The sequence below is a fragment of the Streptomyces albipurpureus genome, from assembly GCF_023701525.1.
GTDB classification, from domain to species: Bacteria; Actinomycetota; Actinomycetes; order Streptomycetales; family Streptomycetaceae; genus Streptomyces; species Streptomyces albipurpureus.
Window position 1 is genome coordinate 114285 of sequence record NZ_JAMQAW010000042.1, and the last position, 41922, is coordinate 156206.

At 67.5% G+C, this 41922-nt stretch carries 39 protein-coding genes and 1 pseudogene (1 of these 40 cut by a window edge); 4 read left to right on the forward strand and 36 right to left on the reverse strand.

The genetic code is table 11. From position 1 onward, the window contains the following. The 15 genes from NBG84_RS31140 to NBG84_RS31210 all read right to left on the reverse strand — a co-directional run. Positions 1 to 975 carry the start of a coiled-coil domain-containing protein gene (locus NBG84_RS31140; RefSeq protein ID WP_250923019.1) on the reverse strand. Its footprint begins 1077 nt before the window's first position, so 975 of the gene's 2052 nt are visible here — the first part of the coding sequence; its start codon is at positions 973 to 975; the stop codon falls past the left edge of the window. Positions 976 to 1116: 141 nt separating this feature from the next. Continuing rightward, positions 1117 to 4026, reverse strand: coding sequence for an AAA family ATPase (locus tag NBG84_RS31145; RefSeq protein ID WP_345780620.1), 2910 nt, complete (start codon positions 4024 to 4026; stop codon positions 1117 to 1119). 295 nt (positions 4027 to 4321) lie between these two features. Further along, entirely contained in the window at positions 4322 to 4888 is a 567-nt protein-coding gene (locus NBG84_RS31150) for a hypothetical protein (protein ID WP_250923021.1), read from the reverse strand. Between the two features lie 252 nt (positions 4889 to 5140). Further along, positions 5141 to 5683: a hypothetical protein gene (locus tag NBG84_RS31155; RefSeq protein ID WP_250923022.1), complete on the reverse strand. Its 543-nt coding sequence runs from the start codon at positions 5681 to 5683 to the stop codon at positions 5141 to 5143. 135 nt (positions 5684 to 5818) lie between these two features. Further along, positions 5819 to 8107, reverse strand: coding sequence for a relaxase MobL (gene mobL, locus NBG84_RS31160; protein ID WP_250923023.1), 2289 nt, complete (start codon positions 8105 to 8107; stop codon positions 5819 to 5821). Positions 8108 to 8201: 94 nt separating this feature from the next. After that, on the reverse strand, positions 8202 to 9257 hold the full coding sequence (locus tag NBG84_RS31165) for a hypothetical protein (RefSeq protein ID WP_250923024.1): 1056 nt from the start codon (positions 9255 to 9257) through the stop codon (positions 8202 to 8204). A gap of 2 nt (positions 9258 to 9259) precedes the next feature. Beyond that, complete coding sequence (locus NBG84_RS31170; protein ID WP_250923025.1) at positions 9260 to 9781, reverse strand: hypothetical protein; 522 nt, start codon at positions 9779 to 9781, stop codon at positions 9260 to 9262. Positions 9782 to 9791: 10 nt separating this feature from the next. Further along, positions 9792 to 10553, reverse strand: a complete 762-nt coding sequence (locus NBG84_RS31175; RefSeq protein ID WP_250923026.1) for a hypothetical protein — start codon at positions 10551 to 10553, stop codon at positions 9792 to 9794. Continuing rightward, positions 10550 to 10786 carry a hypothetical protein gene (locus NBG84_RS31180; protein WP_250923027.1) on the reverse strand — a complete coding sequence of 79 codons (237 nt, stop codon included), beginning with the start codon at positions 10784 to 10786 and terminating at the stop codon, positions 10550 to 10552. Before NBG84_RS31180 ends, NBG84_RS31175 begins: the two co-directional genes overlap by 4 nt. 31 nt (positions 10787 to 10817) lie before the next feature. Beyond that, the gene (locus tag NBG84_RS31185; protein ID WP_250923028.1) at positions 10818 to 11336 is read right to left on the reverse strand and encodes a hypothetical protein; all 519 of its coding nucleotides are present in this window, start codon (positions 11334 to 11336) and stop codon (positions 10818 to 10820) included. A 74-nt stretch (positions 11337 to 11410) separates the two neighbouring features. Beyond that, positions 11411 to 12112, reverse strand: a complete 702-nt coding sequence (locus NBG84_RS31190; RefSeq protein ID WP_250923029.1) for a hypothetical protein — start codon at positions 12110 to 12112, stop codon at positions 11411 to 11413. Next, entirely contained in the window at positions 12109 to 13089 is a 981-nt protein-coding gene (locus NBG84_RS31195) for a hypothetical protein (protein WP_250923030.1), read from the reverse strand. Before NBG84_RS31195 ends, NBG84_RS31190 begins: the two co-directional genes overlap by 4 nt. 197 nt (positions 13090 to 13286) lie before the next feature. Then, a complete protein-coding gene (locus NBG84_RS31200; RefSeq protein ID WP_250923031.1) occupies positions 13287 to 15476 on the reverse strand; it encodes a phage tail tip lysozyme in 2190 nt (729 codons plus the stop codon). 57 nt (positions 15477 to 15533) lie between these two features. Next, on the reverse strand, positions 15534 to 16838 hold the full coding sequence (locus NBG84_RS31205) for a hypothetical protein (protein ID WP_250923032.1): 1305 nt from the start codon (positions 16836 to 16838) through the stop codon (positions 15534 to 15536). Positions 16839 to 16975: 137 nt separating this feature from the next. Further along, positions 16976 to 17368: a hypothetical protein gene (locus NBG84_RS31210; RefSeq protein WP_250923033.1), complete on the reverse strand. Its 393-nt coding sequence runs from the start codon at positions 17366 to 17368 to the stop codon at positions 16976 to 16978. 424 nt (positions 17369 to 17792) lie between these two features. On the opposite strand from NBG84_RS31210, the gene NBG84_RS31215 reads away from it, so the two are divergent. Then, entirely contained in the window at positions 17793 to 18302 is a 510-nt protein-coding gene (locus tag NBG84_RS31215; protein ID WP_250923034.1) for a helix-turn-helix domain-containing protein, read from the forward strand. A 735-nt stretch (positions 18303 to 19037) separates the two neighbouring features. Beyond that, a complete protein-coding gene (locus NBG84_RS31220) occupies positions 19038 to 19199 on the forward strand; it encodes a hypothetical protein (protein ID WP_250923035.1) in 162 nt (53 codons plus the stop codon). 169 nt (positions 19200 to 19368) lie between these two features. Here NBG84_RS31220 and NBG84_RS31225 read toward each other — a convergent pair whose 3' ends face one another. The 3 genes and pseudogenes from NBG84_RS31225 to NBG84_RS31235 form a co-directional block, all read right to left on the reverse strand. Beyond that, positions 19369 to 19602, reverse strand: coding sequence for a hypothetical protein (locus NBG84_RS31225; protein ID WP_250923036.1), 234 nt, complete (start codon positions 19600 to 19602; stop codon positions 19369 to 19371). Positions 19603 to 19696: 94 nt separating this feature from the next. Next, positions 19697 to 19873, reverse strand: a pseudogene (locus NBG84_RS31230) (hypothetical protein); the annotation flags it as partial. Positions 19874 to 20154: 281 nt separating this feature from the next. Continuing rightward, positions 20155 to 21297 (reverse strand): phosphotransferase enzyme family protein, encoded by a 1143-nt coding sequence (locus tag NBG84_RS31235; protein ID WP_250923037.1) that lies wholly within the window; start codon positions 21295 to 21297, stop codon positions 20155 to 20157. 524 nt (positions 21298 to 21821) lie between these two features. Here NBG84_RS31235 and NBG84_RS31240 point away from each other — a divergent pair. Further along, positions 21822 to 22211 carry a hypothetical protein gene (locus NBG84_RS31240; protein ID WP_250923038.1) on the forward strand — a complete coding sequence of 130 codons (390 nt, stop codon included), beginning with the start codon at positions 21822 to 21824 and terminating at the stop codon, positions 22209 to 22211. Positions 22212 to 22291: 80 nt separating this feature from the next. Here NBG84_RS31240 and NBG84_RS31245 read toward each other — a convergent pair whose 3' ends face one another. From NBG84_RS31245 to NBG84_RS31275, 7 genes are all read right to left on the reverse strand, one after another. Beyond that, positions 22292 to 23287 (reverse strand): thioesterase domain-containing protein, encoded by a 996-nt coding sequence (locus tag NBG84_RS31245; protein ID WP_250923039.1) that lies wholly within the window; start codon positions 23285 to 23287, stop codon positions 22292 to 22294. Further along, positions 23284 to 24312 carry a beta-ketoacyl synthase N-terminal-like domain-containing protein gene (locus NBG84_RS31250; RefSeq protein WP_250923040.1) on the reverse strand — a complete coding sequence of 343 codons (1029 nt, stop codon included), beginning with the start codon at positions 24310 to 24312 and terminating at the stop codon, positions 23284 to 23286. Before NBG84_RS31250 ends, NBG84_RS31245 begins: the two co-directional genes overlap by 4 nt. After that, the gene (locus tag NBG84_RS31255) at positions 24309 to 25445 is read right to left on the reverse strand and encodes a beta-ketoacyl synthase N-terminal-like domain-containing protein (protein ID WP_250923041.1); all 1137 of its coding nucleotides are present in this window, start codon (positions 25443 to 25445) and stop codon (positions 24309 to 24311) included. Before NBG84_RS31255 ends, NBG84_RS31250 begins: the two co-directional genes overlap by 4 nt. After that, the gene (locus NBG84_RS31260) at positions 25442 to 27214 is read right to left on the reverse strand and encodes an AMP-binding protein (protein ID WP_250923042.1); all 1773 of its coding nucleotides are present in this window, start codon (positions 27212 to 27214) and stop codon (positions 25442 to 25444) included. Before NBG84_RS31260 ends, NBG84_RS31255 begins: the two co-directional genes overlap by 4 nt. A gap of 174 nt (positions 27215 to 27388) precedes the next feature. Beyond that, complete coding sequence (locus NBG84_RS31265) at positions 27389 to 28183, reverse strand: nucleoside 2-deoxyribosyltransferase (protein WP_250923043.1); 795 nt, start codon at positions 28181 to 28183, stop codon at positions 27389 to 27391. A gap of 88 nt (positions 28184 to 28271) precedes the next feature. Then, positions 28272 to 28979, reverse strand: coding sequence for a uracil-DNA glycosylase family protein (locus NBG84_RS31270; RefSeq protein WP_250923044.1), 708 nt, complete (start codon positions 28977 to 28979; stop codon positions 28272 to 28274). 126 nt (positions 28980 to 29105) lie between these two features. After that, entirely contained in the window at positions 29106 to 30587 is a 1482-nt protein-coding gene (locus tag NBG84_RS31275) for a class I SAM-dependent methyltransferase (RefSeq protein ID WP_250923045.1), read from the reverse strand. Between the two features lie 287 nt (positions 30588 to 30874). On the opposite strand from NBG84_RS31275, the gene NBG84_RS31280 reads away from it, so the two are divergent. Beyond that, positions 30875 to 32179 carry an NsdA family TPR-like regulatory protein gene (locus NBG84_RS31280; RefSeq protein ID WP_250923046.1) on the forward strand — a complete coding sequence of 435 codons (1305 nt, stop codon included), beginning with the start codon at positions 30875 to 30877 and terminating at the stop codon, positions 32177 to 32179. A 122-nt stretch (positions 32180 to 32301) separates the two neighbouring features. Here the strand turns inward: NBG84_RS31280 and NBG84_RS31285 are convergent, their stop codons facing one another. The 11 genes from NBG84_RS31285 to NBG84_RS31335 all read right to left on the reverse strand — a co-directional run. After that, positions 32302 to 33522 carry a hypothetical protein gene (locus NBG84_RS31285; RefSeq protein WP_250923047.1) on the reverse strand — a complete coding sequence of 407 codons (1221 nt, stop codon included), beginning with the start codon at positions 33520 to 33522 and terminating at the stop codon, positions 32302 to 32304. A gap of 92 nt (positions 33523 to 33614) precedes the next feature. Then, positions 33615 to 35474: a glycoside hydrolase family 15 protein gene (locus NBG84_RS31290; RefSeq protein WP_425608734.1), complete on the reverse strand. Its 1860-nt coding sequence runs from the start codon at positions 35472 to 35474 to the stop codon at positions 33615 to 33617. Continuing rightward, positions 35465 to 35887: a hypothetical protein gene (locus NBG84_RS31295; protein ID WP_250923048.1), complete on the reverse strand. Its 423-nt coding sequence runs from the start codon at positions 35885 to 35887 to the stop codon at positions 35465 to 35467. Before NBG84_RS31295 ends, NBG84_RS31290 begins: the two co-directional genes overlap by 10 nt. A 132-nt stretch (positions 35888 to 36019) precedes the next feature. Beyond that, positions 36020 to 36664 carry an STAS domain-containing protein gene (locus NBG84_RS31300; RefSeq protein WP_250923049.1) on the reverse strand — a complete coding sequence of 215 codons (645 nt, stop codon included), beginning with the start codon at positions 36662 to 36664 and terminating at the stop codon, positions 36020 to 36022. 106 nt (positions 36665 to 36770) lie between these two features. Continuing rightward, a complete protein-coding gene (locus NBG84_RS31305) occupies positions 36771 to 37226 on the reverse strand; it encodes a LuxR C-terminal-related transcriptional regulator (protein WP_250923050.1) in 456 nt (151 codons plus the stop codon). Between the two features lie 77 nt (positions 37227 to 37303). Further along, positions 37304 to 38059 carry a hypothetical protein gene (locus NBG84_RS31310; RefSeq protein ID WP_250923051.1) on the reverse strand — a complete coding sequence of 252 codons (756 nt, stop codon included), beginning with the start codon at positions 38057 to 38059 and terminating at the stop codon, positions 37304 to 37306. After that, positions 38056 to 38898, reverse strand: a complete 843-nt coding sequence (locus NBG84_RS31315; RefSeq protein WP_250923052.1) for an SAM-dependent methyltransferase — start codon at positions 38896 to 38898, stop codon at positions 38056 to 38058. Before NBG84_RS31315 ends, NBG84_RS31310 begins: the two co-directional genes overlap by 4 nt. Further along, the gene (locus NBG84_RS31320; RefSeq protein ID WP_250923053.1) at positions 38895 to 40040 is read right to left on the reverse strand and encodes a GntR family transcriptional regulator; all 1146 of its coding nucleotides are present in this window, start codon (positions 40038 to 40040) and stop codon (positions 38895 to 38897) included. The genes NBG84_RS31315 and NBG84_RS31320 overlap by 4 nt, the downstream gene beginning before the upstream one ends. Before the next feature lie 28 nt (positions 40041 to 40068). Further along, positions 40069 to 40545 carry a hypothetical protein gene (locus NBG84_RS31325; protein WP_250923054.1) on the reverse strand — a complete coding sequence of 159 codons (477 nt, stop codon included), beginning with the start codon at positions 40543 to 40545 and terminating at the stop codon, positions 40069 to 40071. Next, positions 40542 to 40931 carry a hypothetical protein gene (locus tag NBG84_RS31330; RefSeq protein ID WP_250923055.1) on the reverse strand — a complete coding sequence of 130 codons (390 nt, stop codon included), beginning with the start codon at positions 40929 to 40931 and terminating at the stop codon, positions 40542 to 40544. Before NBG84_RS31330 ends, NBG84_RS31325 begins: the two co-directional genes overlap by 4 nt. 227 nt (positions 40932 to 41158) lie before the next feature. After that, on the reverse strand, positions 41159 to 41922 hold a 764-nt coding region (locus NBG84_RS31335; protein ID WP_250923056.1), incomplete at its 5' end, for an acyl-CoA dehydrogenase family protein.

The window sequence follows — 41922 nt, forward strand, 5'->3', positions numbered from 1 at the left end:
CTCGGGCACAGCGATCTGCACGACCGGTGCGCCGATGGCGAAGGTCGCGTTGAACTCATCGAGCCGGACATCCAGGTTCAGCTCCTCGGAGAGGAACCGGCGGGCGATGACGTCGCGCACCTGGGCCTGGTCGGTTGGCAGCACAGTGCCGTCGGCCTCCTGGTAGTCACCCTCGATGCCGTAGCCGGCGTCGGTCTCGTCGAAACCCTCGTAGCCGACCACCTCGTCGCCGTCGTAGTCCGGCCCCGACTCGACCGGCGCGAAGCCCGCGTCGTCCTGGTCGAACACGGGCGTGTCCGCCCCCTCATCGACGACGTCGCTGAAGAGCGGCTCGTCGTCAAGGCTCTCGCCAGCCCCCTCGTCACTGGGGATCTCGTCGGAGATCGCATCCCCCGCGTCCTCCCCGAGGACCGCGGGGGCAGGGCCGGTGGCGCCGGCCTCGACGACCAGGCCGCTGTGCTCCGCCCACGCCTTCTCACCCAGGGCCTCTTCGAGACTCGTGGTGCCCGCGATGACAGAGCGGGCCTGCGCGAAGGTCGCATCGTTCACCAGATCGACGAGGAGATCGCCGCTGGGCTTCTGCCACACGACGGCCCAGGTGTAGGCGGCGCCGGTGAGCAGCCCGTACTCCTCCACGCGCTCGAGGGTCCCGCCGGTGGGGATGATGCCGAAGACCTCCTCTTCGATCATCTCCGCCGTGGCCACCGTGCGGATCTGGTCGGAGCTGATGAGCTCGATGATCGAGCCCTTCGCCTCGTCCCGGCCGTGCCGCTTGCTCAAGCCGCCGATGTCGTCGGCTGCGAGGACGAGCATCACCCAGGCTGTACCGCTGGGAAGGACGAACGGAGTGTTCGACCGCAGCAGCTCGACTGCAGCCGGGATCGCCGTCTCTCTCACCACGGAGGCCAGAAGCTCGTCGGGCTTCTTCTTGCGCACCTTTCCCTGGCGGACCGATGCCGTTCCCAGAATGCCCATTGATGCCGACCCCTTCGCTTAAAGAACACAGCCCGCCTGATTTATGAGTACCCTATCGCCGCCCTATCGATGTAGGCAACTAAAGGGCATGAATGGGCTATCGACTCATCGGTCAAGTGGTTGCCGGTGTCCTCGGCTGACTCATCGCACGGCGCTGACCTCGACGTAGGCGTCGGAACTCAGCAGGTTCTTGTCGTCGCTGACCAGGTCGCCGACGACGTCGATGCGGATCCGTCGCTGCGTTGGGTGCTCGTTGAGGACCGTCGCCACCGTGGTGGTGACCTCGTCGGTCAGCTTCGACACGGCCGCACGTGCGCCACCGGCATCGGAGTCGGTGTCGCCCTTGTCCTCGATGAGGTACTGCAGGACCCTCGGATCGACGTCGACCCGCACGTTGTGCTTGACGAACACCTCCTGCACCATCTGGCGCAGCTTCTTCCGCACGATCCTCTGCTGCGTCGGCAGTGACAGCGGCTGAAAGGGCACGATCGCGTCGATACGGCCCAGCAGCTCGGGCGGGAACCGGTTGTCGCCCGTAGTCGAGGAGATTGAGCGGCGGATGAGTTTCTCGTACTCCATCAGCTGCTTGCCCGAGCCGGTGTCGTCGGCGGCGTACTGCGAGATGCTTTTGTAGATCTCCGAGCCGGCGTTCGTCGTCAGAACGATGTACGTGTTGAGGAAGCTCACTTCGCGGTTGTTGTCGTCGTTGAGCCGGCCGTCGTCGAGCACCTGCAGCAGCACGCGTGTGACCATCGCCGAGGCCTTCTCGACCTCGTCGAAAAGCAGCACGGCGTGGGAGAGGTCCCACACACGCTTGGTGAGCTCGGAGCGGAAGGCCGCGAACGACGAGTCCTCGGCGTACTCCGTCATGTCGAACCGGATCAGGTGCCGCTGGTCGTCGCCGAACAGCAGCTTCGCCAGCTGCTTCGTGAGCTCCGTGTTGTGCGTGACCACGAACTGGCCAGCCTGGTAGAGGTGTTCCTCGTCGTTGATGTAGATGCACGACGAGCTCTGCTGCTTCGGCAGCTTCTCGATTGACGCGATGCCGACCATGTCGAACCTCTTCACGCGCCTACGACCCGCGGTCTCGATGACCGCGCGCCGTGCGATTTCGTGCTTCCGGGGGAGGGAGAAGAACCGGGCCTTGACCTCGTTGCCCACCTTCACGTGCACGTCGTACTCGGTTAGTTCGCGCCCGCCCTCCCTCGTGCGTGTCCACGATTTGACCGTGTTCGAGACGCCGAGCGAGAACAACACCTCCCTGAGGTCCTCCGCGAGCCCCTTGGAAAACGTTGAGTACGAGACGTTGAAGCGGTCGTTCGAGCCGCCGATTGATCCGTCGGTGTCGAAAAGGCCCCGCACCAGTGCCCACCGCTGCTGTACCGATCCGTGTTTGTACCTCTCCGGGATGCGGCGCTCCGCCGAGCGCGCACCAATCAGATCGGGAACCGAGGCAAGCACGTACTTCGTCTGGTACAGCGAATCGCGGCGGTCCTCCACCGAGCCGACGCCGAGAGGGAAGACCCAGCTGTAGCTGTGCCCGTACGACTTCGGAGCCGATCCCAGCCATTCGCCCACCATCCACACGGTGTGGTCGGCGTCGTCCCCGTCAGACGAGAGCGTCAGCTGCGTCTCAGTGAGGCACCCGTTGCCGATGAGGACGCCCAAGACGTACGGGTCGACGTCGAAGTCCTGCTCCGGCCAGTGCACTGGTCCATTCGCCGGGATGAAGAACTTCAGATGCTCCCGAGAGTCGCCGGGGTAGGTCCACGCGACGCCACGCTCGACCATTTCCTGCGTGCTCAGCACCATCGGCGCGACGTCCTTGCCCGCATGCTTCTTCGACCGCTGCGTGGCTGTGTAGACCGTCCACAAGTGCGGTCCTCCAACGTCGAGAGTCCGGCCGTCCCAGAGCGTGACCCGGTAGACGTTCTGCATGCCCTGCGGGAAGTGTCCAAGCACCTCGACCGGGCGACCTTGGCGACCGAATACTCTGTCGCCCGGGGCCAGGTCGCCGTGCAGCTTCCAAGTGGTCTCGCCGTCGCTCGAGTAGACAGGAACCTTGGTCGAGTCGATGCAGAATTTCCCCGTTCCTGTGGAGCCCGTGAACAGCAGGCTCGCCATTGGCTTGCCCTTGTCGTTGAGGTCCGCCACCGACAGCTGCAGGCGACGTGCCACCGCGCTGGTTGCCCAGTCCTGGCTGAACACCTCCTCGTCCAGCTGCTTCTTGATCTTCGCGCCGTCGACCTTGAAGGCCACGTTGACGTTCAGGGTCTCCATGAGCACGTCCGAGAGCAGGTGCCGGTCCATCGGCCGATGCGTCAGGCGATGCCAGCCGACCATGGAGTCGAGTACGAGAATGGACTTGCGCGGCTGGGCGCTGGACGGCATGTAGCGCTGGGTGTACTCGTAGATCTGGCGGAAGATGTGGTCGTCGTAGAACTCGGCGGCCACCCCGTACCGTTCGGCCATGCCCTGAAGGATCTTGATGGTCGTTGCCTGGTCCGGCGGGTTGATGTTGATGCGCTGCAGGCGCTCGACGAGCGGCTGGTTCGGCGAGATGTGCTTGTGGAACTCCTCATAGGTCGTGGCTGCGATGATCCTGATGCCGCGGGTTCCCGAGGCGGCCAGAACGGGCTTGATCGCTTCGACGGCGGCGTCGGAGAGCTGGACGATCTGGTGGAACTCGTCGATGAAGAGGACCAGTTCGAGATTCTGATCCTTGACGAAGTCCTCGGCCTCGTCGAAGAAGCCCTTGAGTATCGCGGCCATGTTCTCGGCACTGCCCGCCGCGGAGACCATGCGCGCCGGATCCACTTCGAGGTAGAGGCGGTCCTTGTCGACCAGCATCGTGGCCTGGACCAGAGCCGTTTTGCCCGTGCCGGCTTCGGCCAGCAGAAGCGCGTTGCACAGCTCGGGACGGCTCATCGAGGCCAGTAGCTGTGTTGTCTCGTGCTCGCGACCGACGATGTCGCGCTCGGCCCTCTTCAGCGGCTCCGAGAGCGTGGACAGGAGCCGGTAGCGCTCGTTGAGCTGTGCCTTGTGAAACATGCCGTGCAGAACCTCTCCACTGGACCGCAGATATGACAAGGAAAAGCGAGAGGCCGCAGCATGGGCTCCGGCGCCTCTCGTGACGTGCTCTGGTTGCTGTCGCTCACCCTCCGTACTCGGGCTCGCGGGACCGAGGCCTTTGTCGGCCCCGCACTGCGCGGTCTTCAGGTCACAAGATCCGGTGCTTCACTGAGGGGAAGAGGGCGCCGTCCGGGGATTGACGGCGCCCTCTGAATCGGTGGCCTTCTGCGCAACCGCACCATGCAGTGTGCTCAGGCGGGCGGAACCGACCGAATTAGACGACCGGCGAGGTCGTGAAGTTGTGGCTGTGGTACCCACCGCAGCACTTACGCCAGTCGAGCTGCAGAACACCGTCCGCGAGCCCCTTGGCCCTGCCGGCCTTCCACTTGATGCTGCCGGTGGTGTACGAACCGTCGTAGTTGCCCCAACCGTTCGAGTTCTCCAGCTGTCCCTCGATGCCGTAGAAGTCCTTCGACGTCTTGACCGGATCCGTTCCGGACTGGGACTTCTTGACCTGGAGCCGGAAGCGCGCCGAGTCGAAGATGTGGCTGTCGTCGAGCGTCCCGAAGAGGGGACCGTCCCACGAGACCTTGGCGTAGGCGTAAACGTACGAACCCGAACGCTTGGCGCACAGAGTCGTCTTGACGTCCCACTGGTCAGCCCAGGGACCGCTGTAGCTCGCGGTGTCGATCGACTTGGCGGAGGTCTTGCACTTGTAGGAGGCCGCATTGGCTGGCGATGCCAGGACCATCGTGCCGGCTACCGCGACGACGGTCAGCAAGCCGGCGCTCAGCCGACGGGCCCGTCGGCGGGGCAGGAATGATTGGAACACAGGATTCATGGAGGGATCCCCCTGGATGAAGCGGAGGCCCCGGCGTTGTCGGACAGTCAGCCGAACCCTGGAGCTGGACTCCAGTTGATCCCGGACATGACTATTCTGAGCACGGCGCGGTAGCACGCGCCTGCAGGAGCACCCCAGTGATTGGTTTGGGTTCCAGTGCTGGTGGTGTAGTGACTCGGGTGAGTCAGTGGTGGCCGTTCCTACCCGAATAGGGACGGCCATCGGCATTTTCAGACGAGGCTTGACTCAGCCTCAGCCGACCGCCGGCTCGTCGACCTCGACTGCTTGCTCCTGCTCGGCATCGACAGCCGCGGCCTGAGCCTGCGACTCCTTGGCCGCGGCCTGTACCTCGTGGGCGGCGCGCATGGACGCGAACTGGTTGTCCAGTGTCTTGTTGTCGACCTTGAACTCAGAGGCCTCGACGGACTTGGTGTTGACCACCAGGCCGGTGCCACGTGTCGCGGGCATCACGTTGCTCTTGAAGCCGTAGACGGTGCCGACCTCGTTGCCGCTCTTGTCCAGGATCGGCTCGGTGTTCGGTCCCGCGGCCTTGGCGATCTCCTCCATCTGGCGGGTGGAGTACGGAGCGCCGTTGTTGTAGTGGACCTTGCCGTTCTCGCCCTGAATCCGATCGGACTTCAGGTGCAGGTTCGTCTGCGCCGGGCCGCGCGGATCTCGAGCGTCGAGCTGGACGTCGGCGTACTGGGACTTGCTGTCCTTGGTGACGCCGTTCTTGTAGACCTTCGCGATGAGGTTGACTCCGGTCATCGCGCCCTTGCCCTTGAGATGTGCCATGATCTCTCCCTCATTTGCTCCGACTGCCCTCTGACAAGTCGGCAGTGACCAGTCACATCGTCCGGACAGGGAGTCGATTCCCCGTCGAACGCTCCTTACGCTAATGCTGCGATAGGACATTCGACAAGTCTTTAACTAGTCTTTCTGGTCATGTTCGGAGTCGGTCGAGATAGGGAGAGGGTACGAGTCGAATCCCATTTCGGCGTCCATTGTGGTCACCGCCTGATCGACCTGGGCCTGCACCCGCACGACGAGACCAGCGTCCAACGACGGAGCCTCGGACCGACGCAGCCGCTCGGCCCGCCCGCGCTCGACGCGCAGCTCCGCGATCCGGGAGCGCAACACGAGCCGGCCAAATCCCCTGTCCGTTAGCTGAGTTGTCAGCTCCCGGGAGACCCGTGTCATCGCCGCGACATCGTCCACCGGCAGGTCGGCAATCGCCTCGGCCTGGCCGGACTCGTCCAAGTAGTCCATCGCCGCCAGCAACAGCCGTCGGCGGTCCCGGGTCGTCTCGACGAAGTTCTGGCGTGCGCGTGATCCGATCTCGACGTCGGTGGCGAAGTCGTAGCCCAGGTGGTGCAGGTCCAGGGCCTTGACCTCGCCGAAGTCATCCGCGGCACCGGCAACAATCTCGAAGTCCGTGCAGACCACGTCGGTATCCGTGCCCGCCGGATTCCCGGCGGGCGACTCCACGCGCAGCACCAGGCCGGAGGAAGCGAGCTCGGCCCGCAGGTCGTCCAGCTTCCGGTCGTAGGACTGCTTCATCGTCCGGATGCGTGCGTCCAGCACCGCCCGGCCGTGCGCGCCCCCGGTCAGGAGCTGGCCGCCGGGTTGATCGTAGATTGTCCGGCCCAGGCTCTCGGCTTCCTCCTGGTCCCTCATCCCCTGCAGGGAGGTGCCCTCGCGCAGCGCCATGAGCGAAAGCAGCCGCTGGCCGTAGGCCGCCACATCCTGCTGCTGCTCGTACCACTGGCCTGCGTCGCCGAGGATGGGCAGGAATCGCCTGTACTTGCTCGTCAACCGCCGGTGGTAGTCCTCCTCGAAGCGGTAGAAGTCGTAGAGCGGGCGCGAGTCCTCAGCGGCCACGCCGGCCTTCTCGGCCCGTTCCCACTGCTGCGCGAGGTCGCGGTAGACCCAGACCTTCTCCCGGTGGTGCCGCAGGCGTGAGGTGTAGCTGCGCAGCCGGAAGCCGAAGGAGACCAGACCTGCTTCCGCGTCCTCGTCGTCCACCTGCCGATCCGCCGCCAGGGCCGCCATCTGCTGATAGTCCATCCCCATGACGTCGAGCATCGGCGTGCGTACGCGCAGTTCCGACTCCGGTATGGCCCTCAGCATCTGGTAGACACCGTTGACGGCGCGCTCCATGATCTGTACGCGTCCCCGCTCGACCAGCTTCTGCCATTCCCCCGTGCCCAGTGACTCCTTCGCCCGGCGCTCGTTGGCGTAGTCCACGACTCGCTCCATGGCCTCCGGCATCGGGGACCCGGCACGTTCGAGCTGCTCCTTCACGAGCTCGGTCACCAACTCGTTCGCCTTGCGCATACGAGCGTCGTTCGAGCCGGCGCGCCACAGCGTCCGGTCCGCCGGCAGGCAGGCGAGCACGAACTGCGGCAGAGACTCGGCACGGATCCGCTCGTGTGCCCACCGCTTGACGAAAGTGGTGACGTTGCGCCGCTCGTAACCGACGGCACTGGAGAGGTGAGCCACCGCCTGCTTCTCGTCGAGCCAGGCATCGACGCCGCGGCGAAGCCGGGACTTGTGCCGGTCCAGCAGCTTTCCGCGCTGTGTGCCGTTCTTCGTCACCCGACCCCGGCCGCAGTCGACCATCGCCAGGTGGCAGTGCACGTGCTCGGTATCGACCTGGATGACCCCGACGTAGCGCAGGTCGTCGAAACCGCCGGTGCCCGAGCTCATGCGGTCCAGGCCGTGCATGATCGCCATGCGCAGCTTCATCTGATCGATATGCCCGCGGTAGTCACCGCGGGCTTCGCAGTGGAAGTCCTGGTCGACGATCTTGCGCTTCCGCAGGTACTCCTCGTCGAAGGACAACACGGTCTTCAGTACGGTGTGCCCGGCGTCGAAGTAGTGCTGGATGTCCTTGCTGGCCGCCGTGAGCTGCTCGTCGGAGAGTGAGACCGAGCCGTAGCCGAAAGCCACGCCCCCTTTGCCCTGGGCCTGGCGCATCTCACGCTTCGCCGCGCCCCGCGAGACACCGGCGCGCTCGACGGCTGACCCCCGCGCCATGTAGCGCAGATTGAAGTCGTCGGTGCGCAGGCGCCGGATCGGAGCCAGTGACTCCGTCGCCTGATCGCGGGCCATGTACCGGGTGACGTAGTCGCCCGGCGTCGCGCCGCGCGAGCCCTTGCTGCCGGGCAGCGGCACGCTGAACTCATTCACGATTACGATGCCCTGCTTCAGGCTCATTGTCGCTCTCCTTCCTGTCTCGGTACCCGTGCACTACGGCCCCGGCTGCCGTCCGCCAGCAACCGGGGCCGTGTGCGTGATGCCTGATTGGACCTCAGGAACTCAGGCTCTGCTCGCCGTCGTCCTCACCGAGGTCCAGATCGGCCGCATGCTGGGCCACCTGACGCTTGCGCTTGTCCATGCTCGGGACGGGCCCGGCCTCACGTCGACGGGTCTCTTGCTCCCGCTCCTCCAGCTCCAGGTCGAGATCCATGTTCCGGACCCGCTGCGCCTCACGGACTTGCACTGGGGGAGCGAGCTGCATCTCCTGCTGAGCTTCGGCGCTGCGCAGTGGTGCAGCCACGCGCTTCCGGTAGAGGTTCTCCGTGGTGCCCTCAGTGCTCGCCCGCTCGGTCTGGTACTGCTCCCGTTCGGCGGCGATCTCCGCCTCGATCTGCTGCAGGCGAGCACTCATGCCGGCGTCGACCGGGGCTACCTCGGGCACAGGTGTCCCGACGATCTGCTCGACGTCGGTGTCCAGGCCCAGCTCGTCTTCGGTGAACAGCGTGTTGATCGCGTCCGAGCGCTCCTTCAGTCCGCGTGCATCGACCACAGTCTCGGTCCGCGGGACGCCGTTCCTGGGGTGGTCGGCGAAGTAGCCGGCGAGGTCGTAGCCGCTGGACTCGAGATCGATCTCCAAGCCCCCGATACGGTGGACCTGGGTGAAGACCACGGGCGCATCGCCTTCGGTCTGCGCCCCCGACGGAGCGAGCACGAGCATGTCCGCCGTGGCCGGCAACTCCCACTCGATCCCAGTGACCTGCTCGGGTACTGCGAAGCCGCTCGTGAAGTAGCCCTTACTGACGAGCACGGCCAACTGCTGGTCATCGAACTCGTAGAAGGCGTCCACCTTCTCGCCCTGACCCAGGGAGTAGGTCACCTGGGAGATGCCGAGCGGTAGCGCCTTGGCCGGGGTGACTGAGCGGAGTTCGCCCGTCATGTGAAGATACGGGCGGTAGTTCTCCTCCTTGCTGCGGTGCCTGAGTTCGATCGATTCGACCATGACGCCGAGCTCGGCGGTCACCCCCTCCAGCCGGTACGTCTCCACCCCCCGTTCACGCAGGACACGGTGGGCCCATGCGTCGTTCATCGTCAGTCCTGCGGTGCGCATCATTAGCTCCTTTTGCGGTTGGCCTTGCTCTGGTTGGTGGGCCTCGCCCCGAACTTCGGTGTGACGACGGCCCCGGTCACCTCTCCCCGGGCGTCCCGGATCTTCGCGATCATCCGCGTTGCCCAGCGCCACATGGCCCGCATGACGACGATCTCGCCCGCGGCTAGCAGTGCGACCAGGAAGAGGAGCGGCATCAGCCACATGGCGACGGTTCCGTCAGCGCTGAGCGCACCCCGGGAGGCCCCCGACTGCTGGTGCAGCCACGCTCCCAGCAGCGGGATGATGACCACGGCCGTGACGAACGCCAGCAGGTAGTCGGCGAGAAGGACGATGGCCCGGAAGAAGCCCGCCCACACCACGACGGGGAACCCGCCGGCTTCCTTCTTCGGGGCCAGACGCCGCCATCCGTTGCGCAGCTTCGAGTCCTTCTGCTTCTTCACGGCCTTCGCCGTGGTCTTCTTCGCCGTCGTGGCCGGGCTGCTCGGGGCGGTCGTCTCGGTCTTCTCCAAGGCATGGGTCGACATGTTCGTGTCCTTACGTCTCGTCGGGGTCTTCTGGGTTGCGTGCTGAAGCGGCGGGCGCTCCGCTCACCCGGTCGGCTTGGGGGTGGCCGTTCCTCGCTGCGGCAGCGAGGGCATCGCGGGTTCTGCTGGAGGCCAGATAGACGTCCAGCGACGTCACCGTGCCGTCCTGAGAGGTGGAGTAGGTGAAGACCGCGAACTCGCCCCTGGCGGCGCTGTTCTGAGCCGGGCCAACGCGGACCGGATCGAGCCGGGCCACTCCCGTGTACGAGTAGTTCAGGCCCTGCACCCGACTCACATTGATGTCCAGATCTCCAAGCGTGTACGTCGTCCCGGCGCCCTTCGTGGCTCCCGTCACCGTCATCCACCCCGGCACAAACTCGGTGAGCACCCGGGACTCGTGGTCGAGGAAGCCGTAGCGCGCGTCGAGCAGAACCTGCTGCTCCTTGACGGCCCGGGTCGACGCCGAGCTGCCGGTGAGACTGAGCAGAAGAGACCGCCCCGTCGCCCTGTCACGGTTCACCCTCTCGATGTCCATTCCCGGCAGCTGGGCCAGCAGCGCCGCGTGTTGCGTCGCCAGCTTGGTCTTGGCGTTGCCGAGGTTGCCTTCGAGCTTCTGGACCAGTGCGTAGGCCTGGGTGCCCGTCGCGGCCGGTCCGTTGCTGAGCAGACCGGAGGCGAGCGTGAACACCGAGAGCGCGAGTAGCGCCCCGGTGCCGCCGAGCAGGATCTTCCCGGCGTGCTGGCGCAGCTTGTCCTTGATCTCCTCGTTCACGGTGTCTTCACCTCCTGCTTCAGGGCCTCGCCGGTGGCCGTCGTGCCGGTCTGGATGCTCACGAACGCCTTCCGGACCAGGCCGAAATCGGCGCGGGCCCAGGCCAGCACCGCCGGTTTCTCGCCCGCACCCGTTCTGGTCTCCATCGCCAGCCAGGTCACCGTGACGGTGCTGTCGTCGTTGACCAGGTAGGGCACCTGGGTGATCCACTCAAAGCCGGAGTTGAAGCTCATCGGGATCCCGACACCAGACGCCACGCCCTTGTCACTGGCGAGCAGGTACCACGGCCCCAGGTCCGCCTGGTGCACCGAGGGCGAAGTAGTGGATGAGGTTGCGCAGCGTCGAATCAGACGTCGCCGTGTCGAGCTTCCCGCCATCCGCCGCGACTCTGGGAGTCAGGTAGCGGTAGTCGTTCTGCAGCTCCGCGACCTGACCAGCCGCAGTCAGGGCCGAGGTCAGACCACGCTCGGCATCGTCGGCCTTCGGCAGCGCCGCCGCCTTCGCCTCGGTGATCCTGATCTGCTCCTGCAGAGAAGAGATCTCCGGCGCAGATGTATCGCTTACCACGCCCTGACCGCCGGAGAGTCCCGCGGAGAGTGCGAAGCACAGCAGCGCGCCCACACCCATGCTCACGCCGGCTACGAGGGTGCGCTTGCGCAGGCCGTCTGCGGGCTCCGTCTGCTCAGCAGTGTCCGCGCCCTCCGGCGAGGACGCGGACGGCGCAACGAAGCGCGTCTTGCGCACCGCGCCCCCACTCGACTCACTGGCCTGTCTCGATGCCATTGATCCTCAACTCGCCGCTCCACTCAAGTATCAATGCAACTCTATCAACAAGGTGATTCGAAAGGGGGTGTGGATCAATTGGAATAGCGTGTCTCGCCACTTGCCGGGGTGCCGGAGAGGTTGGAGACCTTGCCCTGGGCGTCGACCGTGACGAAGAGCAGCGCGCGCCGGTGCGCCGTGACACTGGCTTTGCTCGCCTTGTTCTGGGACGCCGCGTCGGAGGTGACCTCGACGTCGGCCAGCACGGCGTAGGTGTAGACGCCCGCTTTGACGTCGACGACCTCGATGCCCGGATCCGCGCCGAGGGCAGAGTTCAGGCCGACCGTGTTGATGTAGTAGTAACGCCGTCCCTGAGCGTCCTCGTTAAACCTCGACGGAGGCATGAATGACTTCAGGAACCTCTCGTTCTCGGTGAGGCCGAACCGGTTCTTCAGGCTTTCGCGCGCCGCTTCGTAGCTCTGTCCCGAGTCCCAGGTGAATGCCATCGAGAGCAGTGACGTGATGCGCTCACCGTCGGTGCTCAGCCGGTTCCGGCTGACACCCAGGGCTTCCATGACGTCCGCGTCTACCTGCTCGGCGTTCTTCTTCTGGATGCCTGCCAGGTGACCCTCGGCATCGTTGATCTGGGCTTCCTGCTCGGCCAGGGCCGCGCGCTGGCTGCTCCAGGTCACGCCGGCAACCGTCGCGACGACCGCGAGGGCCACTGCCGTGGCCAGGGTTGCGAGGTTGCGCCGGAGGGGTCCCTGCCGCGCGGGCTCTGCCGACTGCTCCGTCATCGCTTCCCACCCTCTTCCTGTGGGCCCGTGTCGCCGAGTTCGGGGACTCCGGACCCGGCCGCCTTGATCGCGGGGTTCCCGTACCGAGCCCCAGTGGCGGTCACGACGAGCGCCAAGCGGTCGAAGGCCCCCGTCGTCCCGTTGCGCAGGTAGCGCGCACTTGCCCAGGCGAGCACCTCACCGCTCTTCGTGTCCCGGCACAGCCAGACGACCTTTGCCTGGTTCGTCGCCACCGAGCCGTCCTTCGCGCTCAGATCGGGCGTCACCGTCTCGACCTTCCACGTGTACGTGCTCGGGGCAGCTGCGTTCTGGCCGTCGTAGCGGATGTACCAGGCGTGGCGCGGATCGATCTCCGTGGTCGCATCGAACGGCGTCAGGGACGAGGTGCTGTACGCCTCCTTGTCACTGACGAGAAAGGAGCTCTTGCTGAACAGCGGGGCCATGTTCCTGCGGTGCTTGATGATCTCCAACGCGGCCCGGCTCGGCGCCCCGTTGTTCGGCCCGGGCTGGAGACTTGCCTGGTGGTACAACGCGGCGAAGGTCTGCTCGCCGGATGCGACCTTCTTCGCGTCGGCGGCCGCCGCCTCGGTGAGCTTGGACAGCCGAGCGCCCGCGTCCGCCTTCACGGGCGGGGACTGGGCATCGTCCAGACGCCCCTTGAGCTGGATGATCTGGGCCTCGTTGTCCGCCGTGCTCGCCTCGAAGCTCTCGCTGTCCACACCCGTGGCGACGACCAGGGCGAGGATCCCGACCCCCGTCACTGCGGTCACACAGCGTCGCATCAGACGCGCGTTGTCTTCCGGGCCGCGCGCCTGGACTCGATCGCGTCGGCGGATCGCCCAGTCCGCGAAGCGCTCTTCGAGTTCAGCTCCGGTGACCTTCTTGCGCGTCTTCGGCGCCGGGGCCTTCTCCTCGGGCATCGATCCGGTCTCCTGGTCGGTTCCGGGGCTATCGGACTCGTCATGGACTGTTGTCACCGAACACACTCCTTACTCCACGTCGCCCTCATAAGCGACTCAAGACTATACGGACAGGTATTCATGGCCGAGTCCTGAATCTATTCAATGGGAGCCTGAAAAGCGGAGTCGGCATTGAAGGTCTGCGTCGAACATGGAGAAGCCGGTACCGAGGTCACTCGGTACCGGCTTCTCACTCCCCGGTCAGATGCAACGCATCAGACCCTTTTGATCTTGTCGGAGGGGAGCATTGAATCCGACATGTCCACGAACTTCCAGCCCTCGGCCGCCATTCGCGCCGCACTGTCGACGCGAACCCGACCCATGTAAGCGCAGTAACCGGCCTCGCCGAGAACGACCTTGTCGCCCTGGACGCCGAGCACCACGAGAGTGTGACCGGCGGGGATCGAACCTTGGCTGGAGCCCACCGAGTACGCCGTCGGGGTCGAGGACATCTGCTTGCCGGTCTCCCTCCCAATAGTGAACGCCGTCTCCTTGCCGTCGCCGACCGGGTAGCCCTGGAACGTTGTGTACTTGTTCACGAAGTAGGTTGAGAACGACACGCAGTTCATCGCGTGGTTGTCACCGCAGGAGCCGGGACCTCCGTCCGGACCGTACCGATCGTCGAGGAACTTGTCGCCCTCCTTGTTGAAGAGATCGACGAGGCCCTGGGCCTCCTCCTGTGTCATCCCGCCGTCCTTCAGCGAGACGGAACCACCGCCCTTGGAAGTGCAGCTGCCCAGGATTGTGTTAATTCCGTTCGCGATGTTCTCGATGATCCCGCCGACGATGTCCTCGACGCCGCCAACGATCGAGCTGTCGACTGACCAGCCGCTCATCTTGCCGAACCACATCTCGGCCTTGTCGCCTCGTGCGGTGAGCCCGGCCGCGCCGTCGCCAGAGCGCTCCCATTTCTGGTGGAAGTGCAGCGCCGCCGCACGCGGCGAACCCTGAGACCTCTTGAGCATGTCCTTGAAGACCCTGACATCGCGCGGGTTGTCACCATCGACCATGAAGGCCACCTGGGCCTTGATCGTGAACCAGTCAACTCCCTTGCTCTTCGCGTACTGGCGCAGCAGCGTGTTACGGCCGAACGTCCACTGCCCGAGACCAATGCCGTTGTCCGTGTTCTGTGCTGCGCTGGTCTTGGCAGCGGTCATGGCGTACGTCCCCGAGGGGAAGTTCTGCACGCTCGTCGGATCGATCCCGGACTCCTGTGACCAGTTACCGAGGATGCCCGAGATGTTCTCCTTCGGCATCCCCCAGCTGCTGAGCACCGAGTAGATCTCCTTGGCGTTCCTCTCCATGTCCGCCGGGACGGTGGCCCCGGAGCCGTCGCCGACGCTACCTGCGTTGAGGACGCACGCTGCCCCGTTCGCGCTGATGCTGCCCTCGGTCTGCGCCGTCGAGTTGAGGACCCCGCTGAGGACCGTGCCCAGTAGGGACACGGTGGCCGTCACCGCGGCTATGCCAGACATCGCTGCGGCGACAGGGGTTATCGTCGCCGTGACAGTGACGCCCAAGACCGCACCGGCCGTGTTGGCTATGAAGCTGCCGATCGCCACAAACGGCGCAGCGATCGCGTGGCCAATCGCCTTGAGGATGTTGACGAAGAGCGTCCAGAGCAGCTTCCCGGCGTTCATAGCCATCGCCATGGCCGCGAAGAACATGGCCTTCAGCCAGTTCAGGAGAGCCATGGCCATGACCAAGCCGATGGCCGGCGGGGCGGCAGCCGCGCCACCGCCGACGGCGATGCCCTTGGCCGCCTTCGAGCCCAGGCCCCCGTCGTCCTTCGACACACCGCGCTCGTAGCCCGTGCCGCCGGCACCCAGCCCACGCTGATCGGCAGGCTTGACGTCCGGGCCGCCGCCGGTGACCTTGGACACACCCTTGACCGCGTCCTGGCCCCCCTCGACTCCGACGCTCGTCGCCGCTCCAACGACAGCTCCCGGAAGCCCGCCAGCCTGTGCGCCGGTCACGGCACCGGACACGGCAGCCCCCGCGTAACGCCCGACGTTACGGCGGGTCGCGCTGCTGCCGTCCCCCTCGATCGCCTTCTGGGTCGCGCTTCCGGCCATGTTCCCGGCGACGCCGTTCATGCCCTGCTTGATCTTCGACATGGCGTTCGCGGCACCAGCCGCCTTGCCTGCGGTCTCTGTGATGTCTGCCGCGTCCGGCGTCCTCGGCGCAGTGTTCGCCGCGCCGGAGGGAGCGGAAGAGTCAGCTCCCGTCCCCCGGAAGTGCTTGGGCGCGCCGACGTTGCTCGCGGCGGACCTCTCGGTGCCCTCCTTCGGGCCGAGGCTCTTGGTCCCGCGACCCTGCCGGGGCATCCTCTGACGCACCGACGCGCTCGGCAGATCCTTCGCCGTCTCCTTCGTGGGGCTTCGACTCGGCTTGTCGCTGGCCATGTCGCTATCCTTTCCGTCCCAATCCTGGTGGCGTTCTGAGTCACTTCCCCACCACACTCAATGGAGCGTGGTGAGGAAGTCCTTGTCGCCGCGGACGGTGCCGTTGGATTGCACGTCCCGCAAACTCACGTCCAGCCGGAGAAGGTCGAGTGAGAGGTCCGACTCGTACTGGGACTTGTTCCTGGAGTAGTTCTGATACGCCTGCGAAAGGTTGTTCATGATGTTCATGAGCGGGCGCATCGTCACGTCAGAGGACTGGTAGTCCCTGGTCAGGCTGGTGCCGTCCGAGAGAGTCCACTGCATGTCCGAGACCTGGCGGCTGGTCGGATCCGAGCCCCCGTCTCGCTTCTTGGTGAAGAACTGGGCGTAGCTCTGTCCGGCTGGCACCAGGGCGTCGAGGTAGCCGTCGTAGACGTTGCCCGCGCGCCAGTTGAGGTCGAAGCCGCCCGGGACGACGTGCTTGGTCTCCAGCGCCAGCGTCGAAACGCCGTCCTTTGCTTCGGCTGCGGAGAAGCCTGTGATCTCGTCCGTGGCGATCGCGACCGGGACGGTCGGCGGACGAAGGAACAGGCCGTCGATCTTCGTCGTCTGCAGCTCGGACGTATATGACTGAATCTGCGTCAGATTCGTCCGCATCTCGACGAGCTTCTGGTCCAGGGCATCCCTGGCTTCGGCCTCCTTCTCCTTGAGCGCGACCTCGTAGTAGGCCTGTGCGGGGTCGAAGGCCAGGGCGTCGAGCGCCGCAATCTTCTGGACGCCGGACGCGCCAGGGTTGAAGAAGACCCGCCACTGGTCGTACTTGGAGAAGGTCTCGTCGCCGGCCAGCTTCCCGCTGCTCTGCGGCTGTTTCGCTCCGGGAGTGGTGAGTTCGGCGTTCGCGCGGACCGTCAAGTTCAACACCTGACGGTCGAAAGGCCGGTCGGCGTCCAGGAGGAGCCCGATGTAGCCGGTCGAGCCGAAGGCGTAGAAGGATCCCTTGATCCCGCTGGTGCTGACCGGCTCGCTGTTCAACGAGGTGTCCGACCCGAGCAGGAACGCCCGGTAGTCCGCGGCGTTGTACGAGATCTGGGCGGTCGGGCTGAAGTGCATCATCACGAGCGCCTTGTTGCCGCTCTTGTTGGTGTAGACCCCGTCGACGGTGCCGTCGAGATTCGTCTTCGACGTCTTGAAGCCGCTGGTGTACAGCGCTGTCTGCGACAGCGAGTCACGCCCCGCCTGGTACGCCAAGGCACCCGATGCGCTGATCACGATCGCACCCGTGACCGCGAAGATGCCGAAGAACACCCCGAAGCGCTCGATTGCATGGTGCGAGTCGAGCTTGAACTTCCTGTTGAAGGCCCGGGCCTTGTCCGTGATCCCCATGCTCTGCTCTCCTTCGTGCCTGCGCTGTGCTGTGGTCCCGGAAACGCCAAACCGGCCCGGAGGAGGCCTGCACCTCAACCGACCCGGTCCGCTCGACGCCTCTACTCCCGGTGGTGTGCACGGTCTGTGACGGTCTCCTAGTCGGAGGGGCCGCTCAGGAGTCCGCTGACCTCATCGGCGGTCTGGATGATCACCGTGCCGCCGCCGAGGTCCGTGATGGTCTGCTGGCCGCCGGAGCCGATCGTTGAGATCAGTGACCACCCGCCGGTGCCCAGGGCCCCGCCGACGAGGATGAGGAGCGCGATCGTTCCCCAGCCCTGCTGGTTGCCCGCGGACTGCGGGTTGGCCATCAGCTTCTTGAGCAGGAGCACACCGCCCCATACCAGGCCGGCAGCGCCGATCATCATGAGGAGAAGGCCACCCCAGAGCTGGATCTGAGACTTGGCGTTCTGCAGGAAGCTCGTCAGGTCCCAGGCCGCGCTCGGCAGGGATGCCTGTGTGAGGGCGGCCACCTCGTAGATCTTCGTCATGGTTCTTCCCTCTTTGCCTTTCGAATCATGTCGGTGACATGGCAGTGAGCCGCGAGGTGACAAGCGAAGCCGCTCACCCGGGCGGGCGCCGATAGAAGCGCTTGAGTGACTGGGTACATGCCGCCGACCCGCCTGTCGACTCATGTATGTGCACGTCCGCGATGGCCAATGTACCTCATTCGTACAGCGAATCGAAGGGAATCGGGAAAGGCTATCGATAGGCGGCTGAAAGGTGCTCGGAGACGAGTAGAATCGACGCTGCGGCGTGCGACCTCGGGTCGCGGTGGACACCTGTGGAATCCGCAGTGCGAGATGTGTAATGTGCTGCCCTAGCACTCTGCGACGCTGGCCTGCTCATTTTCGAGGCGGGCCATCCCCATACGCCCCGTCAATCGCGATCTTGACCAGGAAGTGCCAAATCGCCATGAACCCACTGCCCGGGGACGTTTTCGCCCGCCGACTCCGCCAAGAACGCGAACGCCTCGGCATCAGCCAGGCAGAGCTGGCGCGCCGTATGGCCGCACTGCTCGGCACGAACTTTGACTCCACCGCCATTACGCGCATCGAGCAGCAAACCCGCGCGGTCAGGCTCGATGAGGCGGTCACCGCCGCCCAGGCCCTCGACGTTCCTCTGATCACACTGGTCAGCGATAGCTACGCCCGGGAAAACGAGGCTGAGATCCAGAACCAGCTTGCCGAGCTCGCCCTCGCCGAGCAGGAATGGGAGAAGGTGCGCCAGAAGATCCACCGGATCACCCAGACCATTCAGCAGCTCTCCGCCGAGCGGGAGAGCTTCCGCTCTCACGCGATGGACGTCAATCCCGAGACCGCCGGTGACTACGAACTCGATCCCGAGACTCAGGCTGCCCTCGACGCCCGGATGAGTGCTGCCCGCGACAAGCCGGCCGGAGAGGCCGCAAGCACAGGCTCATGACGCTGTTCCGGGCGGGCCTGGTTGAACTCCAGGTCGTAGAAATTCGCCGCCCCGGGCTTCCGCCACCGATCGGCTGTGGTCGAACTCGCCATATTGCCGGTCCAGAACCCCTGGCTTGCTGATCACCCCTCGGATCCAGAACGCTCGGGGCTTTCACCTGCCACAGTTCATCGATCGGGCTGCTGGTGTTCGACGTGATCACGGCGCTGCTGCTGGAGCCACGGACATTCCACCCGTACGCCGGATTGCCCATCCGTGCCCCGCCGCCCGGTGGTAACCGAAGAGCCGCCAACGGCGTCGAAGCCGCGCCTGTCTGCGTACTCGATAGTTCGATCGCCGCCGCGCCTCCCCACCCCCTGGCAGCGGCACCTGCCGAGTAGGGTCGACCCGGCCCCAGGTGGCCTTCGGGCAGATCCGCACACCTGCGCGCGGCAGCCGATCTGCCCGCCCGGGCCCCATCGACCGTGGGGCTCGCGCCACGCACCGAGGACCAACCGACCCGACCCGCCCGGAGGACGCGACCTGCGCGAACCCGAGCTAGGTCGGCTCGCAGGGGAGGAGCAGCTGCTGTGGGGAAGGGACAGGCTGATAGCCGACCTGTGCCAGCAGGTGCAAAAGCTCTGCAAACCGCTTCGTTCGGAGCGGGAGAGCACCGCACCTGAGCCGGTGACGGTATAGGTCGAGCCCGAGCAGCAGTTCCGCGCTCCTCGATCAGTACAGCTAGGCTGCGTAGGCATGGGAATCGACTGGGAGAACATGCTCGGCACAAGCGGCAACGGTCTCAACGATGCCTACGACAGCGCGGTCTCCGCGGTCATCTACAGCGAGGACCAGACGGGCAGTCGTAGGCTGCTCCCGGTCGGCGACGAGCACGACGACACAGACGGCCTGCGCTGAACTGAGCGCACACACGAAATCACCCCAGGCTCACCGGGCGTTTTCGTGCCGCAGGAGTCGTCTCATGGGTCAGTGTCGTCGTCTTAGAGGTGGTAGAGCAGAGGGCGCTGGTGCCGGTCGGTGCCATGAGCTCCGGCGCCCCCGCTGGATGAGGGCACCGGACGACGGGTCAGTCGGCCGGGTCTAGATCGCGGATGGGCCGGGCCAGTTCCGCCGTGGTCATGCCCGTGGCCTCCGGAAGCTCCCTGAGCCGCTGCTGAAGCGGAATGTGGGGGAGCGGATGCGGCGCCGGTGACATACTCTCCCGCCCGGCTGCTGCGAGGTGGTCTTTCGGCTCTGTCGACGCCGGGGCGCTGGCCTGAGTAATGGAGAGCAGCAGGGAGTGCGCGTGCTGGGCCGTCACGGCGGCGTTCCCGGCTGGTCGGGAAGAGCTGGCAGGGCAGGCAGGGGTGGGTGCGGAGTGTGTTCCCACTGGTCGTAGGCGCTCTGGGCCGAGGTCACCGGCGGCAGTGCCAGCCGCGTCGGCCGGTGGTGGAGGCTGGGGTGGTCGGGGTCGCGAAGGCCGGTGAAGAAGTCGGACGGGCCCGGCCGCGGAGCAGGAGCAGGACGAGGGGCATCGTGTCGAAACAGCGGGCCACCTGGAGCAGGGCCGTGGCGGCGTGCTTGCACAGGGCGCTGCGGCTGGAGCAGCTGCACGAGGCGAGACTTCAGGCGCCAGCGTTTGGCCGGACGGGCAAGGGCGGCCAGTACGGCCAGAATCGACCTGAAAAGGCGGTGGGCCGGACGGGGACGTCGCTTGGCCGCTGTCTGTCGTTCGCGACCAGCCGATCATCTCGCCGACATCGCCGCTATCCGTATCGGTCCCGACGGACTATTCCAAGTGGAGCAGCTCAACAGATGATCGCCGCCCCGCTTTCCTGACCTACCTCGGCCGGCCCTTGAGTGTCCTGCTGCTCTACAGCAGGCCCGGACAGGCGAGTTCGTTGTCAGGGGGTGGCGGCTTGCGAAGAGCGTCACGCAGGGCCTCCTCCATGTCAGGGAGCCGGTCCAGCAGCATCAGGGCCGCCTCGTGCCGCACCCGCCCGTAGGCCTCAAGTGCGGCGTCGACGATGTGCGGTCGTTCCACTGGTACCGACAGCGGAAAGGCCGAGCAGAGCATGGCTGCACAGCCGACACGCAGCGAGGACAAGAGGTCGTCTGCGGGCGTCTTCGGGTTGGCGTCCCGGTAGGCCAGGGTGAGATCGGTGTATCCGGTGAGCCAGCTCTCCGCACTGTTGTCCAGCACGCTCTTGGGGTCACAGCCAAGACGTGCGATCTCCCAGGCGAGGTACCCGGATGCGGGCGGTCGGAAGTCCACGATCGCCGCAACCTCGTCGTTCTTGAACAGAACGTTGGGGCCGGCCATGTCGCCGTGCAGGATCTGGACGGTCAGCTGTGGAAGCGAAGCGAGGGCGCACTCGACGTCCCCCAGGATGACTTGACGCTCACGCGCCGCCTGCAGCGCCCACGTCTCGAACTCCCCGAGCCTGGGCATGTGCCGGTACGCATGGATCAGGCGCTCGAAGCGGTCCCGCGAGGCGGCCACGTCGCACACCGCGGCACCGGGCTCCAGGGTGGGTGCGGCGGCGGGGTGGGCGGCGAGCCGGCTGTGGAGGCGGCCCATCGCTGTGCCGACCGCTGCCCACCGGGCACCCGTCAGGCCGCCTTCGGCGCTCGCAGTGTGCGGCACGTACGACCACAGGGACATGGGCAGGCGGCCGTGGGTCGCGATGAGTTCGTGCTCGCGTGTGCGGGTTGCCCGCGCGGTCGTGACTCCTTCGTCGGCGCAGTACTCGGACAGTTCGACCGAGGTCCGCTCCAGATCCAGATGTTCCCGAGTGCGGTAGACCTTGGCGAAGTGCCGCCGGCCCGCCTGGTCCACGACGGCGTAGTTGTCCGTCGCGGTGCCTTCCGGGATACGCGTGATGTCTGCCGGGTGCAGCCCGTACGCGAGCACCAGCATGTCGGCGACCGCCGTGATCTGCTCCTCCTCCGAGGTGCGGCCGGGAGGCGAAATCGCGGCGACAGGCTTGGGGGGCTGGTGAGATGCGGTGGACATGGTCTCCTCGTCGAGGCGCACAGCGATAGCGGTCAGATGATGGGCGGGCGCCGGTGGTCGTGGCGATCCGGTGGCGGGCTCGGACTGCGGCCGCCAGGTCTTCAGGCGAGCCGCGGCGGGCCGCGCCGGGGCCGCGAGGTCGCCGACGGACAACGCTTCGTCAATGCGGTCATCTGATTGCGCCTCCCTCGTTCGGGTGGTCGCAGTACTCGAGACTCGACCCGGCATCGCCACCAGATGCCGGCAGGGGCCGGCCGGCCAAGCCGACACTGCGGCGGGATGCCGCGTGAATCGCCTGATCGAGGCGGCGGGCGCGGTACGCGACGTCGACTCTTCGTTGACCAGTTCGGCATCGCACGGGCGGGGGGTAGGGCCGACCGGCGGGCGCCGCGGCACCGGGTAGGGGTGCTCGTCGCATAGAGTGCGGGCGCGCAGGCGTGCACGGGGTTCGCCGTGAGGCGATCTTGGACGCCTTCGTTCTCGTCTCCGCAGGCATCCCTTGGGCAGCACCACCAGGAGGAACAGTGTCGTCCCCGCAAGTGATCACCCCCGCGGAGCAGCTCGCCGAGGCGAAGAAGCAGCTGAACTTTCCGCGTATCGTCGCGATCTGCGGCTCCACCCGTTTTATGGCCGAGATGGCCGAGGCCGATGTGCGGGAGACCAAGGCCGGGAGGATCGTCGTCAAGCCGGGCTGCGACCTGAAGTCGCCGCATGAGTTCTGGTCCGATCCTGTCGAGGCTGAGGCGCTGAAGATTCGGCTCGACGAGCTGCACCGGTCGAAGATCCTTCTCGCTGACGAGGTGCTCGTGGTCGGTGATTACATCGGAGACAGCACCAGGTCCGAGATCGCCTACGCCCGGTCGCTGGGCCGGCCCGTGCGGTTCACGCACCCCGAAGTCGACCCCGCCGCCTGAGCGCCCGTCCCCGCGCCCTGCGCAGGAGGCGCCCCGTCGGGGTAGATCGTCTGGCGGGCGGCGCGGTGGTGAGAGCGGGCTCACGGGGCTGCGGGGCGCATCGCGTCCGTGATGGCGGCGGTGAGCTGCTGCGCGTGGTCCAGCAGGTAGAAGTGGCCGCCGTCGTACCTCTTGAGTCCGCGGAAGTCGGTCGTGAGCGCCTGCCAGGCGAGGAGTCGGTCCTCGCCGATCAGCGTGTCGCTGCGGCCCGCGAACACCGTGAGCGGGACGGGCAGCGGCTCGGGGCTGCGGCGAGCAGCCCAGGTGTCCACGAGTTTGAAGTCGCTGCGGAACACCGGGGCGAACTTCTTCCAGACGTCCTCGTTGTCGAGGAGCTGCGGTGGGCTGCCGCCGCCGCTGCGCAGCCAGGCGCGCAGTTCGTCGTCGGCCATCAGGTGAGGGCTGCTGCCGCCGGCGTCGTCTCCCGGGGCACCATAGGCGGAGACCCCCAGCCAGGCCGGGAGCGGTTCCCGCTCGCGGAGGAGTCGTTGGGTGAGCTGGTAGGCGAGCAGGGCGCCCATGCTGTGGCCGAAGAACCCGAAGGGCCGGTCGAGCAGGGGTGCGACGGCGGCGTGGAAGTAGTCGACCAGCTGCCCGCAGTCGTCGATCAGCGGCAGGGCCTGGAGGCTGCCGCGGCCGGGCGCCTCCAGGAGACACAGTTCCCAGTCCTCGGGGACGTGCTCCGCCCAGCCCCGGTAGAGCAGGTGCGAGCCGCCGGCGTGGTGGAGCAGGAACAGGCGTGCCGCTGGGTCGCTTACGGGCCTGGGTCGGATGAGCGGGGAGGGCGGGGTCTCGCCGGTGAGCTTCGAGGTGAGGAACGCGTGCAGCTCGGCGAGGGTGGTGACGCCGCTGGCGGCCACCGCGTTGTCCGGGACGCCGTACGCACTCACGCGGGTGGAGATCTCCAGCATCAACAGCGAGTCGATGTCGAGCTCGTAAGCGAAGTGCGCATCGTTGGTGACCTCTTCGGGGTTGATCTCCAGGGCCCCGGCTATCAGGACGCGGAGCTCTTCGATGGTCACGCTCGTCGTGGTCATGGGTGTTGTCCTCGTTCCTGCATGGACGGGCGAAGGGCTGGCGGCGGCGGAGTCAGCAGCAGGGCGGCCGTCGCGTCGTGGCGGGGGCCTCCGACGGTGGCCAGGACGTTGCCAGCGGCACCGCTGGCCAGGTGGGCGGCCGCGGTGGCGCACTGTAGGACGCCGAGCGCCCCGGACAGCGGGCCCAGCTGGGATTCCAGGTCGATCCGGCGCATGGCAGCGAGCAGACGGCCCGCCCCGGCGCCGGCGGATTCCGTCCCGTCCGTGAGCCACAGTCCGACGGGGCCTCCCTCGGTCGCTCCGGTGGAGGCCAGTGCCTCGGCGAGGTTCCGGCTCCGTGCGTAGCCGGCGATGGTGGCGCTGGGCCGTGCGCCCCGGGAAGCGGCGGCGTCCGCGGGCTCCAGGACGACCGCGACCGCCGCGTCGGTGGACTGCTCGCCGAGGATCTTCGTCACCACGTGATTGCCTGGCTCGACGCCGACGACGACGGCGGCCTCGGCGCGGCCGGCTGTGATGAGGTTCCGGGCCCAGGCCACGGCGTCCAGACCGCTCGTGACGCCGTTGCTGACGGTCAGGTTGGGGCCGCGCAGCCGGTAGCGGATGGCCACCCAACCGGCGATGACGTTGCTGGACGTCTGCGGCAGCCCCAGGGGGCTGAGGCCCGTGACGCCCGCGGTGGCGATGGTGTCGACGGCTTCGCAAACGCTGTCCGCATTGCCCCAGTTGGTGCTGACCAGAACGGCGGTCGAGTCGGCCGCGCCCGTGAACATGGCGTCGGCGTCGGTCAGACCGGCGTCGTGGAGAGCGAACTCGGCCGCGCGCAGGGCGAGCCGGGACGCGCGGTCCTTATGGCGCAGCTCGCGTCCGACCAGTCCGGTGGCCGGGTCGAAGCCGCCCTCCCCCGGCAGCGGTCCGAGAAGGTCTCCGTACGTCCCGACTCCGGGCAGCGCCAGGCCGATGCCCGTGACGACGACCTCCCTACCGTTCGGACCACTCCCGCTGCGCGCGGTGCTCGTCGCGTTCATCGAGCCGCCTCCACGATCGCGACGGCGTTGATCCCTCCGAAGCCGAACGCGTCGACCTGAGCGATGGCCAGGTCACCGGAGACGGGGCTGCCCTGCACCAGGCCCAGCCCCGCGGCCTCCGGGATCGGATCGGTCAGCCCCAGGACCGGGGGTACCGTCCCTTCCTTCATGGCGAGCACCGCCATGACGAGGCTGAGCAGTCCCGAGCCGCCCAGGGTGTGGCCGGTCATCGCCTTGATGGCGGTCATCCGCGGACCCGCACCCGCGCCCTGGAAGATCTGGCGAAGGACGCTCGACTCCGTCGTGTCGTTGAGGGGGGTGCCGCTGCCGTGCAGCATTACCAGGTCGATGTCGCTCGCCCGCACCCCTGCTCGTCTGTGGGCGTCGAGCACCGCGCGGGTGATGCCGTCGGGGTCGGGCGCGGTGGCGTGGTGGGCGTCGCAGCCCATGGACACACCACGCACCCGGGCGTGCACGGGCCCGCTCCCGGTACCGGCGCGCTGGACGACGACGGCCGCCGCGCCCTCCCCTATCAGCATGCCCTTGTGCGTGACGTCGAAGGGGCGCAGCGCGTCGGGGAGGTCGTTCTGCACCCGGTCCAGCGTGCCGAAGCCGCCCTCGGTGGCAGCGTCGGTGCCCGCGACGACGACGGTGTCGGCCAGGCCGAGGTCGATCATGTCGGTGGCCACGCCGAGCGCGTACAGCGAGGCTGAGCAGGCGTTGGCGAAGGTGTACGTGGTGGACGCCCCGAAGGCCGCCTTCAAGGCCGTGCCGAAATGCAGGTCTTCGAGGACGACTTCCGCGTCGTCGCGCCACCACAGTTCGAGGCTGCGCTGCTCGCGCATGGTGGTCCCGACCAGCACGGGTATCTGGGACAGGTCCTCGTCCAGGCCCGTGTCGGCGACTGCCTGACGGACCACGGTGGTGAGCCAGCGGGTGGCGCGGAGCGGGATGTCGCCACCGCCCTCGGGCCGGTCGTCGATCTCGTAGGCGTAGGCCGCCCGGTACTTGTCGGGGTCGAACGCCTTCAGCGGCTTGCGGCTCTCCTGGCCCGCGCACAACGCGGCGAAGATCTCTTCGGGGCTGGCACCGATGTTGGCGACGGCGGCCATGCCCGTAATGTCCCAGGTCACGGTTGTGCAGCCGCCTTCCGCAGTTCGAAGGCGGCCAGCTTGCCGGTCGACGTGGTCGGGAGCTTGTCGCGGAACTCCAGACGGGCGGGCCGCTTGTAGGCGGCGAGGCCGCCACGGATCGCGGCGAGCACCGCGCGCCGCACCCCGGCCAAGTCGGATCCCGGCCGGGCCACCAGATAGGCCACGGCCTGCTCCAGGCCGTCGGCGTCACGGCCGCCGACCACCACGCAGTCCTGGACCCCTTCCGCGCCGCGGACGACGCTCTCGATCTCACCCGGATAGACCTTGTAGCCGCCCAGGTTGAGCAGGTCGTCGGCGCGGCAGAGATGGGTGAACGTGCCGTCGGGCGCGCGGCGCACCACGTCGCCGGTGTACGCGCCGCCGTCGGCGAAGGTGACCGCGGCGGCCTCGGGCCGTCCGATGTAGCCGAGGGCGACGGTCGGGCCGGCGATGTGGAGCCGGCCCTCCTCCCCGTCGGCGACGAGCGTGCCGTCCACTGCCCGGACGGTCGCGGTGATCCCGGGCACCGGGACCCCGAAAGTGCCCGGACGCTCGTTTCCCGGCGGCGTGCCGACGACGATGTGGAGCACCTCGGTGGCGCCGAGACCGTTGAGCAGGTCGGCCTGGAAGACAGCGCGGATCCGCTCGCTGAGCGGACCCGGCAGATTCTCGCCAGCCGCGACGCACAGCCGCACAGATTCGGCCGCCGCTGCCCCGGAGTCGTTCAGCAGCGCGGCGTACAGCCGCGGGACCGAGAACAGCACGGTGGGTTGGTGACGCTGCAGCGCGGCGGCGAGTGAGTGGACGTCGACGGTGCCGCTGATGAGCGCCACGCGGGAACCGGCCGCCAGAGGGCACAGGACGGAACTGCCGAAGCCGTAGCCGAACGACATCCTCGCGGTGGACAGCACGGTGTCCCCGGGGGTCAGCGCCAATACCGTGCCGATGCCGTCGGCCAGGGCCGCGATCGCCCCCGCCGAGTGCCGCACCCCCTTGGGCATGCCGGTGCTTCCGGAGGTGTACTGCACGAGCGCCTCACGCCCCGCACTCCACGCGGCCGGGGGCCCAGCCTCCTGCGGGCAGCGTGCGGGGCCGGCCTCGGCCGTGGCCAGAACGGCGCGGACGTCAGCGCCGGCGAACCGGGTCGTCGTCTCGAACAGCTCCTCCAGGGCGCGTTGCCGCTTGGGGGCTGCGTCGAGGTGCACCATCGCGGCGGCGCAGTCCTCGGCGATGTAGCGGACCTCGTCGTCCGTGAGCATCGGGCTGATCACCACGGGGACGCAGCCCTGCCACCACAGGCCGAGAACGGCGACGACGGTCGCCACGGAGTCGTCGGCGACCAGGAGACCACGAGCGCCCTCAGGCACGCCCGCTGCCCGCAGAGCGCCCGCATACCCACGTACCGCTTCCAGGAGGGCGGCGTAGGTGACCTCCCCCGCCTGGGGGTCGAGGTAGCTGGTCCTGTCGCCCCGGCCTGCGCAGACGTGACCCGCCACCAGACGGCCGATCAGGTTGACCCCGCTCGCCCGCTCGCTGAGCACGGACACCGCGGCGTCCAGGCTGGTGAGGGCTGCCGCCTCCCCGGCGGACAGGGCTCCGAACTCGCGCTCGATCGCGGCCGTGATCGCACCCTTCTCCAAGGAGCTGATTCCGAGCTCCTCGTAGAACAGGGCACCGGACTCGAAGGCATCCCCTTCCACTTCGAGGACGGACGCCACGATCTCTCGAAGCCTGTCGGGGACTGTATCGATGGGCTCTGCGTCGCGCATCGGCAGATGTCCTTTCCGTATCTTCGTAATCGAGAAGTGAGATCTGGTGGGACAGAGAGCGACGGTGCGTCGCAAACCGGCATGCGGGGCCCTTTACCGTTCGCCGAAACGTCGCTTGTTCCCGGCCAGGGATGCAGGAGCGGGGCGGGGTGCCGCAGCGCCGGGCGGGAGTTCTCAGGCTTCCAGGCCGACCTCACAGGGGAACAGGACAGACACGCCCAGGGGTTCCTCCGTGAAGATGACCCTCTTGGAAAGCGCGGACATGAAGCCGAGCTCGAAGATGGTGCCCTTTCCGACGAGACCGCCGGGGTTGCACACGACAACGGCGTCGGCTTTCCTGAACGCGTCCATGTGCACGTACTTGTGCCGCCACGTGTCGCGTTCGTTCTTCAGGAGATCCTGGTAGTCGAAGAGGATGAAGTCGGTGCCCGCGGTCTCCGGCTTGATCCTTGTGGACTGAGGGCTCAGCACTACGGTGCCGCTCGCGCGCAGACGGGCGATGGTGTCCTCGATATACCCCAGAGACTGCTGGAAGCTGCCGCAGACAACAGCACTCCGGAACTCCCGCCGGATCAAGCCTTCCATCATGCCGTTCGATCCGCACGCGGACATGCCCGTTTCCCGGTAGAACTGCTTCAGTTCAGGCCCGACTATGTTGAAATAGAGGCCGGTGTCGACATAGACACTGTTGACTAGTGCGGCCGCATCCGGCTGCGAGAGCTGCTGAAAGACCCCGGTGGCGTACAAACGCGTTGTCCTGTTGTCGACGACCTCGTTGAACTCCGTGAGCCCTGTGCAGAACTCGCCGACTCTCTCTGCCAGCACCTCACGGGAGCGGCTGTCTTCAAACGCGAGCCGCTCCCTTTTGAGCAGTTTCAACTCGCCGCTCTGGGAGCGGTAAACGTTCGCGCGTTCCGAGTCGAAGTGGACCAGGACCCTGCCTTCTGCCGTCAATGTACTCTTCTCCATCTCTTCCTGCGCACTGGAAGCCTGCGGCCAACATCGAATTGGCCTGAGAGGTTGGCAAGCGTCAGGGAGGATGCCACAACTAACCGTGTCATTCACGGAAGGCGCTGAGGTACTTCTCGGCGAATTCTTCCTCCCTGTCCCGGTTGTATTGAGTGATGAAGCGCGGGTGTTCCAAGGGCACGATCCTCTGGAAGAAGCGCTGGCCCTCGTTTGCCTTAGAGAGGAAAGCGTAGTTCTCGCCGCTGCCAATGCAGTAGCAAACCGAGGTGTCAGTTCCGAATGCCAGTTGACGTTCCAGGGTGTCCACGAGGAAAGAGTGCAGGAGCTCCAGCAGTTTCTTGCTCTCGTAGTAGTTGCAGTTGACCTCTTTCCCCTTGGGGCTCATTCTCACCAGGCCGAGAGGGCACACAAAACTCATGACGAAGTCGGCATAGAACTTGCCGCGGCCCCCGTAGCGGCTGATGACGTCGTGCAGAAACCCGGCGGAAGGCCGGCTCACCGCATAGCCGTCGACATCGACTCCCGTTTCGCTTTCGAGGAGCTTGGCATCTTCGAACGGGACCCCGGTCACGGCCGTGCCGCGGCGGGCGGGCGAGCTCCCCAGTACCAGACGGCGCGGCCTGTCGTCGTCGTAGAACTTGCGGTAGAACGCCGTCGTGACCTCGCGGACACGATCCTTCTGAGGGCCGCTGAACGGATTGATGGCCGTGAATCCTGGAGGCAGTTCAAGCGTCGTTCCCGCAAGTTCCTCGTTGAACTGCAGAATCCGATGGGCCACAGACGTTCGCCCGGTCATTGCACAAGTCCTTCCTTCATGCTGGTCACACTGAACAGTCCGGTCGCACCCGGCCGTCTGCGATCCAGTCGCCCCGCAGAACTAATGAGAGGTCGCGGACGTGGCCGGCTGGAGGGCCGGGAAGCGCTAAGCGGCGACGGCCGACAGGTAAATCTCGCCATTTGTCGGGAACGTTCGAATGTCTTTGAATCCGGCACGATCGAGCTCCGCGCCAATCAGATTGGCTGTGTCCATTCCGCGATAGATGTCGACGAAGTCTGTACCGGGGATGATCAGTCCCGGGACAACGCAGCCTCGCTCAGGATGCAGAAATCCGTTGGCCACGGAGACGATAATCACCGCGCCGGGCTTCAGGACTCTGTGCGCCTCCCGGACCGCTGCGGTCGTGTCGAAGAACGACGAGTTGTACGTTCTCAAGGAGACATACAGATCGTAACTGTTCTCCGGTAGCGCGGACAGGTCTTCGGCGCTGGAAACGACCGTTCTCGACGAGGGAATGCGTTCACGTATCTTCGCAAGGCCGCGTTCCGCGATGTCGACAAAGGTGATCTGTGGGCAATTTGAAAACAAAGCCACTGCTTCGTAGCCGGCCCCGACGCCGACGTTGAGGATGCTGACGGCAGACAGAGGAGGTGTGGACGACCTCCTATGTACCGACTTGAAGTCGTCGGTCCACCTTGAGTTGGCGGCACGAGCGTCGTACGCGTAGTCGTAGCTGCCGTACTTCGCGTCAAAGGATCCGGACAGCGCGTCGCTTACGGCCCGATCAGCCTCCTTGTCCTCGACCCCATACCTCTGGCAGATCAGGGAAGCAAGCGCGATCCTCCCCCTGTTCGCATTGACATCACTCCTGGAAAGCGCGAACCCGCTCGACTTCAGCCGGGCGGCGACGGCTTCACTGATGCGATGTGTGGAGTAGTGAAGGTTGCACTCGATATTCTGCTCGCTCGCCGCGTAGAAGTCTCGGTTCTGCTCGAGGATCTCGCGCTGCAAATCATCGGGGAAGCGGTGTACGAGACCTCGTGCAGTGACGGGATCGTCGTCGAGGTAACGCGTCAGAGCGGGGTCTGGCAGACCGACACAGACCCTGTCCACGCGTACTTCCTTCAAAAGCTCGCCGAGCTCGAACGAGCAGTCCGCTGACAGGGTGTTAATCGTCAGATATGCGCTGTGTGCGCTGGGTAATCCGAGTTCTTGCATCTTGCTCCGCAGAGTGCGATACCAGGATGCGCCGCGTACTTCTCCCTCGAAGGCGGAGCAAATCAACTCGTCGTGTTCAGAAACGAGCGCAACACCGACCCGCCGACCTGAATGCGACGCCCTCTGTCCGATGCTAATGGCGTAGTTCATCCAGTAGATACCGTTCGGGCTCATGTGGGCCTCTGTCCCTCGGCGGCACTGCGCCCCCTGTTGGTTGGCAGAACCAAGCGGGTGATCACCTTCACGGGCATCCTTCGTGGTGACACAGAACGTGAACTTCGGGTCGCAGTGGCAACGGACAGCAGGCGTCACCCCGATTACGCGGGAGGTGAGGTCATAGGCGGTCACCGTGCTGTCCATGCCGTCGCAGGCGATGAGCACGACCTGCGGGCCGGTTGTCTCGGTCATCCAGGTCTCCTTCGCTGTGCGTTGGACAGTCCTGCTAGCCGTCTGCATCGGGGCGCTGTGCGCGGGAAGGGGCCGCCCGCCGACGCAACCGGCTGTTGCACCGGGCTCGGAGATGTGCGGGCAGGCTGGAAGCAGGCGATCGGCCGGAGCCGTGTTCGAGCCCGCTCGGGCAAGTCGAGTGTGCGTTCAACTCAGCCGCCGAGTCCATGAGTTGACGGGGGTCCCGTCGGGGGTCCCCTTAGGTCGGAACCGTTCCCGGCCGCGCCCGGCGGTGGGACGATGCGAGCGTGGACACCAACAGTCACCCGCTCGCGCTGGCCCGCCTCGCCGCCGGCATGACCCGGGTCGAACTCGCGGCCCGCCTCCGGGCGTCCGCCGCCCGGCGGGGCCTGCGCTCGGGCACGGACAAGCACCGAGTCCGCAAGTGGGAAGTCGCGGGTGTCACTCCCGACGCGGAGACCCAGCAGTACATCGCCGAAGTCCTCGGCATCCCGCCTCGCGCGGTCGTTCCGAAGGAGTGGCCGGCCTGGCTCCCGGCGGCCGTGGTCCCCCTCGGCCCCAGCATCGTTCCCGCTCTGCGAGAGGCTCTGAGAACTGTGGACCGCCGCTCCTTCATCACCGCCGTCCCGGCCGCCGCTACCGTCGCACTCGCCGCCGACTGGGCCCACGCCACCCCCGCAGCCCTGAACGCCGCAGTCCGGGACGGTAAACCCGTCGGGGACGACGCCGTCGAACTCCTCGAAGACGGCGGACGCCGCCTCACCACTCTCGTCACCGAGCAACGCCAGCACATGGCCGCCCTGCTCGACGCCCACCTGGCCACGGTGACCGACCTGATCGCCCACGGCCGCTACCCCCACCACCTCGGGCTCCGCCTCCACCGGCTCGCCGCCTCCCTCGCCCAGACCGCGGGCTGGTGGCGCTTCGACCATGGCCGCCACCACGACGCCACCGTCTACTGGACCGCCGCCCTCCACAGCGCCCACGCCCTCAACGACCCCGACCTCGGCGCGAACACCCTGGGCGACCTCGCCTACCAGGCAGCCTGGCGCCGAGACCACACCACCGCCGCCACCCTCCTGCGCCACGCCCTCACCCGCGCCGAACACCCCGCCGCTAGGGCGCTGCTCCAGCTGCGATATGCCCGCGCGCTGGCCGCCCAAGGTGACAAACGAGCCACCCTCCGCGCCCTGGACGCGTCCGAGCACCTGCTTGGCGCGGCGGCCTCCCGGCCGATGCCCGACTTCTGCGCATGGCTCAGCCACGCGGACCTGGCCGTGGACACGGGCCAGGCACTCCTCGACCTCGGCGACACCGCCCGCGCCCACCGGCTCATCGCCGAAGGACAGGAACTCCTCCCCGCCAGCCGCACGAAGACGATGGCCGTCTTCCGCACCTACCAGGCCGCATCCGACCTGGAACGCGGCGAACCGGAACGGGCCGCGGCCGCCGCGCGGGAATCCCTCCTCGCGGCCCGCCGCATCGGCGCGCCGCGCTGCGAGCAACTCGTGAAGGACCTCGTCCCCCGCTTCCAGTGCTACCGGAGCGCCGAAGGCGTCTCCGAACTCCTGCACCTCGCAGGCGCCACCTGACCCCCCGGCGCCCTCACGTGCCGAGCCCGGGCGGCCCCGCGGAGTGAGGCCGGGGAGACGGAGACGTTCGGTGATTACGGTCGGCATTTCCCCCGAGGACTCGCGAGCGAGTGGTGCGGAGGTCACAGCAGCGGGCCGAGCGCATCGGCCACACCGGCGGGTGCGGGTGCGGGTGCGGGTGGGAGTGCGCGGGCGGCCAGGGCGTAGAACTCGGCCCGCGCCGGGTCCCCGGCGGCCATGAGCGCCTCGGCGAGCCAGGTGAGCGTGGCCACGTGTGCGCGCTCCCCGTTGTCATGGGGGTGGGCGGGCAGCGCGGTGAGCAGGTCCTCGACGGCCGTGTCCACGTCTGAGAGGCGGTGGCGGGCGCGTCCGCGCAGGGCGAGCGCCCACGCCGCGTCATGGTCGCGCCGCAGTACGGTGGCCGCCGCATAGGCCCGGCCCGCCGCCCCGGCAGCCCCGGCCGGGTCCCCGGCGCACAGGGCGGCTTCGGCGGCGGCGGTCAGCGCCGGGACGGTTCCGCGCGCCGCAGGGCCCCACAGGTCGGCCGCCTTCAGGAGACGGTCCCGGGCCGCCGTGTGATGCCCGCGCCGGGACAGGATCAGACCCAGCCCATAGGTGGCGCGCGCCTCATCGGCCCGGTCCCCGTCCACACGGGCCAGCCGCGCCAACTCGGTGAGCTGCCCGTTCGCGCCGATATCGCTGTCGTCGCCGTCGGCCGCGAGCGCCACGGCCAGGGACCAGATCATCCGCCGCTCCGCCGCCGCGTGACCGGCACGGCAGGCGGCGATCCGCCCCCGCACGGCGATGTTCCGCCACCACGGCGGGCGTTCGGCCTCCGCGTACACGTACAGTGCGTCCGCGAGCTGCCAGACGATGCCGTGCCAGTCGGCCTTCTCCGCCAGATCGAGGACCGTCTCCACGAGGTCGTGCCGCTCCTCGAACCACGGCTGTCCCTCCCCGGCGGGAAATGGCAGCCGCCACTCGGCCGGTGCTGCGGCCGGGACCAGGAGACCTCGCTCGCAACGGGTCCGGTCCCAGGCGCCGGCGGCGAGTACAAGCAGCCATTCGCACAACCGCAGCCCCGCGCCGGTCCGGTGCTTGTCGGCGCCTTGCGGCTGAGCGTCGCGGGCCCGGGCGTGAGCGGCGTCGGTGAGCCGGTGCCGGGCCAGGCCGCCATGGCCGCGCACCGGCTCGGTGATCCCGGCGTCGGCGAGCTCGTCGAGGATGGTGTGCGCCCGCTCCGCGGACAGGGCGCACACCGCGGCGGCGACGTCCGCGTCGACACCCAATTGGGCGGGCAGCGCGCCGAGGGCGAGGTACAGGTCCTGTGCGTCCGAACTCAAGGGCATGACAGTGTCTTCCGAATGGTTGCTGGGTGGGCCCGCGTGCTGCTGGACGCTCACGCCGCGAGGTTCTCGTCGCCGGGGGCGGCCGGTCACGCGACCACCGCCGGGACTGCGGGCTGGGACGCCGGGCGGTGGGCTATCCGAGGGCCGGGAACGACCGGGCCGATGTGACCGGCGCTGGCCGCTGTGCGGGAGACGGCGTCCGCGAGAGCCCAGTGGCTGAAGCCTTGTGGCGCGTTGCCAACCTGTCGCTGGAGCCGCGGATCCCATTCTTCGGCGAGGAGGCCGAGATCGTTGCGCAAGGCGAGCAGCCGGTCGAGTAGCGTGCGGGCCTCTTTGTGGCGGCCGGTGAGGGTGAGGGCTTCGACGAGCCAGAACGAGCAGGCAAGGAAGGCGCCTTCGTCACCCTTGAGGCCGTCCACCCCTGTGTGGGCGCCGTGGGTCGGGTAGCGCAGGAGGAACCCGTCCGGGGTGGACAGCTCCCGTACGACCGCGTCCACCGTGCCGATGACGCGCGGGTCGTCCGGCGGGAGGAAGCCCATGAGCGGGATAAGCAGCAGCGACGCGTCCAACTCATCAGAGCCGTAGGACTGGGTGAACGTGCCGCGTTCAGGGTCGTAGCCCTGTTCGCACACCTGGTCGTGGATCTCGTCCCGCACATCCCGCCACCGATCCAACGGGCCGGTCGCCGCGCCGGACTCGATCAGCCGAATCGTGCGGTCCAATGCCACCCAGGCCATGACCTTGGAGTGGACGAAGTGCCGGCGCGGCCCGCGGACCTCCCAGATCCCCTCGTCCGGCTCCCGCCAGCGCTTCTCCAGCGTTTCGACGAGACGCACCTGGAGAGCGGAGGCCTGCGGGCACGGTTCCAGGCCGTATCGCCGTGCGGTGTCGAGGGCGTCCGCGATCTCACCGAACACATCCAGCTGGAGCTGCTCAGCGGCTGCGTTCCCGATCCGTACGGGACCGGAGTTCTCGTAGCCGGGCAGCCAGCCGAGTTCCCGTTCCGGCAGCAGCCGTTCGCCGCCGAGCCCGTACATGATCTGCACGCCGTCCGCGTTACGGCCGAGGGTGTCCACCAACCAGGCGCGCCAGGCCCGTGCCTCGTCCAAGTGCCCGGCTCTCACGAGGCTAGTGACGGTGAGGGCGGAGTCGCGCAGCCAGCAGTAGCGGTAGTCCCAATTTCTGGAGCCGCCGATCTCCTCGGGCAGTGAGGTCGTCGGCGCGGCGACGATGCCGCCAGTGGTGTGGGTCAGTGCTTTCAGGGTGATCAGTGACCGGACGACCGTCTCGCGGTCGGGGCCGGTACAGGTGCTGCGGGACGTCCAGTCGTTCCAGTACGTCTCGGTGGAGGCCAGAGAGTTCCTCGGTTCGGGCAGCGGGGGGATCACATCGGCCGGCTGCCAGGTGAGGGTGAAGGCGACGCGCTGTCCGGGGCCGACGGTGAACTGGGAGCGGAGCGTGCCGTCCTCGGCGGTCACGGGCGGTTCGGCGTCGAACCAGAGGGTGTCGGGGCCGTGCGCGGCGCGGGTGCGGTCACCGACCGCGCGGATCCTGGGCGCGTCCTTGCCGTAGCCGAAGCGCACGTTCGCGACGGACTGCATGGTCACCTGCCCCGAGACGCCGTCGACGATCCGCGTCAGCTGAGGGGCGCTGCTGTGCGGGGGCATGAAGTCGGTGACACGCACGGTCCCGTGGGGGGTGTCCCACTCGGATTCCAAGATCAGGGTGTCGCCGCGGTACCGGCGCCGGGCCGCGGTGGCACCCGTGTCCGGGCCGGCGGCGGGGCTGAGGGTCCACCTCCCGTGCTCGGGTCCGCCGAGCAGGCTGGTGAAGACAGCCGGGGAGTCGAACCGGGGCATACAGAGCCAGTCGACAGACCCTTCGCGAGATATCAGGGCGGCGGTGGTCATCCCGCCGACGAGCGCGTAGTCCTCGATCAGTGCCATGGTGCGGTGCTCATTTCTGAAAGAAAGGGGAAAGCAGGGCGGGCCCCGGCGCGGTGACGCGGGTGGCCCCGCGAGGCGAGTACCGCCGTGAGCGGCATCAGCCGGTACCCGCCGCGGGTACCGGTTTGGGGTACCGCCGGTGAACGCGTGAAGCGGGCAGGCAGGACGGGAGCGGTGAACGCGGCCCGGTGAGGCTCCGGCATCTCCTGCCACACCAGATCGGTGAGCCGCGTCATGGCCTCGACGGAACCCGGGATGATCTTCAGCTGTGAGAGGTACGAGGCGGTGGCGCTGACCTGGATGTCCACGCCCCGGGCCCGCAGGGCCTGTTGGAGGGCCTCGGCCCGGACGGCGGTGGCGCCCCCATTGATGCAGACCCCCGCGAGGGTGCCGTCCACCCGGCAGAGGTCCACCCACGAGTTCCTCGTGCTGGGTCTGGCGGTTGTCGTGGCGTGCCGGATTCCACTGCCGGGCCTCCAGGGCGGCCATGAGGGCGTGCGTGGCGTTGTGGTGGCGGATCAGGTCCGGCCCGTTCTTGGCGGCGGTCATCGTCGCCACCGCTTCCCCTGGGCAGCGGCCAGGGCCTGGGCCAGATCGTCGTGCAGGGGCACGGTGGTAAATCCTGTGATCCGCAGGAGTTGGTGCACCGGCTCCCCGCCCAGCAGATGGAGCGTGCGTCCGGCCTCTTTCAGCCGGACACGCAGCCCCAACACCACGCCCAACCCGGCTGGGACCAGAAACTCCACACCACGCAGGTCGAGGACCACATTCCCGGACGACGCGCCAGTCAGTGCGTTGAGGCGGTCCCGCAGCGGTGCATGCTCCCGTTCCTCGACCATGCCGCTGACCTTGACGATCAGGACACCCTGCTCCGGACTGGCGGACAGCTGACCGGCGGACCCGAGTCGCTCGGTTGTCGCCCCCACGGCAGTTGGTTGGATGCCGACAGCGTCGACCCTGAGGTCTCGGGTGATGCCGCAGCCGTGGGCTAGGTGGTTGACCGCGCGGAGGAGGAAGGTCGCGTGTCGGGTCGCGATGAGCTGGGTGGTGTGGCCGAGGCTGCGAAGGCGTCGGGCGATGTCCCGCCCAGTCGTGTGGGCGGCCGTACCGTTCTGCTCGGTGCCAGGTCGGCTTGTGCTGATGGTGCTCGCGCTCGGAGGCGGTTCGGCACGGTCGGGGGGTGGTGGCATGGAGACTCCAGGGCGGGGAGCAATAGGGCCTTGTGCGAGGCGCGGGTTGGGTCGGGTCGCGGATGGGTCCCGGCGGCGGGCGCTGGCGGTTCGCCACACCCGGGTGTCAGGAAGGGGTGAGGACACCGTGGGCGTGGCCGAGGGCGACGAAGTGAGCGCGGTTGACGGCCCCGACCCGACGCATCAGGGTCTTCAGCTGTCCGACGGCCTCCTGCTGCGACAGGCCCGCCGCGCGCGCGAGCGCTCCGTACGTGGACTCGGTGGCGGCGTGCCATATGCGGCGCTCCGCAGCGCTGAACTCGGTCGTCTCGATGCTCTGGGGTTCGGCGGGCTTCAGGATGTTGCGGGTGTAGGCGGCGTGGAGGATCGCGGGGAGACCGGAGACGACCAGCTTGTTTGCGATGTGTCCGAGGTGACTTGAGACGGTGCCTTCGGCGATCTCCAACGCTTGGGCGACTTCTCTTTTCATGCCGCCTTTGGCGAAGTGTGTGAGTACGGCGAGTTCCTTGCGGGTCAGTTGGGTGGTGTGCAGTCCGTCCTCGTGACGGATACGAGCGGGCATGAACGGGGGAATCCACTTCTTCGTTGGCTGCGTGCGGATGGGGCGAGAGCGAGCGACGCCGGAGGCATGCCTGCGGGTCAGGCGGTCTCCGGTGCCGCGTGTGCCTGCGCCGGGTGGGTGGTGATGCGGGTTGTCAGGGATTGGATGTGCTCCACCGGGGCGGGGCCGACAGCGATGATGTGTTCTGACGAGTCGCTGGTGCATGACGGTTGGGCCGTGACCGTGATGCGGGGAGTGGTGGTGCGGAGCCGGCCGCGCAGCGCGTCGGCGATGGCCTGCAGGTAGCGGCAATCGCAGCGCCCGCGGGTGGGGCGTGGTGGTGTGCCGTCGAGGAGCTCCAGAAGCAGGAGTGCCTGGGGGACGTCGATCTCCCCGATCGTGATGGCTCCGTCGGCTACGTGCGGGTGGATGCCGTCGGGTGAAGTGCGCAGGGCACGCCCGGCGGCATGGAAGGCTGTGCGGAGTTGGTGGGCTGCCCGACAGTCGTCGGGGAGGTCCTTCCACACCAGGTCGGCCAACCCAGCCACATCGCGGACGGTGCGCAGCGCGAGGCGCGCGCCGCGTTCCGCGGTGACTTCCGCAGCGACAGCGTGGCCGGCGAGGGCGTGTTCGAGTGCCCGCGCGTGGGTGTCGGTGAAGCGGCCGGTGATGCGGGTGCCGGCGACGGTGTAGGTGACGAAGTCCGAGAGCTGCACGGTGTAGATGTCGCCCGGGTGGCGGCGTGACAGGAGGACGGGCCGCAGTTGGAAGGCGGTGAGGCCGTCGGTCAGGCGCCGGGCGGCGACAGTGAGGGGGGTGTCCTGTGCCGAGGCGAGAAAGCCGGTCCCTGTCACAGGTCCGCCTCCTTTGTTGTGATGCCGATGCCGCCATAGTTGTGCACTGCTGCGGGGTCGATGCCCGCCCGCTCATGGCCCGGTTCGGGATGCCACTGGTTGACGGGAACAAGGCCGGGGTCCACCATCGTCAGCCCGGTGAAGAAGCGCGCGATCTGCGCGTCGTTGCGGGTACGGGCGGGCACCCGCGCGGAGGCCAGCAGCGCCTCGGCCTTCCGCATCACGGCGGGGTCGAAGTCGCTGGTGACGTGGGAGATGACGAGGGCGCTGCCGGACGGAAGGGCATCCACGAGACGCGTGACGATGGCGTGCGGCTCTTCCACGTCGGTGAGGAAGTGCAGGACTGCGGTGAGGACCACGGCGATCGGCTCGTGGAAGTCCAGATGCTGCCGCGCCGCGTCGATGACGCGATCGGGGCGGCGCAGGTCCTCTTCCACCACCGTGGTCAGCCCAAGGTTCGTGCTGCGTAGAAGGGCTTGGGCGTGGGCGCGGACGATGGGGTCGTGGTCGACATACACCGTCCGTGCGGCCCGGTGGTGGGCCTCGACGATGTCGTGGGTGTTGGGGCCGGATTCGGCGGGCATGCCGCAGCCGACGTCCAGCACCTGCCGAATGCCGAGCTTCCTGGTCGCGTGGTCGACGGCCCGGGTGTGGAAGGCGCGGTTCTCACCGGCGATCACCCTCGGCTTAAGACCAAGGCTCTCCATTTTGGCCGCCATCTCCAGATCCTGCGCGTAGGCGGCCCGTTCCTCCCTTCCACCCTGGTAGGCGGCGTAGAGCCGGGCCGTGCTCGCGGCGGAGAGACCGCCTGGAGGCGATGGGACAGGGATACGTGTCATAGCCATTTCCGGAGTGAGGGAGAGGTGCGGGCTTCTGCTACTGGTGGTGGGGGGAGGAGCGGGGCGAGGGCAGCTCCCAGGCAGGCGGTGTGCCACAACCGCGTGACGGGGTCGGTCGGCAGCGGGGCGTCCGCCATGAGCGCGGCCCACCTGCGGGCGGCCTCGTCACACGCGGTCGGCGCGGTCAGGAGGTGTCGGGCCATGGCACGCAGGTCCGTCCACTGCGCTTCCACCAGCTCGGGGAAGACGTGGCGGCGGTAGCGCCACTGCCCCTTCGCCTCACCGATCGCGACACGGATAGCAGCGGAATCGAAAGTCATCTGGCGTTCTGCCCGAACAGGCTGGGGGAGGGCAGAGGACGACACCAGGACGACGTCGCGGTGCACGCGGGCACGCTCACCGGCGGGCAGCACCACCAGCCCATCGGCAACCAGGAGACGTAGGCCCGCGGTGACGCGATGCTGGTCGGTGACGAACACGGCCGACAGCCCGGCGAGCGACGGCAAGGATGCACCAGGCGGGTAGAGCCCAGTGATGATCGCCTCACGAAGCCGATCCGCGATGTACTCATCCACCCACCGCCGGGAACCACCACCCTCAACGGGCGCTACGCCGCAGCCGTGGCGTTCCACCACACCGGCCGCGGTGAGGTCGGCGAGGGCCAGCTTGACGTCGTCGGGGCGGGCGTTGAGGTCGGAGACGATCCGATTCCTCGGCAGGGAGGCACCAACCGGGTAGTGACGTTGGTCGATCCTGCGCTGGATCTCCGTCACGATCTGATCGACGCTCAAACCGGGTCGGGTTCTGGTCTGGATGGCCGTGAGGAGGTCGCGTACGGCGCCGGTCCGCGCGAAGAGTGCCTCGTAGGGGGTGAGGGAGGCTCCCCGATCGCGGCAGGTGCTGTCGACGAGGTCGGTCCAGCGCTTGCGGTCCGCGGGTGACGCGGAGGCATCGCGGTACTGGCAGGCCACGGACGCCCACCTGGTGACGATCCGGTCGAGGGAGTCTTGGTCGCGGTCGACCGCTGGACGGGCCGGACTCCGGCTGATCCGCGTCCGCACCTGCCGCAGGTCGTCACGGAGTTGGTCCAAGTCGAGTGCTGGCCGCATACCGGCCCGACGGGGGGTGGTCGTGTTCGCCATATGGGATTCCTCAACGTGACGCAGGCCCTCAGAGGGCGGTTTCGTGTCGAAACAGGTACAGGGCCGTGTGGTGGTCGCCGAGCCGCTGCAACTGCTGCTGGTAGAGGGTGTTGTGACTGCTGACCGCGGTGCGGCTCACACAGACGACCGCCTGCGCCTCGCGGTGCGCGAGGGTGCGCAGCACATCGGCCCATCCGGGGCGCAGGGCCGGGTCCAAGTCCCCGGAGGTGTCGCTGAAGACGGCGTGGACCTGGGCGTGTTTGCGGTCCGCGACCTGCCGTGTGAGGTCCAGGTGTTCGGTGGGGTCGCCGTGCGGGCCGGTCAGCGCGTAGAGGACCACGGCTAGCGGACCGCTGCGGCGCTCTTCGGCGCGGGCGTTGATCTGTTCGCGCAGGGCCCACAGAGAGGCGGGGGAGTGTGATGGGCGTATCGCCTGGTGGTGGAGAGGGAGGGCGATGGGCGACGCCCCTGCGGGTGGGGTGAGGACGGCGGTGGGTGGTGTCATGACTGTCCTCGGGAGGCGTGTTGCGGCTGGGTGGGTGTGGCGCGCCGGGCGGGGTTCGGGATGAGGTGCATGCCGAGCCTGTTCTCCAGGGCGCCCAAGGGCGGCAGGTATTGCTCGTCCAGGCGATTAGTGAGGTCGGTGGGGATGGGAGCGGTTTTGTAGGCCAGGAACTTCACCGCTGTTGCAAGAGCGTCGCGCTGGTCTTCGGCGCGGGCAGTGGTCAGTCGCGCGCGACTGAGGAGTCGGTCAAGCCAGATTGCCGTGGGAGTCACGAAGGCGATCACGATGAGTGCACTGAGCACACTGGGCCCATCGAGGGCGATCTTGAACGACATGAGGTTGGTGGCCTTGGGTTCTCTGCGCTGTCGGATAGGTGGGTGAGACATCGGCATGGAGGTGGCGACGATGTGGTCGGGCACTGCGAGGGCCGGAGGCTCTGCGATGTCCCCTCAAGCGGCCCACGCGGTGCGGTGTGTGGGCGTGCGGGCTACTGGTGGGGGCTGATGCCCAGGGCTTGGAGGACGGTGAAGAGGGCGAAGGCCGCGATCCACAGCAGGAGGCAGGCGGGGGGAGGAGAGGACATGAGGGGGTCCCGGTTCGGGGCGTGGGTGGGTTAGGTGGGCGAGAGTGCGGGAGGCGTCAGGGGGTGGGTGAAGCGCTGGGACCACTGGGCGTGCCGGTGGGGTGTGAGGGCGTCTTCGGCGAGTCGGTGCAGTTGGATGTCGCTGGTGCCTGCGGGGGGTTCGACGCATTGGGCGTCGCGGAAGTAGCGCTCCATGGGCAGGTGGGTGTTCAGGCCGGCTGCGCCGTGGGTTTGCATGCCGAGGGCGGTGGCGTGTTGGGCGGCGGTGACGCTCGCGTATTTGGCGCTGACCAGGTCCATGTCGCACGGTGTGCCGTGGTCGAGGCGGGAGGCGGCGTCGTAGACGGCGAGGCGGGAGGTGCGCAGGGAGGACGCGATCGTGCCGATCCGGGCGCGGACGACTCCTTCGCGGGCTATTCGGGGGCGGTTGTTGACGTAGGTGGTGGTTTGGTCGAGGGCTGCTTGGTGGAGTCCGAGGGCGACGGCGGCGAGGTTGAGGCGCCCGTAGAGGACGGAGCTGGAGTAGGCGACGTCGAGGCCGTCTCCGACCTCGCCGATGATGTGGCTGTCGGGGACGGTGACCTTGTCGAGGATCAACTCGCCGAAGGAGAAGCCGCGCAGGCCGAGCATGGGCGGGTGGGGGGCGAGGGTGACGCCGGGCCGGTCGTGCTCGATCAGGAACGCGGTCAGACCGCGGCTGGTGTCGCTCTTCTTCCCGGTGCGGACGATGTGTTGAGCGTCATTGAAAATGCCTATGAGTGCGGCAGTTTGGGCAGCTTGGTGCCGACAAGATC

What these genes read in the sequence shown, in the direction of transcription:
- NBG84_RS31180 (WP_250923027.1), bottom strand. Translation starts at nt 10,786, where the DNA reads ATGAGCTTCAACTCCGGCTTTGAGTGGATCACCCAGGTGCCCTACCTG.
- NBG84_RS31165 (WP_250923024.1), bottom strand. Translation starts at nt 9,257, where the DNA reads ATGCGCACCGCAGGACTGACGATGAACGACGCATGGGCCCACCGTGTC.
- mobL (WP_250923023.1), bottom strand. Translation starts at nt 8,107, where the DNA reads ATGAGCCTGAAGCAGGGCATCGTAATCGTGAATGAGTTCAGCGTGCCG.
- NBG84_RS31200 (WP_250923031.1), bottom strand. Translation starts at nt 15,476, where the DNA reads ATGGCCAGCGACAAGCCGAGTCGAAGCCCCACGAAGGAGACGGCGAAG.
- NBG84_RS31220 (WP_250923035.1), top strand. Translation starts at nt 19,038, where the DNA reads ATGGGAATCGACTGGGAGAACATGCTCGGCACAAGCGGCAACGGTCTC.
- NBG84_RS31270 (WP_250923044.1), bottom strand. Translation starts at nt 28,979, where the DNA reads ATGACCGGGCGAACGTCTGTGGCCCATCGGATTCTGCAGTTCAACGAG.
- NBG84_RS31300 (WP_250923049.1), bottom strand. Translation starts at nt 36,664, where the DNA reads ATGCCACCACCCCCCGACCGTGCCGAACCGCCTCCGAGCGCGAGCACC.
- NBG84_RS31190 (WP_250923029.1), bottom strand. Translation starts at nt 12,112, where the DNA reads ATGACGGAGCAGTCGGCAGAGCCCGCGCGGCAGGGACCCCTCCGGCGC.
- NBG84_RS31235 (WP_250923037.1), bottom strand. Translation starts at nt 21,297, where the DNA reads ATGTCCACCGCATCTCACCAGCCCCCCAAGCCTGTCGCCGCGATTTCG.
- NBG84_RS31330 (WP_250923055.1), bottom strand. Translation starts at nt 40,931, where the DNA reads ATGTCTCACCCACCTATCCGACAGCGCAGAGAACCCAAGGCCACCAAC.
- NBG84_RS31275 (WP_250923045.1), bottom strand. Translation starts at nt 30,587, where the DNA reads ATGACCGAGACAACCGGCCCGCAGGTCGTGCTCATCGCCTGCGACGGC.
- NBG84_RS31145 (WP_345780620.1), bottom strand. Translation starts at nt 4,026, where the DNA reads ATGTTTCACAAGGCACAGCTCAACGAGCGCTACCGGCTCCTGTCCACG.
- NBG84_RS31155 (WP_250923022.1), bottom strand. Translation starts at nt 5,683, where the DNA reads ATGGCACATCTCAAGGGCAAGGGCGCGATGACCGGAGTCAACCTCATC.
- NBG84_RS31150 (WP_250923021.1), bottom strand. Translation starts at nt 4,888, where the DNA reads ATGAATCCTGTGTTCCAATCATTCCTGCCCCGCCGACGGGCCCGTCGG.
- NBG84_RS31250 (WP_250923040.1), bottom strand. Translation starts at nt 24,312, where the DNA reads ATGAACGCGACGAGCACCGCGCGCAGCGGGAGTGGTCCGAACGGTAGG.
- NBG84_RS31215 (WP_250923034.1), top strand. Translation starts at nt 17,793, where the DNA reads ATGAACCCACTGCCCGGGGACGTTTTCGCCCGCCGACTCCGCCAAGAA.
- NBG84_RS31265 (WP_250923043.1), bottom strand. Translation starts at nt 28,183, where the DNA reads ATGGAGAAGAGTACATTGACGGCAGAAGGCAGGGTCCTGGTCCACTTC.
- NBG84_RS31290 (WP_425608734.1), bottom strand. Translation starts at nt 35,474, where the DNA reads ATGGCACTGATCGAGGACTACGCGCTCGTCGGCGGGATGACCACCGCC.
- NBG84_RS31205 (WP_250923032.1), bottom strand. Translation starts at nt 16,838, where the DNA reads ATGGGGATCACGGACAAGGCCCGGGCCTTCAACAGGAAGTTCAAGCTC.
- NBG84_RS31170 (WP_250923025.1), bottom strand. Translation starts at nt 9,781, where the DNA reads ATGTCGACCCATGCCTTGGAGAAGACCGAGACGACCGCCCCGAGCAGC.
- NBG84_RS31185 (WP_250923028.1), bottom strand. Translation starts at nt 11,336, where the DNA reads ATGGCATCGAGACAGGCCAGTGAGTCGAGTGGGGGCGCGGTGCGCAAG.
- NBG84_RS31320 (WP_250923053.1), bottom strand. Translation starts at nt 40,040, where the DNA reads ATGGCGAACACGACCACCCCCCGTCGGGCCGGTATGCGGCCAGCACTC.
- NBG84_RS31260 (WP_250923042.1), bottom strand. Translation starts at nt 27,214, where the DNA reads ATGCGCGACGCAGAGCCCATCGATACAGTCCCCGACAGGCTTCGAGAG.
- NBG84_RS31245 (WP_250923039.1), bottom strand. Translation starts at nt 23,287, where the DNA reads ATGACCACGACGAGCGTGACCATCGAAGAGCTCCGCGTCCTGATAGCC.
- NBG84_RS31305 (WP_250923050.1), bottom strand. Translation starts at nt 37,226, where the DNA reads ATGCCCGCTCGTATCCGTCACGAGGACGGACTGCACACCACCCAACTG.
- NBG84_RS31315 (WP_250923052.1), bottom strand. Translation starts at nt 38,898, where the DNA reads ATGACACGTATCCCTGTCCCATCGCCTCCAGGCGGTCTCTCCGCCGCG.
- NBG84_RS31210 (WP_250923033.1), bottom strand. Translation starts at nt 17,368, where the DNA reads ATGACGAAGATCTACGAGGTGGCCGCCCTCACACAGGCATCCCTGCCG.
- NBG84_RS31325 (WP_250923054.1), bottom strand. Translation starts at nt 40,545, where the DNA reads ATGACACCACCCACCGCCGTCCTCACCCCACCCGCAGGGGCGTCGCCC.